Below are 41536 nucleotides of genomic sequence, written 5' to 3'. Positions count from 1 at the left end.
AGAGGAATTGCCACAAGATACGATAAGCTAAAACGTAACTATCAAAGCGCTGTTGCTTTAGCTTGTATATTTATATGGTTGCCTCTTTAGCTCAATTTATCGGCTGTAAATGTCAACACACCCTAAAAATGGTCACACATGTTGTGGCCTTTTTTAGGCCTTATTTTTGTCCGTGACTTTAAGAATTTGCCATAAAATTTGATTAAAAATTTAAGTAACTCAATGTAAATTTTCTCAATTATAGGGTTAGGATGGAATATCACACTTTTTTGCACATTGTTGATTTTGCCACTCCCCATTACTGTGCATTTAAGCTAAGATAGTGTGCTTTTTATTTTTTAATCCCTATAAGAAGGAATACTGCCGTGGACGTACGTCTGTCTGATCGTGTAAATAGCATCAAACCGTCCCCTACACTTGCTGTTACTAACAAAGCTGCTGAATTAAAAGCTGCTGGTAAAAACGTAATTGGTTTAGGCGCAGGTGAACCGGATTTCGATACCCCACAACACATCAAAGATGCTGCAATTGCTGCTATCAACAATGGCTTCACTAAATATACAGCTGTTGACGGTACTCCAGGTCTTAAAAAAGCAATTATTGCTAAATTAAAACGCGACAATAACCTTGATTACGCTGCAAACCAAATCTTGGTTTCTTGTGGTGGTAAACAATCTTTCTTTAACTTGGCACTTGCTTTGTTAAACAAAGGTGACGAAGTAATTATCCCTGCTCCTTACTGGGTAAGCTACCCAGACATGGTGATCATTGCTGAAGGTACTCCTGTAATCGTGAAATGTGGTGAAGACCAACGTTTCAAAATTACGCCTGCTCAATTAGAAGCTGCAATCACTGACAAAACTCGTTTAGTGGTTCTAAACAGCCCTTCTAACCCAACAGGTATGATCTACACTAAAGAAGAATTACTTGCTTTAGCTGACGTTCTACGTAAATACCCAGAAGTTTTAGTTGCTTCTGATGATATGTACGAACCAATCCGTTGGGACGACGAATTCTACAACATCGCAACAGTTGCACCAGACCTTTACGATCGCGTAATCGTTCTTAACGGTGTATCTAAAGCTTATGCAATGACTGGCTGGCGTATTGGCTACGCAGCGGGCCCTGCTAAACTTATTGGTGCGATGAAAAAAATCCAATCTCAATCAACTTCAAACCCAACTTCTATTTCACAAGTTGCTGCTGAAGCTGCATTGAATGGCCCTCAAGACGTTCTTGAGCCAATGATTGAAGCATTCAAACGCCGTCACGACCTAGTTGTGAAAGGCTTGAATGACATCAACGGTATTACTTGCCTTCCTGCTGACGGTGCATTCTATGCATACGCAAACATCCGTCCACTGATTCGTGCAAAAGGTTTAAAATCTTGCACAGAATTCTCTGCATGGTTATTGGAAGAAACTGGTGTTGCCGTAGTTCCTGGTGATGCGTTCGGTCTAGGTGGTTACATGCGTATTTCTTATGCAACTGCAGACGAAGTGCTTGTAGATGCACTTGCACGTATCAAGAAAGCTGCTGACTCAATCGAAGGCGTAGACGCTGCGATTGCTTCAATTGCTGCTGAAAAATAATTTGATCTAAAGATCAAATCAAAAAAACCCGCGATATTCGCGGGTTTTTTATGGTTTACATTTCACGGCTTAATATTGTGATGATTTAAAAGCCTCATCGTTTAAATCTCATGCAGTCCCCAATAGACTTCAGTTTTAGGAGTACAGAAGAATCCTTCAAAGGGGTGAATTTCTAGAATCTGATCAATGATTTTTTTTGAAGAACATAAAAAAGTACAGTGACTGTCCCAATGTGTGGCAAATAGAAGCTGATAATCTTCAGTGTAATTACATACATCAAGCAGATCATTTGCGATCAAATAATCAATCTGCATTTTTTCGGTTGATTTATCCCATGCTCATCAACCGTCAGCAAAAAGTCATAGCCGATTTCTTTCAATGCATATAAAAGCGGATTTTCTAAAAATGGCGAAATAAGCCCATCATCACATGGATTAATAATTTCACTCTGCTTGTATAAATCAAGAACCTGCTTTTCCCACATTTTATTTTCATATTGTTGTTTAATTCCGCCAATCATCGTCCTTAATGCAACATCAATTTGAGAGACATTCTCCAGCCCAGACAAATTTAAAATTTCATGCCATGCAATTGGATAACAGCCTTTGATAAACTCATTTTTTTCAGGCCACGTTTCAACATTATAACGTTCCAGTTCCAATGTGACTGCTTTATAAAAGGGATGCAAAATGATATACACCGATTCAAAAACGCCCTGATAATATTCTAAAATCTTTCCATCATAAGGATAAGAGGCGTAAATTTCAGGAGTTAATACATTATTTTCTTTCATGATTTATATCTTCTAATTTTCATGTTTTTCAGAATACCCTTTCCCTGCCGAAGACCAAACCATCAAGTCAATTCCGGCGAAGACAATTACTTCGGGTAAAATAATATGCCAACTCAAAGGCACACCGATAAACCACATTCTGCCGATAATGGCTAAATACAGCACAGACAATTGAACACTTCTCCGTCACACAGTCTATCTACTTCATTAAGGTATATACAACTTGAGGCTAAATCGCCAAAGAGCATCGATAGAATGATATCTTTGGGCTATTCGAAGCTTTGACAAAATAAATCAAAAGCATAAAAGGAATTTCCAGCACAAAATTGGCTAAACAACTTGTCATTTGACAACTTTGATAAAACCTATCTCTCTTATAGCAACGAATAGCTCTATCTATCATCGTACTACACATATAAGTCTTACCAAATCGACTCTTCATTTCATTCTCTTTAATTGACGCATCTGCTGTTTTTTGTTTTATTAATAATCAAGTTCCAAAAAGAAACTAAAAACTTAGTAAAAGGAAAAGCACAATGAACCCAAAAGAAATGACTGGACTGCAACTTCTACAAGCCATGTGTGCAGGGAAAATTCCTCCTGCAAGTATTAGCGAAACTATTCCTATGCAGCCTTATGAAGTATCTGAGGGCAGTATTAGCTTTAAGGCTAAAGCAGATGCACGACACTTAAATCCGCTTGGCGGCGTGCATGGTGGCTTTGCTGCTACGGTACTCGACTCGGTGACAGGTTGTGCCATTCACACGTTATTAGAGGCTGGTGTGGGTTATGGCACCATCGACTTAAATATTAAAATGTGTCGTCCGATCCCAAAGAATGTTGAACTTACAGCGATAGGAACAGTCATTAATATCAGTAAAAATTTAGGGATTTCTGAAGGGAAAATTATTGATGACAATGGCAAACTTTATGCACATGCAACTGCAACTTGCATGATTATACGTCCTTAATATTTTTATTTTTCTGCTCGCAATTCAATGCGAGCAGATGATGGTTCAAACTTAAATTGCTGAATGTAAGGCGCGAATTAATTGGCCTTCGCTTAGATCAATGCGATTACTGCCCTTTTGAAAGCAGTAATATTTTAAAGCACTATCTAACTCAACACGAAGTTCCCGTTGTTCTGAAATAGACCATACTTTAGAACGATTTGAGCCTGATAACGCATTACCTGCCAATTGGTATAAATACAAATCTTGCTTGCGTTGCAAAGGCACACGACGACCATCATCTTGATGTTCAAAACGTAAATGACATGGCGCGTTGATCAACCATTTTTCACTAAACCACAGTTGCAATAGATCTCCCAATGCCAAGTCACGTTTACCCAAAGGCCAAACGTCAACGTACGCACCTTCGACAGGTGTTTGATATTGCTCTTGGTTACTAATAATGGAAAGATAGTTTTCTTGATAAAAAGAAAAGTTTGAAAAAATCTGAGAAATAGTCAGCGTATTCATTCGCTTTCTCCTGTTTAGCCATTTTAGTGCTGGCAAGTTGGGTTTAAATCCACACTGTTTAAACATATGTTTAAACGCTCTGTTGTTGCATTCAGACTATCAATTGAATTTTTTCTTTGCAAGCCTAAGATTCATTTTTTCTGAAAAATCATTCTTTTTGTTCAAATAAAAAACATCTATCACGCATTTCTCCTCATATTGGTATTTTTAGCTTGACCCTCTTCAAAATCTGCTTATAATCGCATTCAGATTCTCCAATAGCTCAGTCGGTAGAGCGACGGACTGTTAATCCGCAGGTCCCTGGTTCGAGCCCAGGTTGGAGAGCCAAATTCTAAAGCCCATTTATTTAAATGGGCTTTTTTAATGCCTATGATTTACATATAATCTATAAGTCATTGTCATTAAAATAAAAAAATGTTCATTCAAGTTGATGCTGAATCAAATAAAACTGCCTTAAAACACTATCTCACTGCATTCATTTTTCTTTTAATTTTTATCAGCCCATTTGCAATTTATTTGGTGAGCTGCACACCCGAAAGTGAAATTGAGCAACATTTCAAAACGCCACCCAATTTATATAATAGTGAAACCAACACCCTTCTTGACAGCAGCCTACAATGGTTGATTCCACCTCAGCAGATTCAAAATCACAATACTATTCCCGAAATATCTGAATCTGTATTGAACGAGATGACAGAAGGACAATATTGGTCAAGCACACCGATTACACTGCAAAACCAATCTGATCAACTGTATGTTCATATCGATTTTGCAGGTCAGCAACAAACACGAAAAGATCTTGAAATTTCGGTACTGCCGTTATGTATTGTTCACGAAAAAGAAACACCATGTATGAAAGCTGGGTTAAATGCAAGTGGACAACTCTCTAACATCTCAACTCAAAAAAATACGAAATATCACACATTGGAAACCAATAAGTCTTGGATGTTTTATGGCCATGATTTCCAAGAAAATTATATTATTCCACCGCAAGCCACACTCAAATTTTTAGTTAAAGCCAACATCCCTGAACACTTAACCCTGCAATGGCTTAGGCTAAGCATCAGTACTAGCCCCATTGTTGAGAAACAGCAGAATTATATGCTCATGACGCACAACAGTATGAAAATAAAATATGCACTTGCTCTATTGCCACTCTTCATATTCGCTTTGATGCACATTTTTCAAGGGTTTGAAAGCTTTCGTAATTTATCTATCGGCGCACTTTCAGCACTTTTATTTGTAATCAACACCATCATTTGGGATATCCACTATATGGTGATTGGTTGTCTGATTTTATGTTTTGCAAGTGTCTGTTATTGTTTTGAGAGCCGATATTATCGATTGCTTTATTTAACGGGGTATTTACTGATCGCAGGCTATTCGCAGCAATATTATGGTGGTTTTAATAAACACTTTTTCACTCAAACCAGTTTAATTTTATTGATAGGTTTATCGATGTTTTATCTTGAACCTAAAGATAGCTAAATCATTTTCATAAAAAAGCTCCGCAAATCGCAGAGCTTTTTCTCATTTAACTACCCTTCGATTTAGATCACATTAAAACTCAAAGTATATTTATATCGTTTTAATGCGTCTCCCTTCATTTCAAAAGGCTGCTGATAGTCAATTTTCAGTAAATACTGACCACGATCTGCTAGATTAAAATTTAAGTTTCCATCTTGATCAGTTTTAAGCGTTTTATAAACCTTTCCTTCACGGCTGTAATCCGTCGTTTGCTGCAAAATTTCAACCTGCAAACCCGCAACCGCCTTTTTCTGATCTAGCACTTTCAGTTGTACTGGCTCATTTTGCATAATGGCATTCGGATGAGTTTTAAATTGCACATCAAAGCCATCATGCAAATGATTCACCACTTGTGTAGACGTTACACGGCGCGATACAAAAGTTTCAATGATTTCTTGAGTTTGAATACTTTTGATTTGCGACTTTTGAGTCAACTCAGCTGTATAAATGACATTTGCATTCGCTGTTTTTTGAGGATCACGCACACCATTGATTAACGCTTTCCAATGCTTTTGATCATAAGCAAAACGCGCTGTACTTCCCTGCTTTTCACCACGAATACGATACGTGCCATCTTGCTTACTTTCTAAACTATAGCTGCTGACTGTTTGCGTTTTTGCCCAATCCGTTTCCGTTAAATGTAGCTTATCACCTGACGGTGTATGCACATGGAAATTAAAGTTTTTAATGGCTATTTCAGAGACAAACGGATTGTCATAAAAACCAGAAAGAATGGCACTGTGATTATTAAAAGTTTGATAGTTTAGAGGCGCAACATAAGGATAATACGCTTGAGACTGACCAACCGCACACAAGGCCAAACAGAGTAAAGTGAATTGTAATTTCATATTGAATAACTGAGCTTAAATTGTTTGATTCATAAAGATCGTTTCATTTTAGAGTCACTCAAGACAATTGTAAATAATTCTTATTATCACTTGATTTATATGCATAAAAAATCCCCCATTCTGGAGGACTCTTTTATCAGGCTGCTTTAACGGGCACACCACTATGAAAGCGAAATAATTCATCTGGGCTGCTAATCAGATTTTTTTCAACTTCACGAATATGCTCAATACGCATCTGAATATCTTCTTTCGGGTTCTTTAGCTTATTGGTCGTCGCTACGTCCATAGCTAATGCTAAATAGTCCTCATAATGGCGTGATTCAGACTTTAGCAAATAGCGGTAGTAACGCCCCAACTCTTCATCCACATGTGGTGCAAGCGCATAGAAACGCTCGCATGACCGTGCCTCAACGAATGCACCAATCACCAAGATATCAATTAACGCTTCTGGCTCATAAGTCCGTACTTCTTTGCGTAGACCACCTGCATACCGACCAGCACTGATTGCAGTCCATTCCTGACCACGTTTTGCCATCAGTTCCAGCACTTGCTCATAGTGCAGCATTTCTTCACGAACTAGCTGTGCTAGTTTGATTTGTAAATCAGAGAAAAAACTATAACGAAACATCAAATTCATTGCTGTACTTGCAGCTTTCTTTTCACAATTGGCATGATCCTGCATTAGGATATCCAAATTATTTAAAGCTTCATCTAGCCATGCTTTTGGTGTTTCACACCCCAAGAAGCCAATGACTGGCTTCATTAGGGCATCATAATCAATATTTGACATATACTTTACTTAAAAAATTAACGTGCGGCTTTAATCGCAGCTTTCATTTGTTTTACAGACTGTGCCAATCCAATAAATACAGCATCAGCAATAATCGAGTGACCAATATTTAGTTCATGAATTTGCGCAATGCGCGCAATCGGAGTGACATTGTCAAGATTTAAGCCATGGCCAGCATTCACAATCAAACCTTTAGATGCGGCATATTCAGCACCTTGAATAATACGTTCCAGCTCTGCCTTCTGCGCTTCAGGTGTTTCAGCATCTGCATATGCACCTGTATGCAACTCAATCGTAGGTGCGCCACAGGCAATTGCTGCATCAATTTGAGCAAAGTCAGCATCAATAAATAATGAAACTTCGCAACCAATCGCTGCGAGTGCTTGAGTCGCGTTTTTTACATCTTCAAAATGCCCAACAACATCTAAACCACCCTCAGTCGTCACTTCTTCACGCTTTTCAGGAACAAAGCATACATGATGCGGCTGAATCTCTTTGGCAAATTCAACCATTTCATTGGTCACTGCCATTTCAAGATTCATATGGGTTTTTAATACAGAACGCATACGACGTACATCATCATCTTTAATATGGCGACGATCTTCACGTAAATGCAGCGTAATCCCTTCCGCCCCCGCTTGCTCACAAATAATTGCGGCATTCACAGGATCTGGATAAGTTGTCCCACGTGCATTTCGTAGTGTTGCCACATGGTCAATATTTACACCAAGCAAAGCTGCCATAATTCTTTCCTAATGACGTTGAGTTTGAGAATTCTGTATCCACAATTGACGACTTTTTAATGGACGATCGCCAAGCAAGGAAGTAATCATTTGTCGGTACAACTTAGACAGTAATTGTAACTGTTCAGGATTAAATTCCCCACCTTTTTCATAATCACACATACTTAAAATATGTTGACCTGACAATGTTGCGCGTGAGGCTTTAATGACAGGTTGAAAACCTTCGTTTAAATGAAATTGATAATTTTCATGAGGCTGAATTTGCTGTTGATTTGCATCAGTTGAATAATCTAGCGCATAACCCAATTCTTCAAGCAACTCATGCTCAAACTGTCTAAGGATTTGTCGCAAAAACAGGTCAGGATTGTCCTGCGCAGACATGCATTGGAGTTGTTCTAAGGTATGCGCATATTGAGCAAATGTCTCTGGCATCTCGACCTCTAAAGGACATAACCTCAATAAAACTTCATTTAAATAAAAACCTGAAAAAAAAGCATCCCCAAAAAAGAAAATGGGTTGATTCACAATTTCAAGTTTACTGAAATTTTTAAGCTCAGACTTGCCGGATGCTTGCAAGCAAATCGGTTGATACTGAGGCGGAGGTGTTTGTCTGAGAATACCGTCAACTCGGCCATGCTCCTGCGTAAACAGGTGCACGATATGACTTTTTTCACGATATTTACGATGGTGAATTAAATAACCATGCAGTATCTCATTACGCATGATTTAAAATATTAATCCTTGTCTTTCTTTTTCTTTTCGTCTTCATCTTCTTCATCATCCCCATCTGGAATGACTGCACCCACAACTGCAGCAGTGCCTTTGACCACGCCCTTTGTGGTTTTATAAGCCACTTTGACAGGAACAGTAACGATTTTATGAATACACCCTTGTAGAAACAAAACACATGCCACTACAGCTAATACTCTCATCATTACTCTTCCCTCAAAGTTTTAAATGTCCAGCAATTAAATATCGCTATAACCCAGGCTTTTCAATGCACGCTCATCATCAGACCAACCACCTTTGACTTTCACCCAAAGTGTCAGCATGATTTTTTGCTCGAACATTTTTTCCATATCCACACGTGCATCCATACCGATTTTCTTCAGTTTGGCACCTTTTTCACCAATCACAATGGCTTTTTGGCCAGAACGATCGACAAAAATCGTCGCATCAATATAGGTACACGCCGCTTTAGGACGACCCGTTTTTGGATTAACCGTTGCTTCTTCTGTTTTAAACGACTCAATTTGAACCGTTAAATCATAAGGCAGCTCTTCACCCAATTGACGCATGATTTTTTCACGGATAATTTCAGACGCAAGGAAGCGCTCTGAACGATCGGTCAATTGCTCAAGTGAATACAATGGTGGTTGGAATGGTAAATATTTCTCAATCGTACTGCGCAAATGATCTAAATTTGCACCACGCAACGCTGACACAGGAACAATTTCTGCAAAATTCATCAATTTTGCACGCTCTTGTATCAAGGGTAATGCATGGTTTTTGTTTTCTAACGTATCAATTTTATTGATCACAAGAATAACCGGCATATCAGCATTTTTTAGTTTTTCTAATACTAAATCATCATTCTGTGTCCATTTGTCTGCATCAATCACAAACAAAACTAAGTTCACATCACGAAGTGCAGAATGTGCCGCACGGTTCATCATTTTATTGATGGCACGGACTTCTTTTTTGTGCATCCCTGGCGTATCCACGAATACTGCCTGAGACTTTTCGCGTGAGTCAATACCCACAATTTTATGACGCGTCGTTTGTGGTTTACGTGACGTAATTGAAAGTTTTTGACCCAAAATATGGTTCATTAACGTTGATTTACCCACGTTTGGACGACCGACAATCGCCACAAAACCACTTTTAAAATCGGCAGGAATTTCAGTACCTTGTGCACTAAAAAACTGACTAATTAAATCGTTACTGTCGCCTTGCGACTCGTGATCAGCATCTACGTGATCGGAATGAGTAGTCATTAAGACTTTTTCTCCAAAATTTCTAAGATTTCTGCCGCTACTGCCTGTTCAGCAAAGCGACGGCTTGAACCTTCACCGTATTTAACAGGTAGCCCTTCTACCGTACATTCAACTTTAAAATGTTGGTTTGGAGCATCACCCTGAATATCTACAACCTCGTAAACCGGGAGAGGTTTTTTACGTGCTTGTAAATACTCTTGTAAACGTGATTTAGGGTCTTTCAGTTGATCGGTCGGTTCAATATGATCTAAATATGGCACATACCATTTAAGAACAATCGGTTCCAGAATTTTTAAATCCTGACAATCGACATAGATTGCTCCAATGATCGATTCAACAGTATCCGCCAGTATAGACTCGCGATGATGACCGCCAGATTTCAACTCACCTGTACTCAAGATTAATTCTTGACTGAGTTTTAAGTCATTGGCAATTTTACCTAACGCTTCCTGACGAACCAGTGTCGCACGCATACGCGTTAGACGCCCTTCATTTTCATGCGGGTAGGCATGGTATAGATAATTGGCAATTATCATACCCAATAATGAATCGCCCAGATATTCTAGGCGTTCATAATTGTATTTATGGCTCACCGATCGGTGGGTCAAGGCCAGTTGTAACAATTCAGGTTGTTTAAACTGATAACCGATACGACTTGCTAAACGAGCTTCATTTAGCTTGGACTGAGCTTTGATCAAAACTTTTCTCGAACTTCAACACAATATCAATATTCAATAAGAAAGGCTTTCTTATTTCATAATCTGTTTTCACTTGTAGACCGTCTACATTAGTGACTTGAGCAATATCTTTAAAGTTTAAATCACGCACACCATTCATATCTAAGCGTTGTGACATTTGTGACTCAAACTTACTCGGAGCAATATTTTTAGGACTGCTCTTCATCAAATCTTCAATTTCATTGTTGACGAGACGGTCGTCAACATACGGTCCCCAAACCGCAATTAATGCTTTAGCTAAAAAAGCAAAACCAATAATAGCAATTAAAATTGCAATATAAGACGTTCCCCGTTGATGTCTCATTTTATTTTCCTGATGTAAGACTAATCAATACTGCCATTACGACTAAATGAAGGCAGTTTTAAACCAGGTTCCTTATGCATCCACTTGTAAAAAGCACGTCCAGTGAGGTTTTCTTCAGGCACAAAGCCCCAAAAACGACTGTCCGCACTTTGATCACGATTATCCCCCATCGCGAAATAGTGACCTTTAGGAACCTTAACTTCCCAATATAAACCATTTTCTGTTGAATATTTACCATTTTCAACATAGTTGATAAATGGCGCTTGGCGCGCAACATTGACACCTTCAAGCTCACGCATGGTAAACGTATGCTTACCCATGGTTTCTTTATGATAAATCGATGTAGGTGTGTCGAGTTGATCTTTTTCACGGCTAAATTCCACAGGAACTTTTGCCACTTTCTGACCATTCACACTCAGTTGACCATGATCATAAATAATATGATCCCCTGGTAAACCAACCACACGTTTAATATAGCTAATGGTTGGTTGTGGTGGATAACGGAATACAATGACATCTCCACGTTCAGGCTCACCAACATCAATAATTTTTTTATTAATAATAGGTAATCGTACGCCATACTGATATTTATTCACCACAATAAAATCACCTGTCTCTAAAGTTGGAACCATAGAGTCTGATGGAATATTAAATGGCTCATATAAGAATGAACGCATTACCAAAACTATCGCTAGAATCGGCCAAAAGTCATAAGCCCATGCGATAACGACATTTTCATTCCCTTTACCTTTGGTCTGTCGTTGTTTCCAGACAAACTTATCCAACAGCCAAATTAAGAAAAAAATGACTGTGGCAGGAACAAGGATCAAATTAAAGTCAAAATCCATGAGCTCATAAACCTCTATTTATTATCTTTCTACTTTCAATACCGCAAGGAACGCTTCTTGTGGGATTTCGACGCTGCCCACTTGTTTCATACGTTTCTTACCTTCTTTTTGTTTCGCAAGAAGTTTCTTCTTACGCGACACGTCACCACCATAACATTTAGCCAAAACGTTTTTACGCATCGCTTTTACAGTTGAACGTGCAATGATTTGCGCGCCAATTGCTGCTTGAATAGCCACATCAAACATTTGACGTGGAATCAAGTCTTTCATTTTTTCAACTAAAGCAATACCACGGTGACGAGCATCTTGGCGGTGACAAATCATGGCCAAGGCATCAACCTTCTCACCATTAATTAGCACATCCACCTTAACCAAAGATGAACTCTCAAAACGGACAAAGCTATAGTCAAGCGATGCAAAGCCACGTGAACATGATTTCAACTTATCAAAGAAATCCATTACCACTTCAGCCATTGGAATTTCAAACGTAATGGCCACTTGGTTCGCCATGAACTTCATATTCTTTTGAACGCCGCGACGTTCAACACATAAAGTCATCACATTACCCAAGTATTCTTGCGGTACTAAAATGTGACATTCAGCAATTGGCTCACGTAAGTCTTCAACTGTTGAACCATCCGGCATTTTAGAAGGACTATCGATATAAATGGTTTGACCATTTTTCATCACCGCTTCATAAATTACGGTTGGTGCTGAAGAAATCAGGTCCAGATCATACTCACGTTCTAAACGTTCTTGTACAATTTCCATGTGCAGCATACCCAAGAAGCCACAACGGAAGCCAAAACCAAGTGCATCTGAACTTTCAGGTTCAAAGAACAACGCTGAGTCATTAATTTGCAGTTTGTGCAGCGCCTCACGGAACGGTTCAAATTCACTTGAATCGATTGGGAATAAACCTGCATAGACCTGTGGTTTCACTTTTTTGAAACCCGGTAAGCTTTCAACTTCTGGTGTAGTTGCCAAGGTAATCGTATCACCAACTGGAGCACCAAAAATATCTTTAATACCCGCGATCACGAAACCAACTTCACCTGCTTCGAGCATGTCAGTTTCTGTATGTTTAGGATTAAAAATACCTACTGAAGTAATGATGTGCGTTTGACCTGTTGATTTCATCAACATTTTATCGCCTTTACGCACACGACCTTCTTTAATACGAACTAAAGAAACCACGCCCAAATAGTTGTCGAACCAAGAGTCAACAATTAAGGCTTGTAATGGTGCATTACGATCGCCTTCGGGTGCAGGAATAACATTTACCAGTGTTTCAAGCACCCCTTCAATGCCTAGACCGGTTTTAGCTGAACATGTAGGTGCTTCAGTCGCTTCGATACCAATAATGTCTTCAATTTCTTGAATAACACGCTCTGGCTCTGCTTGCGGCAAATCAATTTTATTTAAAACAGGTAGGACTTCTAAACCTTGTTCAATTGCGGTATAGCAATTCGCTACAGATTGTGCTTCTACCCCTTGTGCAGCATCGACAACCAATAGTGCACCTTCACACGCAGCCAATGAACGTGAAACTTCATAAGAAAAGTCAACGTGCCCCGGTGTGTCAATGAAGTTGAGTTGGTATTCTTCACCATTAGGATGGGTGTAATACAAAGTCACTGACGCAGCTTTAATCGTAATACCACGCTCACGTTCCAATTCCATAGAATCTAGAACCTGCGCCTGCATTTCACGATCTTGCAAACCACCACAAGTTTGAATAAATCGGTCGGCAAGGGTCGACTTACCATGGTCGATATGCGCAATGATCGAGAAGTTACGAATGTTTTTTATATCAACAGATTTTTTAGCTTGCGCCATGGGCTACCTTGGAAAAATAAAAGCGCTATACATGCAATTCTTTATGCATAGCAAAAGCCGAATAGAAATTGCCGAGGATTATAGCAGATGGATTTTTCAAAGTATCGAAAATAATGCATTGCTTTTATGCAAGTCATTCATCCTACATGGAGAACTTGGCTAGTCTTGGTTTGAAATTTTGCGATAAAATCAAACTCAAAGATCATAAGCACTAAAATCCAGCGGATTTAGGCTATCCGCAATAGGTTGATACGCTTGGGTAAAGGTTGGCGACATGCGTTTTGGACGACCTGTGGCAATTTCAATGCATGCCCACTGCGTATTGCCTGTAAATAATATCGCTTTGTCTTTAGGTCGATAAAATACATACTGACGAAATGAATACAACGCATTGATATCATTGAGCCACGTTCGCAGAATAATCTCCTCACCTTCAACTGCTGCTTTGCGATATTGCACATGATGCTCAACAGCAACCATGGCATGCTTCAATTCAATATATTCTTTTAAGCCTAAACCCAAGGCTTCAATATGTGCTGTCGCGACATCTTGCATCCAACTGACGTACACCACGTTATTCACATGATTTAATGTGTCGATATGTTCAGCTTGAACTGTAATTTTTAAATCAAAGATATCGCTCATAGCGTCCTGCAAATTTTAAAATATGCTCCACAGTCTACTCATTTTTATCTAAGGGTAAATTGCAAAAACACTAAAGTTAAAAAAACCACTCGCTTGGAGTGGTTTTCATTCAGTAATTCATTATTGAATGCGCATGCCCACAATCGCACGTTGCCCCTGACGAATCAAAGAAACACGTGCAATGCTGCCATTTTTCAATTCTGAAATAACTTTCACAAAATCTTCTGCATTATTCACAGCTTTATTATTAACTTGAGTCACAACGTCACCCGGCTGAATTCGCGCTTGTGCAGCAATACCACTAGCTCGTACATCTTGAATTAATACACCACCTTTCACACTCAGTTGCTTTAATTCATCTGCAGTTAAATTACGAATTGACACCCCAATCACCGGGCCTTTTTTCACAGGTGCAATTTCAGCTTTTGCAGGCGTATCATCTGGTGCAGTGATCAAGGTTGCTGAAATGTTTTGGCGTTTATCATCACGTAATACTTCAAGCTGAATACTTTGATTAGGACCTGTACGATTGAGATAATTCAGTAGTTCGCCAGTACGTGAAATCGGTGTACCATTAAATTTCAAAATGACATCACCCACTTTAAAGCCAGCTTTTGCAGCAGGTGAATTTGGTGCAACTTGAGTAATCAAAGAACCTTCTGGTTTTGAAAGGTTATAAGACTCTGCAAGATTACGATCGATATCTTGTAGCATGACGCCTAAATAAGCACGTGTTACCTTGCCGTTTTTCTTTAATTGGTCTGCAACATCCATTGCAACATCAATGGGAATCGAGAACGATAACCCCATATAACCGCCTGTACCACTAAAGATACGAGAATTTACCCCGACCACTTCACCAGACTGATTAAATAATGGACCACCAGAATTACCCGGGTTCAATGCCACATCGGTTTGAATAAATGGAACCGAGGTTTCTCCCATCATATTACGCATTTTAGCACTAACGATTCCTGCCGAAGCTGAATAGTCGAAGCCAAATGGTGAACCAATAGCCAACACTGGCTCACCTACACGTAAACGGTCAACATTGCCTGTGCGTAGCTCAGGAAAATTTGAACCTTTGACCTTTAACAAAGCCACGTCAGTCCGCTCATCACTACCCACCACTGTGGCATCAATTTCACGGCGGTCATTCAGTACGATGGTGACTTTCGAGGCATCTTCTACCACATGGTGATTGGTTAACAGATAACCATCTTTACTAATAAAGAATGCGCTTCCATAACCGGTCTTTTCTTGCGGCATTTTTTGCTGCGGAATAACCACCTGATTACCGAAAAAGCGTCGTAATATTTCTGGGACTTGTTGCTGCAAAAGCTCTTCTTGACTAAGCTTTTTAACCACATTCACGCTTACGACAGCTGGGCTGACTTGTTCAACCAAATTGGAAAAATCAACAGGACCCGCTGCCTGAGTCTGCACGCTAGCAACCGTAAACACAGCTGCATAGAGTCCCTTTTGTAAATACGATTTATTCATTGTTAGCATTCACTCAATTGTGCTTATCATTTGAAATACGTTAGTTTTTATCACAATGCAAGTCTAAGCTTCGTAATAAAATGTTTGATGAATATTTAGGATAAATAATCTTAAACATTCCTTAAATATTACAGATCTATGAATATTTTTCATTATTTAGTTAATTTATAGTCATTGCGTTTTTAGGCAAAAACAGTTGTGATGATCGGACATTTTTAAAATTAGCTGATGGACATGTCTAATTTAAACACGACACATCAATTTGATGTGATTATTGTGGGAAGTGGCGGTGCAGGTTTAAGTTTAGCCCTCTCGTTACCAGATCATTTTAATATTGCTGTTTTAGCTAAATCGACGCTGACGGATGCCAGTACATATTTTGCCCAAGGCGGTGTAGCAGCCGTCCTCGATAAAACAGATTCTATTGAACAACATATCAATGACACCATGATTGCCGGTGCGCATTTATGTGAAATGGCGGCGGTAAAACAAACCGTTGAATGTGGTAAATCTTCTGTCGATTTTCTACTGAATCAGGGTGTGCAATTTACCTTAGATGAACAAGCACAATTACACCTTACCCGTGAAGGTGGTCACTCTCAGCGACGCATTATTCATGCAGCAGATGCCACAGGTCGTGCTATTTCCACAACATTGGTTGAACGTGCGCAAGAAAAAGCCAATATTCATCTTTTTGAAAATTTTATTGCAATCGATTTAATCACCGCACAAAAATTAAATCCTGAAACTGAAAACCGTGCTCTCGGTCTGTATGCTTTAGATGAAAAAACCGAAAAAGTACATACCTTTTTAGCACCCTTCACTGCCCTTGCCTGTGGTGGTGCCATGAAGGCATATTTATATACATCAAATCCCGACATTGCGACGGGTGATGGTATTGCCATGGCGTATCGTGCAGGCTGCCGTGTTGCCAATATGGAGTTTAACCAATTCCATCCAACCTGTTTATATCATCCTCAAGCTCGCTCTTTCTTAATTACCGAAGCGATGCGTGGCGAAGGTGCCTATTTACGTCTTCCAGATGGTGAACGCTTTATGCTGCGCTTTGATGAGCGTGCCGAATTAGCACCACGCGATATCGTAGCGCGCGCTATTGATTATGAAATCAAACGTCTAGGAATCCGTCATGTTTGGCTTGATATCACCCATAAACCTGCAGAATTTGTCAAAGAACATTTCCCAACATTGTATGCACGCTTAATGGAACTCGGTATTGATATTACCAAAGAAATGATCCCAGTGGTTCCTGCAGCACACTACACCTGTGGTGGCGTTGTGGTTGATGAAAACAGTCAGACCGATATTCCAGGCCTATATGCCATTGGGGAAACCTCTTATACCGGCCTACATGGTGCAAACCGTATGGCGAGTAACTCCTTACTGGAATGTTTTGTCTATGGTATGAGTGCTTCAGCACATATCACAGCACAGCATCAAGGAACTTATCAGGCGCCTCATGTCCCAGAATGGGATGACTCGCAAGTGACCAACCCTGATGAAGACGTGGTGATTTTGCAGAATTGGGATGAACTTCGCCAAACCATGTGGAACTACGTGGGTATTGTCAGAACAACCAAGCGACTTCAACGTGCGCTCCATCGTATTGAAATGCTCAATCGTGAAATTACCGAGTATTACCAAGACTACCAAGTCAGTAAAAATCTGATTGAATTACGTAACTTAGTGTTGGTTTCAGAAATGATTGTACGCTGTGCAATGGAACGTAAAGAATCACGTGGACTGCATTTCACTTTGGACTATCCTGAACAAGCAGCAGAATTACGAAAAACAGTCCTAACTCCACCCAATTTCCAAGTGGAATGTCCATTGGTGAATACAGAACTGATTTCTTAAACATCTAAAATGTCTAAAAACCATAAAAAGCCGAATGTAAATTCGGCTTTTTATTTGAATCAGCAAATGCAATTGAGCCTTTATAATCGCTTCGGTGGAATAGAATAGCTTCCTGTTATATGTGCAACAGGCTCATCCACACCTGCTGAATACACCAACACCTCACCATAAATTATACTTTTGCCCACTTTCAGCAATCGACACTCGCCTATTAAGTCTTTATTGGCTTCTGGCTTTCTTAAAAAATTAATATTCATATTGGTCGTGACCGCAAGTCCCACAATCCCGATCTCCCCCAAGATGGCCACATATAGCGCAAAGTCAGCCAAAGTCATCATGGTTGGGCCAGAAATCGTATTACCCGGTCTTAGATCTTGTTCAGTGACATGCCAAATTAAGGTCGCGGTTTGCTGTCCAACTTCTTGAATCGTGCAATTTTTTAAACTTGGGGCAAATTCACGTTGTAAAAAATCAATAATCGCCTGCTTTCGATGCGGCATAAAAAAATCATCCATAACTTATGCTATGAATGATTTTTAAATCAAATACCTAAAGATTACTATGGCATTTTAGATCTGTTGCAAATGCAATAATGCCTGTTGAAAAACCTGTTCAGGTGTTTGCGTCGCATCGAGGCGCTTCATGCGTGCAGGTTCATTTTCATGAATTTCAGCAAAACCTGAACGCACTTTCTCAAAGAAAGTTGCTTTCTCTTGCTCAAATCGATCTAAAGCGCCACGTTCACGTGCACGTAACATCCCCGTTTCAATAGGAGCATCTAACCAAAAGGTAATATCAGGCATACGCGCCACAAAACCGCCATTTAAAACTTTCAGTTTTTCTCGGTCCAAACCACGGCCTGCACACTGATATGCAAAACTCGAATCTGTAAAACGGTCACATAAAACGATTTTATCTGCAGACAGTGCCGGTAGAATCACGGCTTCTAAATGCTGTGCACGTGCTGCATACATCAGCAATAATTCAGTATCATTACTCATGGTTTCTTCGTGGTTCACCGAAAGTAACAGTGAGCGAATTTGCTCTGCCATAGGTGTACCACCCGGCTCACGGGTTAATACCACATCTTTTGCTAAGTGTTGGAAATGCTCATGTAGTTTACGAATCAACGTGGTTTTACCCACACCTTCCGTGCCTTCAAAACTAATAAACATGCTCACTCCTCAATTTTTCGCACGAATTACCGATAAATACTCTTGTACCGCTCGGTTATGGTCTGACAAATTACTGCTAAATTTATGACCACCGTTACCTGTTGCCACGAAATAGATGTTATTTGACGCATCTGGATGCATCGCGGCTTCAATTGCTTTTTGACTCGGCAAAGCAATCGGTGTAGGCGGTAAGCCATTGATCGTATAAGTATTATATGCTGTAGGTGTACGTAAATCTTGGCGAGTGATATTGCCTTGGTATTTATCGCCCATGCCATAAATCACAGTTGGATCTGTTTGCAAACGCATCCCTTGTTTGAGACGACGCACAAATACACCAGACACTTGTTCAAGCTCACTATCAATACTGGTTTCTTTTTCAATAATCGACGCCATAATTAAGGCTTCATATTTATCTTTGTACGGTAAATTTTGAGCTCGATTAGTCCAAGCCTGATCTAAGGCTTTAATTTGTCGGTTATACAAATCCTTCAAAATTTTTCGATCAGACTCGCCTTTTGCAAAGAAATACGTATTCGGTGCAAATAATCCTTCAGGATGTGAATACGGAATGCCAAGCTCTTTTAAGATTTGTGCATACGTTAAATGACTGATGTCATGCGTCACCAAAGGGTCATTTTTTAAAGCATCTATCAGTTGCTTAAATGTCGTCCCTTCGATCACTAAAATTCGATTCATTTGCGCATTTTCAGAGTTAGAAATCAGTTTCATGACTTCACGTACGCTCATGCCTTCATGAATTTCATATACACCCGCTTTCAGGGTGTCATTGATCATGAACTTTTGGTACAACTTCAAAATAATAGGAAAATGAACTTGTTTCTCTTTGGCCAGTCGGTCAATAAATCCTGAATAGGTATCCCCTGCACCAATCGCCAACATTTGCTTTTTGCCTTCCACAGGATAGGCTTTAAATAAACTCGACCACAGTAAGATCGCCGCAAGTACAACGATACCAAGTAGCACAACCAAACATGCTTTAAATGGAAAACCTGCTTTGGCAGATTTTTTCTTATTTGTTTTTTTAGACGCGGTGGACATATTAACGAATCTGACTTAATTGAAGTGTTCGGAAAAGTTCAATACAAGCTTGAACATCTAACTCAACTCCATTCAGAGTTGATGCAATTTTCATGGGACTTAAAGCATTGCAGAAAAAAACACTCTGAAAATGCGTAATTTCATCCATATTGACGTGACGTTGAGTACATGGAATCTGATGCTGCTGCATCCGTTTTAAAATTTCTGCACGCATGACACCATGCACGCCATTATAACGAAGTTCGGGCGTAATCCATCCTTCATTTGTACGAATAAAACAATTACTGCTCACACCTTCGACAACTGTACCTTGCACATCCGTCACCAAAGCTTCGCCCCATGGGGTTTGATCCAACTCTGCTTTGAGCATGACTTGTTCTAATCGATTTAAGGACTTTAAGCCCACCAAACTTGGCATGGTTAACCCAATAGCTTGATGTAATACACCACTTTCGACAGTTTCGTACTCAAAATCTGAAACGGTTTTGGGGTAATAAAACACCCAAACATCTGCTGGGTGCTCAGGTAAACTATAGCCACGCTGACCAATACCACGACTCAACACAATTTTTAAAGTGCCATTGACGACATCTTGTTTACGTAACAATTTTAGAGTGTATTCAATAAGGCTTAAATCTGCATTTAGCTTTAAACGTTCATTACTCAGTTTTAATCGTGCAATATGCAAAGCTAAAAGTTCTATTTGTCCTTGGCGAATACGTGCCGTGCTAAAACAACCATCGCCATAGTGAAAGGCGCGATCCAGTAAATTAACTTGTTCTATTTGCTGCGCATTTTTAAAACACTGCATACGTCGTCATCCCAATTACATCACTTTATTTTAAAAAATAATCGTTCAGCATATATTTCTTTTTTGTTCATATTAAATTCTTTTTTAATTATTTTTTTCTGCATAAAAACTACAGATATTCTTGCCTCATCCAACAAAACATGTATAAAAATTGAGGACAACATGAATCTATCTAAATTAAAACTTGGGGTTTTGGCTGCATTCATTTCTGCCACAGCATTTAGTGCATCTGCCAAAGATTTCTTAAATGTGTCATATGATCCAACCCGTGAATTGTATGACAACTTCAATAAAGACTTTAGTGTTTACTGGAAAAAAACCACAGGCCAAGACATTAACTTTAAACAATCTCATGGTGGATCAGGTAAACAGGCTCGTGCAGTTATTGATGGTCTAGATGCCGATGTCGTCACTTTGGCCTTGGCTGCAGATATTGATGAAATTGCTGCACGTGGTTTAGTTGCAAAAGACTGGCAAAAGAAATTTCCGCAAAACTCAACGCCCTATACATCGACCATTGTGTTCCTAGTGCATAAAGGTAACCCGAAAGGCATTAAGGACTGGGGCGATTTAATTAAACCGGGTGTCGACATTATTACCCCGAACCCAAAAACATCCGGTGGTGCGCGTTGGAACTATTTAGCTGCGTGGGCTTGGGCCAAACACCAAGCAGGTGGTAATGATACAAAAGCCCAAGAATTTGTCCGCCAAATCTATAAGCAAACCAAAGTCCTCGACTCAGGTGCTCGTGGTGCAACAACTACATTCGCTGAACGTGGTATTGGTGACGTGTTATTGGCTTGGGAAAATGAAGCACATCTGGCAGTTCGTGAACAGCCGGGTAAGTTTGAGATTGTGACCCCTTCACTTTCTATCTTGGCCGAGCCACCTGTTGCGATTGTAGAAAAAAATGCCAAGAAGGATGGCAATGAAAATTTAGCCAAAGCATATTTAAATTATCTGTACTCACCTGCAGGTCAAACCATTGCAGCACAGAACTATTATCGCCCACGTAATGCTGCGGTACTGGCAAAATATAAAAATGTTTTTAAACCTTTAAAATTAGTGACTATTGATAAAGAGTTTGGTGGTTGGAGCAAAGTACAGAAAAAACATTTTGAAAATGGTGGCGTCTTTGATCAAATCGTGAAGACCAATAATTCCAAATAATGCTTTAAATACAGAAAAGCATCTTCCTTTCGCATAAGGTCGATGCTTTTTTTTCGTAGACACACTTGTTATCTTTTTTATTCATATAAAATTCGTTTTTAATTATTTTTTATGCATAAAGATTGGCGCTATTCTTCCCCCATGTTACAGATAAAGTAAAAATTATTGAGGTTCACATGAGTATTTCCGCAAAATTAAAATTGGGTGTTCTTGCTGCCGTCATCTCGACGATTTCTTTTGGTGCAGCTGCAAAAGACTTTTTAAACGTATCTTACGACCCAACGCGTGAACTCTATGAAAGTGTGAATAAAGACTTCAGTAAATATTGGGAAAGCCGTACAGGTCAAAAAATTAATTTTAAACAATCTCACGGTGGTTCAGGTAAACAAGCACGTGCCGTCATTGATGGTTTAGATGCCGATGTGGTGACTTTAGCACTGGCAGCGGATATTGATGTGATTGCAGAAAAAGCCAAACTTTTACCTGCAGATTGGCAAAAGAAACTTCCACAAAACTCAACGCCATATACCTCAACCATTGTGTTCTTAGTCCGTAAAGGCAACCCTAAAGCGATTAAAGATTGGGGCGATCTGGTTAAACCAGGCGTAGGTATTATTACCCCAAACCCGAAAACTTCAGGCGGTGCGCGTTGGAACTATTTAGCAGCATGGGCTTGGGCAAAACATCAAACGGGTGGTAATGATACAACGGCTCAAGAATTTGTCCGTAAGATTTATAAAAACACCAAAGTACTCGATTCAGGCGCACGTGGTTCGACTACGACCTTTGCTGAACGTGGTATTGGTGATGTATTACTAGCTTGGGAAAATGAAGCACATTTAGCGATTCGTGAACAACCGGGTAAGTTTGAAATTGTAACCCCTTCACTTTCAATTTTAGCTGAGCCACCTGTTGCTGTTCTTGAAAAAAATGCGGAGAAAAAAGGCAATCTTTATTTAGCCAAAGGTTATTTAAACTTCCTTTATTCACCACGTGGTCAGCAAATCGCAGCTCAGAACTTTTACCGTCCACGTAACCCTACAACGCTTGCACAATACGCATCAGTCTTTAAGCCACTTAAACTCGTAACCATTGATAAAGAATTTGGTGGTTGGGATAAAGTCCAAAAAGCACACTTTGAAAATGGCGGCGTGTTTGACCAAATCGTCAAAGCCAACAATGGAAAATAAGACCATTCATTGACTGAATCAGGAGAACTTGACATGACACATACAGTAATTGTCCCGGGTGTAGGCGGTAGTGAACACGCACATTGGCAATCTTGGTTACAACGTCAGCTCATGTCTAGCTCTCGTGTTCAGCAAAAGGATTGGAATCACCCTGTACTAAAAGACTGGATTAAACAATTCGTTCAAACCGTACGACCATTACAGGGTGAAATTCAAATTGTGGCGCATAGCTTTGGTTGTTTAACCACGGTGGCAGCATTGGCCTTGCATCCAGAACTCAATAAAAAAATCAAAAATTTAGTTTTGGTTGCGCCAGCCAATCCAGCTCGCTTTGGAGAAAACGGCTTTGCACGCGACAGTACAACGGATTACAAAGCATTTTTTCATCAGCTGAGTATTCGTGTGCCGACAACGATGTTGATTAGTGAAAATGATCCTTGGCTTGGCTTTGAAGATGCAAAACAACTTGCAGATGCTTGGAAGCTCTACCCTGTGAATATGGGTGCTGTAGGACACATTAATGTTGCATCAGGTTTTGGACCATTTCCTGAAATTTTCAATTACTTAATTTCAGAAAACCACATGAAATATATCAGCTTTACTGATGAAAACAAGTATTTATTTCAATTTGCTTTTTAAGTACTGAGCTTTAAGCTTGTCGCAAAATCATTTATTCAATTTTGCTGACCTTTTAAGTCAGCTTTTCTCATTTTGAGGAGTCATCATGTCGCAGCGATCCCGAGTGCTGCCAGGATTTGGTCTTTCTCTAGGCTTTACCCTAGCGTATTTATCCTTAATTGTGCTCATCCCCCTTTCGGCCGTATTTATTAAATCTTTAGGTATCGGTTGGGATGGACTATGGGAGATTTTAAGCTCAGAACGTATTTTAAAATCGTTACAACTGAGTTTTAGTGCCGCCATTATTGCTGCGTTAGTTAATGTGGTTTTTGGTTTACTCTTAGCATGGTGCTTGGTTCGTTATACCTTCCCTGGTAAACGTATTGTCGATGCATTGGTTGATTTACCTTTTGCATTGCCAACTGCCGTTGCGGGTATTGCATTAACTTCGTTATATGCACCGACTGGTTGGATCGGTCAGTACCTTGAACCCATTGGCATTAAAGTCGCATATACCCCGATCGGTATTACCTTGGCCCTCATCTTTATTGGTATTCCTTTTGTGGTTCGTACTGTACAGCCTGTACTGAGCGACCTAGAAACTGAACTTGAAGAAGCAGCTTCGGCACTGGGCGCAAATCGCTTTCAGATCGTGACCAAAGTGATCTTACCTATTCTATTTCCTGCGCTGTTAACAGGTTTTGCTTTGGCCTTTGCACGCGGTGTGGGTGAGTATGGATCGGTGATTTTTATCGCAGGTAACCAACCCTTCAAAACTGAAATTGCGCCATTGATGATCATCTCTCGTCTTGAGGAATATGATTATGCAGGCGCGACCACGATTGCAGTCGTGATGCTGGTGATTTCTTTTGCCATTTTATTCTTAATTAACTTGGTTCAAGCATGGGCAAGTCGCCGTACAGGGAGAACTGCACGATGAATACGAATAGTAATGCGCTTGCGGAAAAATTACAGTCGCGTGATGCAACACGTGAACCAACGTGGGTACGCTATACACTGATAGTGATTGCATTGATTTTCTTTGCGAGCTGCCTGATTCTGCCATTGGTTTTGGTTTTCGTTGAGGCCTTTAAGCAAGGTGTTGGCGTTTACTTCCAAGCACTGGTTCATCCAGACACCTTATCTGCGGTGAAATTGACATTATTAACAGCTGTGATTGCCGTACCGTTAAACGTCGTTTTTGGTGTAGCTGCGGCATGGTCTGTTGCCAAGTTTAATTTCCGTGGTAAATCTATCTTAACCACGATTATTGATATGCCATTTTCAGTTTCTCCAGTTATTGCTGGCTTAATGTTGGTATTGATTTTTGGTACTCAAGGTTGGTTAGGCGGCTGGCTGATGGATAACGACATCAAAATTTTATATGCCGTTCCAGCCATCGTCCTTGCTACTGTGTTTATTACCGTTCCTTTTGTGGCACGTGAGTTGATTCCATTAATGGAAGCTCAAGGAACAGAGGAAGAAGAAGCAGCAATCGTATTGGGTGCTTCAGGCTGGCAGACATTCTGGAAAGTGACACTTCCAAATATCAAATGGGGCTTAATCTACGGCGTGATTCTCTGTAATGCACGTGCAATGGGTGAGTTTGGTGCTGTTTCTGTGGTTTCAGGTCACATTCGTGGCGAAACCAACACCTTACCGCTACACGTAGAAATCCTTTATAACGAATATACCTTTAGTGCTGCTTTTGCTGTGTCTTCACTATTAGCGCTCTTGGCGATTGTGACCCTGATTTTAAAAACATGGGTTGAACTACGTCAGGAACGACAAGACAAGCGTAAAGAAGATTCACAAGTTTCTTAAGGAATGACCTCATGAGTATTCAAGTAAAAAATATTGAAAAACACTTTGGTGCATTCCATGCACTTAAAAATATCTCTTTAGATTTCCCTGATGGTCAGCTCGTTGCGCTGCTTGGCCCATCTGGCTGTGGTAAAACTACCCTATTGCGTATCATTGCAGGTCTTGAATCTGCCGATGGCGGTCAAGTCATTCTAGAAGGTGAAGATGCCACTAAAGTTCACGTCCGTGAACGTGAAGTTGGTTTTGTATTCCAGCATTATGCACTGTTCCGCCATATGACCGTATTTGACAACATTGCTTTTGGTTTACGCGTACGCCCACGTGCAACACGTCCATCTGAAGCGGAAATCAAAAAACGGGTTACTCGTTTGCTTGATCTTGTTCAGCTTGGTTTCTTGGCTGACCGTTACCCAGCTCAGCTTTCAGGTGGTCAACGTCAACGTATTGCCTTAGCGCGTGCTTTAGCGGTTGAACCGCGTGTGTTATTACTGGATGAACCTTTTGGTGCATTGGATGCCAAAGTTCGTAAAGAATTACGCCGCTGGTTACGTACCTTACATGACGAACTCCACATCACCTCTATTTTCGTGACCCATGACCAAGAAGAAGCGCTTGAAGTGGCCGATCAAATCATTGTGATGAACAAAGGCAACGTAGAACAGATTGGCTCGCCACGTGAAGTTTATGAAAAACCTGCAACACCGTTTGTATTTGACTTTTTAGGTCAAGCCAACCGTTTTGAAGGTCAAAATAGCAATGGCCTTATTCAAATTGGTGAAGACCGAATTTTGTTGCCACAAAATGCCAATGCACCGCAAGGCAATGTCATTGCCTTTGCTCGTCCGGATGAACTGCGTATTCATGCACAGCCGCAAGAAAATGCCATTCAAGCGACTTTTGTACGTGAGCTTTGGATTGCAGGTAAAGTCATTGCTGAACTGCATGACCGTCAAGGTAATCTTATTGAAATTTCATTAACGGCAGATGAAGCGAAAGCCCATCAATTCCGCCCAAATCAAACGGTATGGTTAAGTGCAACAAACTTGCATTTATTTGAAAACCAAGTTGCATAAAACAAAAAGTTGGGGCCGTCACAAGCCCCACTTGCTTTTAAGGTAAAATAAAATTATGAATTTCCAACAATTAAGAATTATTCGAGAAACAGTACGTCAGAATTTTAATTTAACAGAAGCATCTGCTGCACTTTACACTTCGCAGTCAGGCGTGAGTAAACACATCAAAGATCTAGAAGATGAACTTGGTGTACAGCTGTTCATCCGTAAAGGTAAACGTTTACTCGGTTTAACCGAACCAGGCCAGTCATTATTGGGTATCGTTGAACGCATGCTTGTAGATGCAGACAATATTAAACGTCTAGCAGATGACTTCAACAAAGTAGATGAAGGGACATTGACGATTGCGACCACACATACGCAAGCACGTTATGTCTTGCCGCCGATTGTGAACCAATTTAAAAAAGAATTTCCAAAAGTTCATCTAATTTTGCAACAAGCAAGCCCTATTGAAATTACAGAAATGCTCCTTCAAGGTGAAGCGGATATCGGGATCGCAACCGAATCATTAACCAATGAAGATAACCTGGCAAGCGTGCCTTACTACAACTGGCAACACAGCATCATCACGCCTAAAGAGCACCCACTGACCCAAAAATCAAATATCACCATTGAAGATTTATCGAACTATCCAATTATTACCTATCACGGTGGTTTTACAGGTCGTTCAAAAATTGATAAAGCCTTTGAAGATTCAGGCTTTGATGTTGATATCGTGATGTCCGCACTTGATGCAGACGTTATTAAAACCTATGTTGAACTTAATATGGGAGTGGGTATTGTCAACGATGTGGCATATGACCCAGAACGTGATTACCGTTTAAAACAAATTCCTACCGATATTTTTGGTGTTAATACCACTTGGATTGCTGTTCGCAAAGGACATTTACTACGCGGTTATGGCTATGAGTTTATTTCTTTATGTTCACCAGATGCTGACATCAAAGCGTTGAAAAAAGTCGCTTACCCAGAAGAATGATAGGCCAATTGACGAATTAAAGAGGACACCTACTGTCCTCTTTTTTTGGTAAACACATATTTTATCTAAGTTTTCTTGGCTTTATTTTTAATTTTGATTAAAATACATCCAACACAATAAAAATTAAAACCTTATTACTTCCGACCCATATTTATGAAAAATCAATTCGTCGCAGTGGCAGTCGGTATCGTCTGTCCCATACAAATCATGTATGCAGCAGGGATAGAAAACTCAGATCAATCGATCTCGGCCTTTCTTGAACCCGGAAATTATACTGAAGTCAGTTTCGCTTACGTCGATGCTCAAGTGGACGGCAAAGTTCAAAACCAAGGTTTAATCAGTGAGTTGGGCATCACTGATTTTTCTACAGGGAATCTCGCCCATCAACAATTTTCTGGGAAATTGGCACTTAAAATTCAACCGCATAAAAATATTTCTGCGGGGGTGATTTATGAACAACCCTTTCATACCGATATCAGTTATCAATATAGTCCTCGATTACCAGATAGCTCAAATATCGATATTGAAAGCGCCGATATTAACTTTAGAACGCATAACCTAACTGGACTGGTAGGCTATCAACCCAATAATAATTGGAATATTTATAGCGGTTTAAGCCTACAAACATTTAAAGGTGATTTAAAAATTTCTGGGCAACAATATGCTGCTCTCAATGGCTACCATGCCGATTTTAAACAAGATGAAGCGCTTGGTTGGCTGCTCGGTTTAAGCTATCAAATCCCTGAATATGCTATTAAAACTGGCCTAACCTATCGTTCAAAAATCAAACATGAAAATAAGACCTCTGAATCAACTTTATATTCAAATGGTCCTTTTCAATTAGTACCAGACACCCATACCTCCATTCAAACGCCACAAAGCGTCAATTTTGAATTTCAAACAGCCATTAGCCCACACAATGTTGTATATGGCACAGTTCGGTGGATTAATTGGAAACATTTCAACATTCAGCCACCGCAGTTTAATGCCGTGCTTCAATACGCAGCACTCGATCCACAATACCGTGATTTAGCTGATATCCAATTGGTGGAATATCAGAAAGATCAATGGTCAGGAAAGTTAGGGATTGCACATCAATTGAATCCGAATTGGCTCGCTGCTGCAGAGTTTATTTGGGACAACGGGACAGGAAATGCGGCGTCTACCTTAAACCCAAGTGATGGCTATCGAGGTTTAGGTTTAGGTATGATGCATAAATTTAACCCGAACAATTTTCTAGCGACTGGCCTGTATTATATGAAACTCTCAAAACCATCGAATACTGAAACATCTCATATTTCAGGTCTTGCAAGTGTCTCAGACAATGATGCCATGATCTATGGTCTGAAATTTGGTCACAGATTTTAAACGCCTTCTAAAAACAAAAAAAACGAGCCGAAGCTCGTTTTTTTGTTTCAGTAAGAACTTACCAATGGTAGCTCACACCTACTTTACCTACTGGAAGCCATTGATATTTATCATCTTCACGGATTTTTTGCTCTTCTGCTCGTAAATCTGCAGATGCATTACCACCAGCAGCATTAACAAATGTACCAGATTTATCTAAGTCAACTGCTGGATTACCTGTGTAGTAAGCACCCACTTCACCAAAGACACCCCAGTTTTTATTTAATTTCGGCGCAAAACCCAAACCTACATACGGTGCAATATCATTTTCGTAAGACATGTTTCCGTTAACAGATCCGTTATACGAATAATTTGTACCATTGATTTTAATTGTGCCATCTTTAGAACGTTTAGTTAGATCATATTCGTTATCAATATAACCCACCCCTGCTGCAACGTATAAACCTTGTGCCCATGGATTTGCACTTGCTCCCCAAGGACGAATCTCAGCATTCAAATACGCAGTGCTATTTTCCATATCTAGATCGTACTTTGTACCATCAATAGAGACATCATCTGTCCACGAAATATCACCACCGTTATAACCTAATGCAAGGCCGACGTATGGGTTCGCAGTCCAAAGTAACGCACCACCATAACCAGTCGTACCCACTTCTAGACGAGCGCCAGTTGGGATAAGTTGGTTTTGATCAAATGCATAGCCATCATGAACTACAGAGGTATCTGCCATTGCAGTACCTGCAGCAGTAAGTAGAGCAGCTACTGTTAATAAACGTAATGATTTCATGTGTTTCTCCTCAAAATAAACTGTTATTCAGATTTTACAGACTTGTTATATGGCACATGTTAAAAGGAAACACAGCTCAACTTTTATGCAAATTTACTGATTTTTTGTTAACTTTTGATACATTTATATTTTAATATTGATTAATAAAGAGTTTTTTCTTCATTTTTTAAAAAGGATAAAGATGATTGGGACAATTTCTGTATATTTCGCGTAATTTATATACAAACTTTATAAAAATGCTACATCCATCACCTTTAGTTTTTTGCTTTTAGCGCTTGCTTAATAATTAATTCCGATCCTAGGACGATTTACCATCTATTTTTGACTCGATTTAGTGTAAAATCTTGGAAAATTTTTTTCTGGATGGAAGAACATGTCTCAGCTTTCAACAATCATTGAACAAGCGTTTGAAGACCGTGCTAATTTCACTGCAGCTGACTGTCCTGCTGAAGTACGTGCAGCAGTAGAAGAAGTGATCGCTGGCCTAGATAACGGTACATTACGTGTTGCTGAAAAAATTGATGGTGAATGGATTGTTCATCAATGGGTGAAAAAAGCCGTTTTGCTTTCATTCAAATTGAACGACAACAAACCAATGGAAGCTTGTGACTTACGCTTCTATGACAAAGTTGATACTAAGTTCTCTGACTGGACTGAAGAACAATTTAAAGCTGCAGGTGTACGTGTAGTACCACCTGCTGTAGCACGTAAAGGTTCTTTCCAAGCAAAAAATGTTGTATTGATGCCTTCATATGTCAATATTGGTGCATATGTTGACGAAGGTACTATGGTTGATACATGGGCAACCGTTGGTTCATGTGCTCAAATTGGTAAAAATGTTCACTTATCTGGTGGCGTTGGTATTGGTGGTGTTCTTGAACCACTTCAAGCGAATCCAACAATTATTGAAGACAATTGCTTTATCGGCGCGCGTTCTGAGATCGTTGAAGGTGTGATCGTAGAAGAAGGTTCTGTGATTTCAATGGGCGTATTCATTGGTCAATCGACTAAGATTTATGACCGTGAAACTGGCGAAATCCATTACGGCCGTGTTCCTGCTGGTTCTGTTGTGGTTTCTGGTAGCCTGCCGTCTAAATGCGGTAAATACAGCCTCTACGCGGCAGTAATCGTGAAAAAAGTTGACGCGAAAACTCGTGCGAAAACAAGCTTGAACGAATTATTACGCGAAGACTAAGTCTTTATTTCAGCGGAGCATTCGTGTTCCGTGGAGCTTCTATCGCTCCTCGTCTCTACGGTTAGCAATAATCGTAGAGATTTTTTGTTTTTTTATATCTGGTTAATTTTGTTATGAGTACCCTTCGATCTTCCGCTATTCCTGTTTCTGATCCGTCTGCGGGTTTACGTATTACGGAGATTTTTTATTCATTGCAAGGTGAAGCCAATACCGCAGGTTTGCCTACGGTCTTTATCCGCTTGACGGGCTGTCCGTTACGTTGCACTTATTGTGATACAACCTATTCGTTTGAAGGCGGTGAACGCCAATCATTAGAAGAAATTATTCAAACCACTTTAGATTTTAAAACTCCTTATATTTGCGTGACGGGTGGTGAGCCACTTGCTCAACCGAACGCCCTTCCCCTCATGACTCGTCTGGCCGATTTAGGCTGCGAAGTCTCTTTAGAAACTAGTGGTGCTTTAGATGTGTCTAAAGTTGACCCGCGTGTTTCAAAAGTTATGGATTTAAAAACCCCGACATCGGGCGAAGTTGCACGAAACTTGCTTAGCAACTTCGACCATTTAACGCCACATGATCAAATCAAATTTGTAATTTGTAATCGTGAAGACTATGAATGGTCAAAACAGCAAGTTGAGCGCTATAAGCTAAACGAAAAAGTCAACACCATTTGGTTCTCTCCGGCCTTTGCCGTTGAAAAAGGTGCTGTTCGTTTGCCTCAGCTTGCACGTGATTTAGCACAGTGGATTTTAGAAGACCATCTCCCTGTTCGCTTCCAATTGCAATTACATAAATTGCTTTGGAACGATGAAACTGGTCGTTAAGTTTTAAAGAATTATTTGGAGTAATGCATATGCGCCCTCGTGCCATAGTTTTATTGTCTGGCGGCTTAGACTCAACCACTTGTTTAGCTTGGGCTCAAGCGCGTTATGAATGTATCGCCTTGAGTTTTATGTATGGTCAACGTTCTACGACAGAACTAGATGCTGCTCGTGAGTTAACTAAGCAGGCTGGTGTAGAACATCGTGTCATTAATATCGATTTAGGTAACTTAGGTGGCTCTGCGTTAACTGACCATAGCATTGAAGTTCCTGATCATGAACAAGCCGGTATTCCTGTAACTTATGTACCAGCGCGTAACACGATTTTCTTGTCATATGCTTTAGCTGCGGCGGAAGTTTTTGGTGCAGAAGCAATTGTCATTGGTATTAATGCGGTTGATTACTCAGGCTATCCAGACTGCCGTCCAGAGTTTATCGAAGCCTTTGCCAACATGGCTCGCCTTGCAACTAAAGTTGGCGTTGAAGGAAAACCACTTAAATTTGAAACACCTCTGTTACATTTATCCAAAGCAAATATCATTCGCTTAGGTATAGAACATGGCGTAGACTACAGTCAAACGGTGTCTTGCTATCAAGCAGATGACCAAGGTCGTGCTTGCGGTAAATGCGATAGCTGCCGTCTTCGTAAACAAGGTTTCGTTGACGCAGGTGTTGAAGATCCGACACGTTACATACCGAAATAACAAGGTAGGGTTTATGAAAAATTTAAAATCAAACATTATTCTTTCTGCTGCTTTCTCTGCAGCTGCATTGTTTGCTTCAGTTGCACACGCTGACAACGACAAGCTTCAACAAGCATATAAGAGCACTAACGTAAAATCTTCGTTAATTAATGTTTGTAAAGAAGAAACTGGCAAAGGTAAAAAACTAACTGCCGCTGAAGTTAGCAAATACTGTACTTGTGCTGTTGAAGCAGATGGTCGTTTAACCAATGCTCAAAAATGGGAAATCCAAAGCACAATCAACCAGAAGAAAAGCCCTGCAACACTCGCTTTTGTTCAAAAACAAAATAAAGACCTTCAAGCATGTTTCGGTCCTCAGTTAACAGGTAAATTAAAAAATTTAACTGAAGAAGCAATGAAATCTGCTCAAGCGAAAAAATAATTTTCGTCTTAAAAAAGCCTGCAAATGCAGGCTTTTTTATTGCTTTAAGTTCAAAGTAAATTCTGTATGATGGTCATATTTCACATACTTTGTTTAAGCCCATTTAGGGATAAGACATGAAAAAGGAAATCTTCATGACTGAAATTAGCTTACCAAATCAAACCTTCCCAACCACCTCAGGTGAAGTCAACCTTGCAGAACTAAATAATGACTGGCTGATCATCTACTTCTACCCTAAAGATTCAACACAAGGTTGTACGACGCAAGCCATTGGGTTTTCATGCTTAAAAGATCAGTTTGATGCGCTTAATACACCAATCTACGGCATTTCTCGCGACTCGATTAAAGCCCATCAAAACTTCACTGAAAAGCAAAATCTAAGCATTGATTTAATCAGTGATAAAGAAGAAGTGCTATGTCAGCATTTCGATGTGATTAAAGAAAAAAATATGTATGGCAAAAAGGTTATGGGCATCGAACGCTCAACCTTTATTTTCCATCATGGCAAGCTGGTGAAAGAATATCGTAAAGTCAAAGCCGCAGGCCATGCAGAACAAGTCCTAGAAGATTTAAAAGCATTACAAGCAGCATAAAAGTAATGATTTGAGCCTGCTCCTATAGGAATGGGCTCAAACTTAATAAGAGCTTCTAACTAGCGCAATAATGAAATTGCAATTCCCCACATCACAACGCCAATAATAAAGTCTAAAACTTTCCATGCCTTTGCACTTTGGAAGAGCGGTAATAAATAGCGCGCGCCAAATCCGAGGACAAAGAAAAATACCCATGAAGCTGTAATTGCCCCAATCGCAAAATATACTGCTGTCGATTCAAACTTCGTGGAAATAGACCCAATCAGCACAACCGTATCGAGATACACATGTGGATTTAACCACGTTAAAGCCAAGCAAATCAGTATCAACTTCAATAGTTTGGTTTCATTCTTCTCACTGGGCGCTAAACTGCTCGAAGTTTTAAAGGCTTGCAGAAAATGCTGTACCCCATAAACTGCTAAAAACGTTGCGCCCAAATATTTCGCTGCATTGACAATTTCCGGATGACTTTCAACCAATTGGGAGAATCCGAGCACTCCCAATAAGATGAGTATCGAATCAGAAGCAGCACAAATAGCGCAGAGCCAAAAGACATACTGCTTTTTTAACCCTTGCTTGAGAATAAACGCATTTTGCGCACCAATCGCGATAATTAGGCTAAATCCAATTGCGAGCCCTTGCATATAACTGTGCAACATTTTTAACTACACTTTCAAAGCTTTAAATGAATGTTGCTATTATCCAAGCTTATTGCTAAAAATAAGTATTTATAAATAAATATCAATATAACTAAGTTTTTCTTAGTTTATAGAATTTCTAATGCTCATAGGTGACTCATGTTACAAAGCAAACATAGTGAAGCATTTCTTGCGGTTGCAGAAACAGGAAGCTTTGAACAAGCGGCACTGCGTTTAAATATTACGGCATCTGCGGTCACGCTCAGGCTACAAACCTTAGAAAAGAAATTAGGTCATGTGCTCATTGTGCGTGAACGGCCCTGCCGCCCAACACTCGCAGGCCAATCTTTATTGCATTATTTACAACACAGCAAATTACTAGAACATAATTTTCTGCAAAATCTAACAGGACAAACGGCGAATGCTTTCTATCAAGTCAATATTGCAACCAATGCTGACTCACTTGCGACATGGCTGCTTCCGCTACTCAAAGATCTCTTAATTGAAGAAAAAATCGTGATTCATTTTCAGGTCGATGATCAGTCACAAACACATCATTTATTAGAAGCAGGACTGGTCAATGCCTGTGTCACAACAGAATCAGAAGCCATGAAAGGCTGCGTCGCAGAATATCTGGGTGAAATGCATTATCGCTTTGTAGCAACCCCTGATTTTATACAAAGATGGTTCGGTCAAGGCGTGACGCGAAATGCGTTAAGGGCTGCGCCTGCACTGATTTTTAATGAGAAAGATGACCTACATACGCGATCGATTCAGAAAAATTTCGGACTCAATCCTTCACAATATCCACATCATTTCATTCCCTCTTCAACGGCATTTTTTGATGCCATTACGATGGGCTTGGGCTATGGATGGTTACCCGACTATCAAAGCAAAGACTTATTGGCAGAGGGAAAATTGATAGAGCTTTCAACAGAACTCAGTATTGATTTAGCCTTGTATTGGCATCACTGGAACCAACAATCTGTTCAATTACAAAAATTGACTGCTGTTGTGCTGCAACATGCCAAAGATCATATGTGTTAAACCCTGTAAGACTGCGGTTATTCAAGCCGCCATTGGCCTTTGAGCTGTATCAATACTTGCTCACCAACACCACCCAGTGCTTTACGCATACCAAAATCACTACGCTTAATGGTTGCCAAAGATTGAACATCCAACACTTTTGGATTTTGCGGATTTGGGGTGAGTGTGGTATCGAAGATCACAGGTTTAGTGATACCACGAATGGTGAGATCCCCTCGAATCATATACTTCGCATATGCCACTGGTTCGATTTGTTTACTGACAAACTTCACTTGCTTAAATTCAGCGGCATCAAAATATTCACTTCCCAAGATTAATCCCTTTAAGCTTGGGTTACTAAAACTAATGCTATCTACATCTAACAGTAAATGCGCTGAACCTTTATGTGGAATTTCAGGATCAAACTTAAGGTTCGACTGAACCTTATTAAAGCGCCCTTCTACAATAGACAGCCCCACAGATTTAATGCCAAAAGTGACCTGACTATTAGGCGTTAGCGTCCACTCAGCAGCATGTAGGGGCAATACGCAGCATAAAGCGAAGGCTCCCATATATTTTGCTAAGGTTCCGTGACGCAAATTCATGTTTTTCTCCTGAATAAAACACAACCTAAAATCACTACAATGTTTATTTTTTGCTCCATTGTAGTGCTAGAAATTTTAGCGTTTTTTTATAGCAGATTTGTTTTATCCTGAGTCATAAATTTGTGTTGAAGTTGTTTATAAATGTCTGTCTGTTGAAATTTTTGCAAAAATTCGACGGTACCTTGAGGAAAAGCATTATGCTGAATTTCACCACGAAAATACGCTTCACGTACTGGTGTCGCAGAAATCGCCCCTTCTAGACTATCCAGCTCAACCATTTTCCACTCGGGGAAGAATTTTAAATAATAAGAAGAATCATCTTTAAAATGCCCGATCAAACCGACTTTTGCATTCGTTTCAACTACATCATCTACCAAAGATTTGACTAACTTTTGCCATTTTTCATCGTTATATACATCAATCACATGCACAAACTTGATTCGCTTCTGATCTTGCTCTGAAAAACTTGAAAGGATCATCTGCTCACGTTCTACAGCCAAAAATGGATTTTTGATATTACGTTCATTTTGCGCCGAACCAAGCGCCAGAAGCACATATTGACTTTGTTGCAAGGCAATTTTAATGGTTTGCAGATGTGCTAAATGGAACGGCTGAAAACGCCCAATGAAAACCAAATAATCAAATGTATATTTCATATCAAATCAAACTTTTTATGAACTGAGCAGTTGTGCCACAGGCTGAAATATGCGACATAATGTTGAGCATAAAATCAAAACGAAACTTTTACGCAAGGATAGTACGATGACACTGAGCTGTATTCAACAACCCCATGAACATTTGAATGCGAATTTGGACAATGGCGTACTGACCTTAGCCATCAACCGACCTCAGGCGAAGAACGCGCTGTATACAGAACTATATCTGTGGATTGCAAAAGCATTAGATGAAGCTGATGAAGATACTTCAGTGCGTGTAGTTGTACTCCGTGGTCAAGATGCGGACTTCAGTGCGGGCAATGACATGCAAGATTTTATGAAATCTGCTGCTCAAAAAGGGCAAGCTCCAGCTTCTGAAGGCGCACCGTTCATTTTATTAAAATCTGCTGCTCAATTTTCTAAGCCGCTGATTGCTGCGGTTCGCGGTGTTGCCATTGGGATTGGTGTTACGATTCTGCTTCATTGCGATCTAGTCTACAGCGACAATACTGCCCTATTCCAAATTCCGTTTGTGAGCCTTGGTCTATCGCCTGAAGGTGCATCGAGCAAGCTATTGGTTCAACAAGCCGGCTACCATAAAGCGGCGGAATTACTGTTAACTGCTCAGAAGTTTGATAGTGCGACAGCGCTTTCAGCAAATTTGGTCAATAGCATTGAAGAAGATGCTTATGCGACAGCTGCGAAAAAAGCAGCACAGTTATCTGCACTTCCACTAGCGTCTTTGGTTCAATCAAAAGCATTAATGAAACATAATGTAGATGAAATCGTGGCATGGATTGACCATGAAGCTGAGATTTTCATGGATCGAGTAGGTTCTCCAGAAATGATGGAAGCTGTTGCAGCCTTTATGCAAAAACGCAAACCTGACTTCTCTCAGTTCAATTAATGTTTTAATGGAACGTAAAAAACCACTCATATTTGGGTGGTTTTTTTCATCTTAGCCCCAATCTATTTTCTAAATTTAAAAACTGGATGTTTCCACATGACTGCAGCATCACAAACTGAAACTAAACCTGAAAAGAAACGCTACTACGAGCCTGCGCCTGAAGGCATCGATATCGAGAATTTTAAAAAAATTGTACAAAGCCGTCGTTCTGTACGTAAGTTTACCGACAAGGCCATTCCAAACGATGTTTTAGATGAATGCTTAGACCTCGCCTTACTTGCACCCAATTCATCGAATTTACAACCGTGGACATTCTACGTCGTTCAAAACCCTACAAAGAAAAAATAATTAGTGAAAGCTTGCCTAGGGCAACTAGCTGCAAAAACTGCTGCTGAATTGATTGTCTGTGTCGCGCGTACCGACCGTGTAGATGAAATGGCTAAACGTAATATTTCCGAATTTCCATTCCCTGAAGCACCTGCAGCTGTGCAGAAGTATTACAAGTTCATTCCTTATAACTATAAGACAGGCTACTTCAACGCCCTAGGTAACTTTAAGAAAGTTGCTTTCAAAGTTGCACGTACACTGGATAAACAATTGCCTGTAACAGCATTTAATGAAGCAGATGCAAAACTTTGGGCGAGCAAAACCACAGCATTGGCTTGTGAAAACTTAGTTTTGGCTTTACGTGCCTATGGTTTTGACAGTTGTATGATGGAAGGTTTTGATGAACCTTTGGTGAAGAAGATTTTAAGATTAAATGCTCAGCAATACCCAGTGATGGTGATTGGTGCAGGTGAACGTGCTAAAGATGGTGTATTCTTCCCGCAGTATCGTTTTGACCGTGAGCTGTTTATTCAGAAGATATAATTTGCTTTCAAAAGAATAGTCACAACCGCAATTGACTGCATAACTTTAAATATTAGGTAAGTCCCGTCTCCCTTCGGGAAGAGGAGCATTCTTCGTAAGAAGATGAGGGGCATAATCTGATAAATCCTCTCCCTAACCCTCTCCTTTAAAAGGAGAGGGAACTTTCATTATGAATTAAAAACTTACATCCACCATTTGAATAAACTCAAATGCCGGCTCTTCATAAGGATGACTTACTTTTAAAGACCTTGCGACCTCACTCGCCTTCTCTTCAGGCACGATGGTTTCCACTCGCCATTCAGGGATAGACTCCAGCTGATCCAACTCACCAATAAAAGGATTTGCGCCTTTTACAGGTTTAAATTGCCCTGTACCTAACACCTGCCAAGCGCAGTGTTCATAGTTGCCTATACCGCCTGCTCCAGCTTCAAAAACAGCCAGTTTAGTCGACTCTAGGTGAGACTCAGGTACATAATAAATTAGTTTTAACATTGACTATTCCAGACGCTATTGTGCAGTCACATCATTTAAAGCACTGCAAATCATTTTCAATGCCGTATTATTCGATGCATGCGGATAGGTAACATATAAACCTAGTTTCGGTAATTCCATATCTGTTTGAATGACTTTGACCGAATCATTTAAAAACTTCAGTAAATATTCGGGCACAAAACTCAGCCCCATACCCATATTAATCAAATTTAAATGCTGCATGACATTGGTCACCCACAGCATGTGATCATGTTGTTGCTGATCAAAAGGAATCAAGGCATTTAAGGTATCGTAAAACACAGGAGAAGCATTTTGTTCACACATAATAATGGTGTGATTTTTTAACTCTTGAAGTTTTAAGATGCGATCTGATGGATGCAAATGCGCTGCACCGACTAGATAAATCTGCTCACTTAAAACCTGAATATTGGTGAAGTCGTCATGAATTAAGTGATGACGAGTAAAGCTAATATCCAATTCGGTATTTTTAAGTTTTTGGATTTGCTCTGTACACGTCAAGCTATGTAAATGAATTTTTAAATCAGGGATATGTTGTTTTAATTGCGCCAAAATACTCGGCATAATTTTCAATTCTGCGACATTTAAAAAGCCAATATGTATTTGATTATTTTTGGCTTGCGCCACGTGGCGAGCTGCAGCTACAGCTTGTTTGGCATTTTCTAGTGCTTGCTCGGAATATTTCAGAAAAGCCTGCCCTTCATCGGTCAGTAAAACTTTGCGAGCAGAACGTTCAAATAATTGCACCCCAACCTCTTGCTCTAAGTCTTTAATTTGCTGACTAAGCGATGGTTGTGCTGTAAATAGTTTTTCCGCTGCCTTGGTAAAGCTCTGTTCTTTCGCCACCGTCACAAAATAACGTAAATGTCGTAATTCCATTCGCTTCACTCCACATACTTACTACATCACCCGTGTCATGCAGTCAAAATACCAATAGATCTATAGTTTATATGAATATCCATTCTACTCGGAAAATCATTTGCCTAGACTGCGGACTATTCCAAGTTTGCGCTTCACATACACATGGAGTTTTGTATGACACAGCAATTCGATACCGATGTTCTGATTATTGGCACAGGGCCTGCGGGTTCTACTTTAGGTTTAGCCTTGGCAAATTATGGCATTCAGGTTCAGCTTTTTACCCAATTTAATTGGTTAGCCAATAGTCCTCGTGCCCATATTACCAACCAACGTGCGATGGAAGTGTTACGTGACTTAGGTATCGAAGAACAAGTTCTCGACATTGCCACACCTTGGGAACAAATGGGTGAAAGCCTCATTACCACAAGTCTTGTCGGTGAAGAAATTGCCCGTATGAGTGCTTGGGGAACGGGTGATGAACGTCATGGCGATTATATTAAAGGCAGTCCTTGTCCATTAGTCGATCTCATTCAGCCGAAAATGGAAGCCTTGTTGGTAAAAAATGCAGCAGAACGTGGTGCGATTTATAATTTTAATACTGAATATTTATCGCATGTACAAGATGAACATGGCGTAACAGCAACATTCCTTAACCGTATTACCCAAACTGAATTTAGCTTACGTGCCAAATATTTAATTGGTATGGATGGTACTCGTTCTAAAGTGCTTGAAGAGCTTGATTTACCCCTCGAAGGGATCATGGCTCGTGCAGGTACGGTATACGTGACTTTCAAAGCGGATCTTTCACAATATGTGAAAAACCGCCCTGCAATTTTGCAATGGATTGTTAACCCTGAAGCGAGCTTTGGTGATTTGGGCATGGGCTTACTCCGTGCTATTACACCTTGGAATGAATGGATTATGGGTTGGGGCTTTGATATTTCCAAAGGCGAACCGCAAGTGACCGAAGAACAAGTTCGGGCACGTTTAAATGCCTTTGTCGGTGCTGAAGTTGAAAATGTCGAAATTCAAAAACTGTCTTATTGGTATGTGAACCAAACATGGGCAACCGAATATTCAAAAGGGCGTGTATTCTGCGGTGGTGATGCGGTGCATCGTCATCCACCATCAAGTGGCTTAGGTTCAAATACCTGTATGCAAGATGCCTTTAACCTCGGTTGGAAATTGGCGTATGCCATCAAAGGTTGGGCTGCTCCAGCTCTACTTGAATCTTATACCACTGAGCGTGCGCCTGTCGGCAAGCAAATCGTGGCGCGTGCCAATCAATCTCGCTTTGACTATAAGCATCTCAAAGAGGTATTTGGCTTTGACCAAGGCATCACAACTCAAGCTCAAATGATGCAACGTATTTTTGCGGAAGATGAACAAGCTGCAGAAATTCGTCAAAAGCTATATCAAGCCTTAGAAATTAAAAACTTTGAGTTTAATGCCCAAGGTGTAGAGTTGAATCAGCGCTATACATCCAATGCCATGATTGCTGAATCTGAACCTGAGATCTTTGCCAAAGATCAACAGCTTTACTTGCAAGCAACCACGCGTCCGGGGGCTAAAGTTCCACATACTTGGATTATTGATGCCAAAGGCGATAAGCAATCAACGTTAGATATTACAGGGCATGGTCGTTTCACCCTACTGACAGGTCTTTCAGGCAAAGGTTGGAAATCTGCTGCTGAATCGTTGAATCTACCTTATTTAGATGTGATTCAAATTGGATCACGTGAATATCGTGACGTTTATGGGACATGGAATGCGAAATCTGAAATCCATGAATCAGGCGCTGTCTTAGTTCGTCCAGATGGTTATGTCGCTTGGCGATACCAAGACAGTACTAATGCTGCTTTTGATTATGAAAATACGTTGAAGGCGGTGTTAAAGCAGATCCAATTGGCTATTTAATCAAAAACCACCTTCGGGTGGTTTTATTAATTCAATATTTTAGGATTTTTCTTTCCAACAATGTTGTTTTTTTTCTACACCTAATTCAGCTTTATCTAACAACAATACTAGGGTCTGTTGACATTTGTTGATTAAAAAAATAGCGAGATAGTAAAATTAAATCGCCAAACCCAATTTTACACTCGCTATGCCTCGAACAATGCTAAATGATCAACACTGGTCCAAGTTACTTG

General features: G+C 40.0%; 44 protein-coding genes, 1 tRNA gene and 2 pseudogenes. 23 read left to right on the top strand and 24 right to left on the bottom strand.

What is annotated here, in order from left to right; all coding sequences use genetic code 11:
• Positions 1–90, top strand: a pseudogene (locus FTU36_RS13420) (IS5/IS1182 family transposase); the annotation flags it as partial.
• A 275-nt stretch (positions 91–365) separates the two neighbouring features.
• The gene (locus tag FTU36_RS13415; protein WP_111883988.1) at positions 366–1592 is read left to right on the top strand and encodes a pyridoxal phosphate-dependent aminotransferase; all 1227 of its coding nucleotides are present in this window, start codon (positions 366–368) and stop codon (positions 1590–1592) included.
• 295 nt (positions 1593–1887) lie between these two features.
• Here the strand turns inward: FTU36_RS13415 and FTU36_RS13410 are convergent, their stop codons facing one another.
• Positions 1888–2385, bottom strand: coding sequence for a DUF2711 domain-containing protein (locus FTU36_RS13410; protein ID WP_257224863.1), 498 nt, complete (start codon positions 2383–2385; stop codon positions 1888–1890).
• A gap of 536 nt (positions 2386–2921) precedes the next feature.
• Between FTU36_RS13410 and FTU36_RS13405 the strand changes: the two genes are divergently transcribed.
• Positions 2922–3356, top strand: coding sequence for a PaaI family thioesterase (locus tag FTU36_RS13405; RefSeq protein ID WP_180118245.1), 435 nt, complete (start codon positions 2922–2924; stop codon positions 3354–3356).
• 51 nt (positions 3357–3407) lie between these two features.
• On the opposite strand, the gene FTU36_RS13400 is transcribed toward FTU36_RS13405, so the two are convergent.
• Positions 3408–3866 carry a hypothetical protein gene (locus FTU36_RS13400; RefSeq protein ID WP_180118243.1) on the bottom strand — a complete coding sequence of 153 codons (459 nt, stop codon included), beginning with the start codon at positions 3864–3866 and terminating at the stop codon, positions 3408–3410.
• A 251-nt stretch (positions 3867–4117) separates the two neighbouring features.
• Here FTU36_RS13400 and FTU36_RS13395 point away from each other — a divergent pair.
• Positions 4118–4193, top strand: a tRNA-Asn gene (locus FTU36_RS13395).
• A gap of 87 nt (positions 4194–4280) precedes the next feature.
• Positions 4281–5354, top strand: a complete 1074-nt coding sequence (locus FTU36_RS13390) for a hypothetical protein (protein ID WP_180118241.1) — start codon at positions 4281–4283, stop codon at positions 5352–5354.
• Positions 5355–5416: 62 nt separating this feature from the next.
• Here the strand turns inward: FTU36_RS13390 and FTU36_RS13385 are convergent, their stop codons facing one another.
• From FTU36_RS13385 to FTU36_RS13330, 12 genes are all read right to left on the bottom strand, one after another.
• A complete protein-coding gene (locus FTU36_RS13385) occupies positions 5417–6241 on the bottom strand; it encodes a DUF4198 domain-containing protein (RefSeq protein ID WP_180118239.1) in 825 nt (274 codons plus the stop codon).
• Positions 6242–6377: 136 nt separating this feature from the next.
• Positions 6378–7031, bottom strand: a complete 654-nt coding sequence (locus tag FTU36_RS13380; protein ID WP_078190322.1) for a tRNA-(ms[2]io[6]A)-hydroxylase — start codon at positions 7029–7031, stop codon at positions 6378–6380.
• A 17-nt stretch (positions 7032–7048) separates the two neighbouring features.
• Positions 7049–7774: a pyridoxine 5'-phosphate synthase gene (gene pdxJ / locus FTU36_RS13375; RefSeq protein WP_180054978.1), complete on the bottom strand. Its 726-nt coding sequence runs from the start codon at positions 7772–7774 to the stop codon at positions 7049–7051.
• Positions 7775–7783: 9 nt separating this feature from the next.
• The gene (gene recO, locus FTU36_RS13370) at positions 7784–8500 is read right to left on the bottom strand and encodes a DNA repair protein RecO (RefSeq protein WP_180055190.1); all 717 of its coding nucleotides are present in this window, start codon (positions 8498–8500) and stop codon (positions 7784–7786) included.
• A gap of 8 nt (positions 8501–8508) precedes the next feature.
• Positions 8509–8709 carry an NF038104 family lipoprotein gene (locus FTU36_RS13365; RefSeq protein WP_180063409.1) on the bottom strand — a complete coding sequence of 67 codons (201 nt, stop codon included), beginning with the start codon at positions 8707–8709 and terminating at the stop codon, positions 8509–8511.
• A 33-nt stretch (positions 8710–8742) separates the two neighbouring features.
• Entirely contained in the window at positions 8743–9771 is a 1029-nt protein-coding gene (gene era, locus FTU36_RS13360; protein ID WP_067765139.1) for a GTPase Era, read from the bottom strand.
• The gene (gene rnc, locus FTU36_RS13355) at positions 9771–10469 is read right to left on the bottom strand and encodes a ribonuclease III (protein WP_111883979.1); all 699 of its coding nucleotides are present in this window, start codon (positions 10467–10469) and stop codon (positions 9771–9773) included. Before rnc ends, era begins: the two co-directional genes overlap by 1 nt.
• Positions 10441–10812 carry a DUF4845 domain-containing protein gene (locus FTU36_RS13350; protein WP_180007637.1) on the bottom strand — a complete coding sequence of 124 codons (372 nt, stop codon included), beginning with the start codon at positions 10810–10812 and terminating at the stop codon, positions 10441–10443. The genes rnc and FTU36_RS13350 overlap by 29 nt, the downstream gene beginning before the upstream one ends.
• Positions 10813–10832: 20 nt before the next feature.
• On the bottom strand, positions 10833–11660 hold the full coding sequence (gene lepB, locus FTU36_RS13345) for a signal peptidase I (RefSeq protein WP_180109508.1): 828 nt from the start codon (positions 11658–11660) through the stop codon (positions 10833–10835).
• A 21-nt stretch (positions 11661–11681) separates the two neighbouring features.
• The gene (lepA, locus tag FTU36_RS13340; RefSeq protein WP_168378033.1) at positions 11682–13499 is read right to left on the bottom strand and encodes a translation elongation factor 4; all 1818 of its coding nucleotides are present in this window, start codon (positions 13497–13499) and stop codon (positions 11682–11684) included.
• 195 nt (positions 13500–13694) lie between these two features.
• Positions 13695–14144: a thioesterase family protein gene (locus tag FTU36_RS13335; RefSeq protein WP_078190331.1), complete on the bottom strand. Its 450-nt coding sequence runs from the start codon at positions 14142–14144 to the stop codon at positions 13695–13697.
• Between the two features lie 120 nt (positions 14145–14264).
• The gene (locus tag FTU36_RS13330; RefSeq protein WP_180114777.1) at positions 14265–15647 is read right to left on the bottom strand and encodes a Do family serine endopeptidase; all 1383 of its coding nucleotides are present in this window, start codon (positions 15645–15647) and stop codon (positions 14265–14267) included.
• A gap of 228 nt (positions 15648–15875) precedes the next feature.
• Here FTU36_RS13330 and nadB point away from each other — a divergent pair, with 228 nt between their 5' ends.
• The gene (nadB, locus tag FTU36_RS13325) at positions 15876–17522 is read left to right on the top strand and encodes an L-aspartate oxidase (protein ID WP_180118237.1); all 1647 of its coding nucleotides are present in this window, start codon (positions 15876–15878) and stop codon (positions 17520–17522) included.
• Positions 17523–17602: 80 nt separating this feature from the next.
• On the opposite strand, the gene FTU36_RS13320 is transcribed toward nadB, so the two are convergent.
• The 4 genes from FTU36_RS13320 to pabC all read right to left on the bottom strand — a co-directional run bounded on the left by FTU36_RS13320 (position 17603) and on the right by pabC (position 20570).
• Positions 17603–18022, bottom strand: a complete 420-nt coding sequence (locus tag FTU36_RS13320; RefSeq protein ID WP_180007634.1) for a PaaI family thioesterase — start codon at positions 18020–18022, stop codon at positions 17603–17605.
• A gap of 69 nt (positions 18023–18091) precedes the next feature.
• Positions 18092–18697, bottom strand: a complete 606-nt coding sequence (tmk, locus tag FTU36_RS13315) for a dTMP kinase (protein WP_180007633.1) — start codon at positions 18695–18697, stop codon at positions 18092–18094.
• Positions 18698–18706: 9 nt separating this feature from the next.
• Positions 18707–19759 (bottom strand): endolytic transglycosylase MltG, encoded by a 1053-nt coding sequence (gene mltG / locus FTU36_RS13310; RefSeq protein WP_180118235.1) that lies wholly within the window; start codon positions 19757–19759, stop codon positions 18707–18709.
• Between the two features lies 1 nt (position 19760).
• Entirely contained in the window at positions 19761–20570 is an 810-nt protein-coding gene (gene pabC / locus FTU36_RS13305) for an aminodeoxychorismate lyase (RefSeq protein WP_180118233.1), read from the bottom strand.
• Between the two features lie 162 nt (positions 20571–20732).
• On the opposite strand from pabC, the gene FTU36_RS13300 reads away from it, so the two are divergent.
• The 8 genes from FTU36_RS13300 to FTU36_RS13265 all read left to right on the top strand — a co-directional run bounded on the left by FTU36_RS13300 (position 20733) and on the right by FTU36_RS13265 (position 28792).
• On the top strand, positions 20733–21740 hold the full coding sequence (locus FTU36_RS13300) for a sulfate ABC transporter substrate-binding protein (RefSeq protein ID WP_180048714.1): 1008 nt from the start codon (positions 20733–20735) through the stop codon (positions 21738–21740).
• Positions 21741–21916: 176 nt separating this feature from the next.
• Positions 21917–22930: a sulfate ABC transporter substrate-binding protein gene (locus tag FTU36_RS13295; RefSeq protein WP_180118231.1), complete on the top strand. Its 1014-nt coding sequence runs from the start codon at positions 21917–21919 to the stop codon at positions 22928–22930.
• Between the two features lie 33 nt (positions 22931–22963).
• Positions 22964–23569 carry an alpha/beta hydrolase gene (locus FTU36_RS13290; RefSeq protein ID WP_180022492.1) on the top strand — a complete coding sequence of 202 codons (606 nt, stop codon included), beginning with the start codon at positions 22964–22966 and terminating at the stop codon, positions 23567–23569.
• 85 nt (positions 23570–23654) lie between these two features.
• Positions 23655–24488: a sulfate ABC transporter permease subunit CysT gene (cysT, locus tag FTU36_RS13285; protein ID WP_078190342.1), complete on the top strand. Its 834-nt coding sequence runs from the start codon at positions 23655–23657 to the stop codon at positions 24486–24488.
• Positions 24485–25372 carry a sulfate ABC transporter permease subunit CysW gene (gene cysW / locus FTU36_RS13280; RefSeq protein ID WP_180118229.1) on the top strand — a complete coding sequence of 296 codons (888 nt, stop codon included), beginning with the start codon at positions 24485–24487 and terminating at the stop codon, positions 25370–25372. Before cysT ends, cysW begins: the two co-directional genes overlap by 4 nt.
• 11 nt (positions 25373–25383) lie before the next feature.
• A complete protein-coding gene (locus FTU36_RS13275; protein WP_078190344.1) occupies positions 25384–26445 on the top strand; it encodes a sulfate/molybdate ABC transporter ATP-binding protein in 1062 nt (353 codons plus the stop codon).
• Between the two features lie 55 nt (positions 26446–26500).
• Positions 26501–27424 carry a CysB family HTH-type transcriptional regulator gene (locus FTU36_RS13270; protein WP_180118227.1) on the top strand — a complete coding sequence of 308 codons (924 nt, stop codon included), beginning with the start codon at positions 26501–26503 and terminating at the stop codon, positions 27422–27424.
• A 153-nt stretch (positions 27425–27577) separates the two neighbouring features.
• Positions 27578–28792 (top strand): OmpP1/FadL family transporter, encoded by a 1215-nt coding sequence (locus tag FTU36_RS13265; RefSeq protein WP_257224862.1) that lies wholly within the window; start codon positions 27578–27580, stop codon positions 28790–28792.
• A 58-nt stretch (positions 28793–28850) separates the two neighbouring features.
• Here FTU36_RS13265 and carO read toward each other — a convergent pair whose 3' ends face one another.
• Positions 28851–29579 carry an ornithine uptake porin CarO gene (gene carO / locus FTU36_RS13260; RefSeq protein ID WP_111883964.1) on the bottom strand — a complete coding sequence of 243 codons (729 nt, stop codon included), beginning with the start codon at positions 29577–29579 and terminating at the stop codon, positions 28851–28853.
• A 373-nt stretch (positions 29580–29952) separates the two neighbouring features.
• Here carO and dapD point away from each other — a divergent pair, with 373 nt between their 5' ends.
• The 5 genes from dapD (at position 29953) to FTU36_RS13235 (ending at position 33313) form a co-directional block, all read left to right on the top strand.
• Positions 29953–30774, top strand: coding sequence for a 2,3,4,5-tetrahydropyridine-2,6-dicarboxylate N-succinyltransferase (dapD, locus tag FTU36_RS13255; protein ID WP_078190347.1), 822 nt, complete (start codon positions 29953–29955; stop codon positions 30772–30774).
• 113 nt (positions 30775–30887) lie between these two features.
• Positions 30888–31598, top strand: a complete 711-nt coding sequence (gene queE / locus FTU36_RS13250; protein ID WP_180114786.1) for a 7-carboxy-7-deazaguanine synthase QueE — start codon at positions 30888–30890, stop codon at positions 31596–31598.
• 29 nt (positions 31599–31627) lie between these two features.
• Positions 31628–32299, top strand: coding sequence for a 7-cyano-7-deazaguanine synthase QueC (gene queC / locus FTU36_RS13245; RefSeq protein WP_078190349.1), 672 nt, complete (start codon positions 31628–31630; stop codon positions 32297–32299).
• 13 nt (positions 32300–32312) lie between these two features.
• Positions 32313–32720, top strand: a complete 408-nt coding sequence (locus tag FTU36_RS13240) for a hypothetical protein (RefSeq protein WP_078192024.1) — start codon at positions 32313–32315, stop codon at positions 32718–32720.
• 134 nt (positions 32721–32854) lie between these two features.
• Positions 32855–33313 carry a peroxiredoxin gene (locus tag FTU36_RS13235; protein ID WP_180118247.1) on the top strand — a complete coding sequence of 153 codons (459 nt, stop codon included), beginning with the start codon at positions 32855–32857 and terminating at the stop codon, positions 33311–33313.
• A gap of 59 nt (positions 33314–33372) precedes the next feature.
• Here FTU36_RS13235 and FTU36_RS13230 read toward each other — a convergent pair whose 3' ends face one another.
• Positions 33373–33972 carry a LysE/ArgO family amino acid transporter gene (locus tag FTU36_RS13230; protein ID WP_180118225.1) on the bottom strand — a complete coding sequence of 200 codons (600 nt, stop codon included), beginning with the start codon at positions 33970–33972 and terminating at the stop codon, positions 33373–33375.
• A 138-nt stretch (positions 33973–34110) separates the two neighbouring features.
• On the opposite strand from FTU36_RS13230, the gene FTU36_RS13225 reads away from it, so the two are divergent.
• Positions 34111–34998 (top strand): LysR family transcriptional regulator ArgP, encoded by an 888-nt coding sequence (locus tag FTU36_RS13225; RefSeq protein ID WP_180118223.1) that lies wholly within the window; start codon positions 34111–34113, stop codon positions 34996–34998.
• Positions 34999–35015: 17 nt separating this feature from the next.
• Here the strand turns inward: FTU36_RS13225 and FTU36_RS13220 are convergent, their stop codons facing one another.
• Positions 35016–35582, bottom strand: a complete 567-nt coding sequence (locus FTU36_RS13220; protein WP_180003275.1) for a YceI family protein — start codon at positions 35580–35582, stop codon at positions 35016–35018.
• Positions 35583–35668: 86 nt separating this feature from the next.
• Entirely contained in the window at positions 35669–36238 is a 570-nt protein-coding gene (locus FTU36_RS13215) for a nicotinate-nicotinamide nucleotide adenylyltransferase (protein ID WP_180026888.1), read from the bottom strand.
• A 106-nt stretch (positions 36239–36344) separates the two neighbouring features.
• Between FTU36_RS13215 and FTU36_RS13210 the strand changes: the two genes are divergently transcribed.
• Positions 36345–37145 (top strand): enoyl-CoA hydratase-related protein, encoded by an 801-nt coding sequence (locus tag FTU36_RS13210; protein ID WP_180009958.1) that lies wholly within the window; start codon positions 36345–36347, stop codon positions 37143–37145.
• A gap of 96 nt (positions 37146–37241) precedes the next feature.
• A pseudogene (locus FTU36_RS13205) lies at positions 37242–38015 on the top strand (nitroreductase family protein).
• Positions 38016–38189: 174 nt separating this feature from the next.
• On the opposite strand, the gene FTU36_RS13200 reads toward FTU36_RS13205, so the two are convergent.
• Positions 38190–38507, bottom strand: a complete 318-nt coding sequence (locus tag FTU36_RS13200; RefSeq protein ID WP_180109514.1) for an NGG1p interacting factor NIF3 — start codon at positions 38505–38507, stop codon at positions 38190–38192.
• Positions 38508–38522: 15 nt separating this feature from the next.
• Positions 38523–39404, bottom strand: coding sequence for a LysR family transcriptional regulator (locus FTU36_RS13195; protein WP_180118221.1), 882 nt, complete (start codon positions 39402–39404; stop codon positions 38523–38525).
• A 156-nt stretch (positions 39405–39560) separates the two neighbouring features.
• Here FTU36_RS13195 and FTU36_RS13190 point away from each other — a divergent pair, with 156 nt between their 5' ends.
• The gene (locus tag FTU36_RS13190) at positions 39561–41303 is read left to right on the top strand and encodes an FAD-dependent monooxygenase (RefSeq protein ID WP_180118219.1); all 1743 of its coding nucleotides are present in this window, start codon (positions 39561–39563) and stop codon (positions 41301–41303) included.
• Positions 41304–41536: the final 233 nt, after the last annotated feature.

It is taken from the genome of Acinetobacter sp. YH12096 (assembly GCF_013419215.1).
GTDB classification, from domain to species: domain Bacteria; phylum Pseudomonadota; class Gammaproteobacteria; order Pseudomonadales; family Moraxellaceae; genus Acinetobacter; species Acinetobacter amyesii.
The sequence above is the reverse complement of the archived record's forward strand: the minus strand, read 5'-3'. Positions and strand labels throughout refer to the sequence as shown.

Excerpts from the sequence above, each read along its gene's own strand:
- FTU36_RS13410 (WP_257224863.1), bottom strand. The coding sequence starts at position 2,385 with ATGAAAGAAAATAATGTATTAACTCCTGAAATTTACGCCTCTTATCCT.
- FTU36_RS13405 (WP_180118245.1), top strand. The coding sequence starts at position 2,922 with ATGAACCCAAAAGAAATGACTGGACTGCAACTTCTACAAGCCATGTGT.
- FTU36_RS13400 (WP_180118243.1), bottom strand. The coding sequence starts at position 3,866 with ATGAATACGCTGACTATTTCTCAGATTTTTTCAAACTTTTCTTTTTAT.
- FTU36_RS13390 (WP_180118241.1), top strand. The coding sequence starts at position 4,281 with ATGTTCATTCAAGTTGATGCTGAATCAAATAAAACTGCCTTAAAACAC.
- FTU36_RS13385 (WP_180118239.1), bottom strand. The coding sequence starts at position 6,241 with ATGAAATTACAATTCACTTTACTCTGTTTGGCCTTGTGTGCGGTTGGT.
- FTU36_RS13380 (WP_078190322.1), bottom strand. The coding sequence starts at position 7,031 with ATGTCAAATATTGATTATGATGCCCTAATGAAGCCAGTCATTGGCTTC.
- pdxJ (WP_180054978.1), bottom strand. The coding sequence starts at position 7,774 with ATGGCAGCTTTGCTTGGTGTAAATATTGACCATGTGGCAACACTACGA.
- FTU36_RS13365 (WP_180063409.1), bottom strand. The coding sequence starts at position 8,709 with ATGATGAGAGTATTAGCTGTAGTGGCATGTGTTTTGTTTCTACAAGGG.
- era (WP_067765139.1), bottom strand. The coding sequence starts at position 9,771 with ATGACTACTCATTCCGATCACGTAGATGCTGATCACGAGTCGCAAGGC.
- FTU36_RS13350 (WP_180007637.1), bottom strand. The coding sequence starts at position 10,812 with ATGAGACATCAACGGGGAACGTCTTATATTGCAATTTTAATTGCTATT.
- lepB (WP_180109508.1), bottom strand. The coding sequence starts at position 11,660 with ATGGATTTTGACTTTAATTTGATCCTTGTTCCTGCCACAGTCATTTTT.
- lepA (WP_168378033.1), bottom strand. The coding sequence starts at position 13,499 with ATGGCGCAAGCTAAAAAATCTGTTGATATAAAAAACATTCGTAACTTC.
- FTU36_RS13335 (WP_078190331.1), bottom strand. The coding sequence starts at position 14,144 with ATGAGCGATATCTTTGATTTAAAAATTACAGTTCAAGCTGAACATATC.
- FTU36_RS13330 (WP_180114777.1), bottom strand. The coding sequence starts at position 15,647 with ATGAATAAATCGTATTTACAAAAGGGACTCTATGCAGCTGTGTTTACG.
- nadB (WP_180118237.1), top strand. The coding sequence starts at position 15,876 with ATGGACATGTCTAATTTAAACACGACACATCAATTTGATGTGATTATT.
- FTU36_RS13320 (WP_180007634.1), bottom strand. The coding sequence starts at position 18,022 with ATGCCGCATCGAAAGCAGGCGATTATTGATTTTTTACAACGTGAATTT.
- tmk (WP_180007633.1), bottom strand. The coding sequence starts at position 18,697 with ATGTTTATTAGTTTTGAAGGCACGGAAGGTGTGGGTAAAACCACGTTG.
- mltG (WP_180118235.1), bottom strand. The coding sequence starts at position 19,759 with ATGTCCACCGCGTCTAAAAAAACAAATAAGAAAAAATCTGCCAAAGCA.
- pabC (WP_180118233.1), bottom strand. The coding sequence starts at position 20,570 with ATGCAGTGTTTTAAAAATGCGCAGCAAATAGAACAAGTTAATTTACTG.
- FTU36_RS13300 (WP_180048714.1), top strand. The coding sequence starts at position 20,733 with ATGAATCTATCTAAATTAAAACTTGGGGTTTTGGCTGCATTCATTTCT.
- FTU36_RS13295 (WP_180118231.1), top strand. The coding sequence starts at position 21,917 with ATGAGTATTTCCGCAAAATTAAAATTGGGTGTTCTTGCTGCCGTCATC.
- FTU36_RS13290 (WP_180022492.1), top strand. The coding sequence starts at position 22,964 with ATGACACATACAGTAATTGTCCCGGGTGTAGGCGGTAGTGAACACGCA.
- cysT (WP_078190342.1), top strand. The coding sequence starts at position 23,655 with ATGTCGCAGCGATCCCGAGTGCTGCCAGGATTTGGTCTTTCTCTAGGC.
- cysW (WP_180118229.1), top strand. The coding sequence starts at position 24,485 with ATGAATACGAATAGTAATGCGCTTGCGGAAAAATTACAGTCGCGTGAT.
- FTU36_RS13275 (WP_078190344.1), top strand. The coding sequence starts at position 25,384 with ATGAGTATTCAAGTAAAAAATATTGAAAAACACTTTGGTGCATTCCAT.
- FTU36_RS13270 (WP_180118227.1), top strand. The coding sequence starts at position 26,501 with ATGAATTTCCAACAATTAAGAATTATTCGAGAAACAGTACGTCAGAAT.
- FTU36_RS13265 (WP_257224862.1), top strand. The coding sequence starts at position 27,578 with ATGAAAAATCAATTCGTCGCAGTGGCAGTCGGTATCGTCTGTCCCATA.
- carO (WP_111883964.1), bottom strand. The coding sequence starts at position 29,579 with ATGAAATCATTACGTTTATTAACAGTAGCTGCTCTACTTACTGCTGCA.
- dapD (WP_078190347.1), top strand. The coding sequence starts at position 29,953 with ATGTCTCAGCTTTCAACAATCATTGAACAAGCGTTTGAAGACCGTGCT.
- queE (WP_180114786.1), top strand. The coding sequence starts at position 30,888 with ATGAGTACCCTTCGATCTTCCGCTATTCCTGTTTCTGATCCGTCTGCG.
- queC (WP_078190349.1), top strand. The coding sequence starts at position 31,628 with ATGCGCCCTCGTGCCATAGTTTTATTGTCTGGCGGCTTAGACTCAACC.
- FTU36_RS13240 (WP_078192024.1), top strand. The coding sequence starts at position 32,313 with ATGAAAAATTTAAAATCAAACATTATTCTTTCTGCTGCTTTCTCTGCA.
- FTU36_RS13235 (WP_180118247.1), top strand. The coding sequence starts at position 32,855 with ATGACTGAAATTAGCTTACCAAATCAAACCTTCCCAACCACCTCAGGT.
- FTU36_RS13230 (WP_180118225.1), bottom strand. The coding sequence starts at position 33,972 with ATGTTGCACAGTTATATGCAAGGGCTCGCAATTGGATTTAGCCTAATT.
- FTU36_RS13225 (WP_180118223.1), top strand. The coding sequence starts at position 34,111 with ATGTTACAAAGCAAACATAGTGAAGCATTTCTTGCGGTTGCAGAAACA.
- FTU36_RS13220 (WP_180003275.1), bottom strand. The coding sequence starts at position 35,582 with ATGAATTTGCGTCACGGAACCTTAGCAAAATATATGGGAGCCTTCGCT.
- FTU36_RS13215 (WP_180026888.1), bottom strand. The coding sequence starts at position 36,238 with ATGAAATATACATTTGATTATTTGGTTTTCATTGGGCGTTTTCAGCCG.
- FTU36_RS13210 (WP_180009958.1), top strand. The coding sequence starts at position 36,345 with ATGACACTGAGCTGTATTCAACAACCCCATGAACATTTGAATGCGAAT.
- FTU36_RS13200 (WP_180109514.1), bottom strand. The coding sequence starts at position 38,507 with ATGTTAAAACTAATTTATTATGTACCTGAGTCTCACCTAGAGTCGACT.
- FTU36_RS13195 (WP_180118221.1), bottom strand. The coding sequence starts at position 39,404 with ATGGAATTACGACATTTACGTTATTTTGTGACGGTGGCGAAAGAACAG.
- FTU36_RS13190 (WP_180118219.1), top strand. The coding sequence starts at position 39,561 with ATGACACAGCAATTCGATACCGATGTTCTGATTATTGGCACAGGGCCT.